Raw genomic sequence first — 57671 nt, forward strand, 5'->3', positions numbered from 1 at the left:
TAGGATACGGTTTGAAACGTCCGCTTGAACCAGCCATTGCGGAGCTCATTAATCATTAGCGCTAGAATGATCGGCATCGGGAATCCGAAGATGAGCGACAGGAAGCTTTGGGCCAGCGTATTGCGCATCACTCTATAGAAATCACCGTTCGTAAAAAAGTAATTGAACCATTCAAGTCCAACAAACTCCGTCGTGAAAAACTGTCCGAAAAAGGATCCTCCGCCAGGGGAGTAATTTATGAAGGCCATGTACAAGCCAAACATCGGCACGTAAGAGAATAAAAGTGTTACGACCAAGGCCGGAAGCATCAGCAGATACAATAAACGCTGCTCCTTCAGCCTGCCCCATACATTCGAGTTTCGGATTCTGCTCTTGCGATTTGGTGGAACGGATTTGCTTGGTTCCGCTTTCAATATCGATTCCATGTTATAGCCTCCTGCCAGTCTTGCGTTGCTTTGTGTTCTCATTATAGGCCCCGTTATGCGCCCCATTCTATACAAGCATTTAACGATTCATATTCGAAAGCGACACACTTCCGCATGCTCCATTGTTGAAATGCGTCATAGCGGATAAACTAGTAAAACATCCCGATACATGATAAAAAGGTGGGGACAGCCATGTACAGTATTTTAATAGTGGATGACGAAGCCATTGAACTCGAAACGATAGAGCACTATGTGCCTTGGGACAAAATCGGCATTACCGTCGCGGGAACGGCGCGAAATGGCAAAGAAGCGCTTGGCAAGCTTGCCGAATTAAAGCCGGACATCATCTTAACGGATGTTCGCATGCCCATTATGGACGGACTTGAATTCGGAAGACGGGCGAAGCAAATAGACAAAAACGTCAAAATTATCTATTTGAGCGGACATAACGAATTTCAATATATTAAAGCGGCGCTCAATATTGAGGCGACCGGCTATTTATTGAAGCCTATCGACATGGAGGAGCTTCTTGCCTTGCTCGAAAAGGTGAAGAAAAAATGCGAGGAGGATCAATTAGCAGATCAGGGCGGCGACTGGCTGCGCGAAAAGCTGATGATGCGCATAATACGTGAACCCGAACAGGAAAAGAGAGATGATTGGACTCGCAAATGGGAGCTGAGCGCAACCGATTTTATTGCAAGCAAAGCGTATGCAGCCGCTTATGTTACCTTCGACTCATCGGCAGCTTATGCCAGCGAAACGGCGCTCCCTGCTCCATTAGCCGCAGCCGACAGAACAGAGCTGTTTCGATACGCGGCAAGGCTAAGACTCGATTCCTTTATCATTGTTGAAGCCGAACCTCATGCATTATTCGTTCTCTATCAATGGAAGAACGAGCAGAGCGCCATACAATCAACGGCAGCCCACTGGGAGCTGTTCCGCGAGCAGCTTGGACCGCAAATGACGATAGGCCTGTCCGAGCCGCACATCGGCTTTCACCTCATCAGGAATGCCTACTTGCAGGCGCGGGCCTGCAATGACGAGAAATTTTACAGGTTAGGCGGAGCGATCATCACACCCAATGATTTAAAGCCAACCAAGCAAACGGATGATGATGGCGAGCAGATCGCTGCCCGGCTTGCCTCCGCTATTCAATCAGGTGACCATGTACAGGTGAGCCTGCATTTGGAAGTGCTTTTCCAAACGATTAGAGAAGAAAGAATTGATCGAAATTTCGCGATTCGGTCTATCATTCGCCTATTATCCGCATTGGAACAGCATTTCTCGATGCTTCTGGCAGGCTCGCTCAAGGAATTGCTGCTCGTGGACCATTGGAAGGAAATTTCGTCAATGGGCTCCTCCTCGCACATGCAAGCCTACGTCATGCATTTTTGCGATGAGATGAGGAAGGCGGCAAGCGAGAGGGATGTCGACCGCAACCAAGCGGTTGCCGACCAAATCGTGAAGCTCATTGGCGAGAGGTACCATCTCCCGCTCACTGTTGAGGAGATTGCGAAGGAGGTCTATCTTTCACCGAACTATATCCGCACTATTTTTAAGGAGAAGATGGGCGAGACGATTCTTGATTATTTAACGAAAATACGGATGAATCGGGCTGCTGAGCTCTTAAAGGATAAATCGCTTAAGGTTCGCGAGGTTGCAAATAATGTCGGGTATGAGAACGTCTCTTACTTTTGCTCCATCTTCCACAAGCATAGAGGCAGCACCCCTAACGAATATCGGAAAATGTATTTATAGGCTGGAGTGAGAAAGCATGAAAAGGCTAACAGGATGGCTGACTAGGCCTTTTAACAATTTGCGGCTGCGGGAAAAGCTGTTTGTCATGTTTTTGCTTGGCGCGATTATCCCTTTGCTGTTTTTTGTATTGTATTCTTATCAAACGATCAAGAACGAGCTATCCGACCAAATGTATACGAATTCCGTGTCGTCTGTCGCTCAAATCAATTCCAATTTGGAAAATAAGCTGGATGCGTACACGAAGCTTTCCGCAACCCTTTATTTAAACACTACGCTGCGCGCTTACTTGACGAACAACTACACAGAGGATCCTTCCCTGTATGTCGACGCCTATCAGTACATCAACAACACGTTCTCTAATATGCTTACTACGAATCCAGACATTCATTCGATTTCGATTTATATCAATAACGATTCATTGCCAGCCGACGGCATTTATATTAAAAAAATGGATGATGCATTCAGAAGGTCGGCTGTTTATCGGTCGCTGCTCAACACTTACGGGAACGTCCGCTTTGTGGCAACGCCGCCCGCGGTTGACCAGCCGTCCATGTTCACCCTGACGCGGATGCTCAATATTAGCAATCTCGACAATGCGTACGGCATTTTAACGATAAACATATTGGAATCGGATATATTCCGATTGATGGAGAAGGAAACCTCCGAGAAAACGACATTGATCGTTAACGATAGCGGCATCATTATGTCCGCGAAGGACAAGACGATGTTGAACCGACCGCTGCAGCAATATGTGACGGATAAATTTCCGAGCGGCAGCCAGGGACGGTTCGATAGCACTTTTAACGGTGAAAAAATGCTTGTGGTCTACAATACGACCAAATTCGGCTGGAAGAGCGTCGCGCTTGTACCCTACAGCAGCTTCCTTGCCAAAGCCAACAATACCGCTAAGCGGATTTTGATTTATGCGCTGATCAGCTTTGGCGTTATGGCGCTGCTTATCTACGTTACAGCTCGGCTGTTCACCAAACGTGTCGAGTACTTGGTCGGCATGATCCGCCGTATCGAACGGGAGGAATTCGACCTCGTCGACATTCGGCCGCTTGGACGGGATGAGATCGGACAGCTGGGGAATGTGCTTCGAAAAATGGCGCAGCGGCTCAGCAATTTGATTTCTGACGTGTATAAGAAAGAAATCGATAAGCGGGAAGCCGAAATGAACGTGCTTCAAGCCCAAATCAACCCGCATTTTCTGTACAATACGCTCGCGTCCATCTCCTCGCTTGCCATTCGAAATTCGGATCAGCGAATGAATAAGATGGTGACCGATCTAGCTAAGTTTTACCGGATATCGCTTAACAAGGGCAAAAGCAAAATATCCATTCACGAAGAAATTCAGCTGACCCGCTATTATATCGCCATTCAGCAAGTACGCTTTGCTGATCTTATCCGCGTGCATTACCAAATCGATGAGTCGGTGCTGCCTTGTCCCATCGTGAAGCTAACGCTGCAGCCGTTCGTGGAAAATGCGATGAATCATGCCATTTGGGATGACAAGCTTGGTATTTCGATTATGATCAAAGTCTACCGCGAAGGTCCTGACATCATTCTCAAAATCATTGACGATGGCATGGGCATGCGGATGCGGGGCGAGAGCGGGAATGACCTTCCAATTAGCGGCGACACCCTGTCGGGCTACGGCATCCGCAACGTGGACAATCGGATAAAGCTGCTCTATGGCGACTCCTACGGCGTCTCGATATACAGCAGGCTGGGCATTGGCACGACGGTCACGATTCGGATTCCGGGACGCTGAGACAAAATCAACCTCGTCCATAAAAGAAATCCCTCGAGCAGAGTTCCGGTTCTGCCCGAGGGATTTTTCATTTATTTGGTTTTAATTTTGTACAGCTTCGATTGCGCTCCGTTCAACTCTACCTGCAATTGCCCTGCTGCGACATCGCGGGTCGCGTTCGTCCACAGGTCAGTCACCTTGGCGTTGGACGCTGCTGGAATGCCCGCGCGTTCAAAATCTACCGTTTTCGTCACGGGCTCATTCGTGTAGTTAAACACCGCGACGTAATAATCCGCCCCATCCTTCATGACGAACGTATCCGCGGCACCTGTTCCGGTGTTCCCCTCAACCGGCCTAAATGCTTTGCCTTTGAGCGCCACCTCGTTGACTTCCTTGTTAGTCAGCAGCTTCTTCATAAGCTCCTGAGCGGCCGGATCATTCACGTCATCGGAATTCAGATATACGGTGCCGGAAATGACGGCGGAGTTGACTCTTGACTGCGCTGCATCGAACGAGCCGCCCTTCACCAGCGTCATATAATCCGGGTCCGTGTAGGAGTAGATCGTTCCATTTTGCCAGAAGCCATAGGTTAAATTGTTTAATTGATATTCCGTCTTGCTCAGCGTTCCGTCAATGTCGCATGATATCCGCCTTGCGTGAGCGTACTGGCTCGGGAATAAAGGCGCGATCGACGCGCTGATGAACATTTTGCCGCCCAGCACCTTGTTGATATGCGCCATTCCTTGATTGTAAGCCTGAATGCCCGTTTGAACATTAGAGTCATAGTGCTTGCCCTCGAAGGAGCAGTGGCTTAAAAAGTCGATCTTGATATATTCAAAGCCGTAATCGAGGAACCGCTTGAAATAGTATTCGATCCGCTGCTTTGAGCCGGGATGAGTCGGATCGATCGCGTAGGCGCCGTCCACCTTCGGCAAAGGATTGCCGCTCAGATCCCGCAGAATGATTTCGCCGTACGTGTACTTGCCATTCGTGCCTTCGACAGGCTGGTCCATATTTTCACCCCAATAGACGAACGGACCATAATAAATGCCTGCCTTCTGTCCGTTCTTATTAATGACCTGTACGGCTTGCTCAAGCTGCTGCTCGGTCAGATTATCCCAATAGGAGTCCATATTAATATAGACATTGCCTTTGTTCGCGAAGGAAGACTTCTGCAAATTTTCCTTAAAGAAATCGGAAACTGCGACAACCTTGTCGTAGCTTAATTTGCTATCATAAGCGCCCCAGCTGTTCCAGCCTACCGGTACGCCCTTCGGAACGCCGTGATCGAACTTGAGCGGCGGTGCAACCGCTGCGTTCGCCTCGCCGAAGCTCTCCAGCCCTGCGCGGTAATCCGCATAGTAGCCGACAACAATTTGCGGCGATGTTAATGTCGTCCCCGTCACCTTGCCATGCGGAATCGTATCATGCGTCGAGGTAGGAGATGAGAAGCCTCCATATACCTTCAGCTTGTTCAAGCGATCGTCCGAGCCGCTCCAATAAATGCCCGTTTTCCACTGGTCATGGGTAACCGAGCCAACCACTAAGCCATTGCGGCTTGTATTGTCATAAATGGCTGTCAGCTCCGAGCTGATATAGTTATTGTTGTTCAGGCTCGTATTAATCGTCCTAGCTTGATATCTCGACCACGCATCATTATCAAATGGAGCGACCAGTACCCGATTATCCGAGTAGCTGCCAATGTCGATGCCGCCCTTGTTGCTTAGAACAAGGGGAGCCATATCGTTTGTGCTAAGCGCCGTATCGCTAGTAACTTGTTGGCTCACTAAGAAGTAAGGCAGATTTTCATAAATGTGATAAATCTGCTTCATCGTCGGCAGGCCGGCTTGTTTGTTTTCAATGGTCACTTGAATGCCTTTGCCATGCCCGTCTTTTATTTTCTCAATTTTTTTCAAAGTGAACAGATGCTCGGCATAGCTTTTGCTGTCCAGCTGTTTGTCCAGCATGATGCTGCTGTAAATGCCCTTGACAATCGTTTTGCCATTCCACTCGTATGCCGCAAGCCCGGAGTCGGTATTATAAGTTAGTTTATAAATGCCGTTCGACAGCGTTAAGCCCGACTTATGCTCCTCCACCATGATCGGGCCGTACTTTGCAGAGTCGAGCTTCGCGCCGATATTGCCGATCTCGCTAACGTCGCCCGGCTCCTCGCCAGGCTCTTCGGAGCTGATCACTTCAATTTTATCGATATCCGGCGACCATCCGCCGTTATCGTCGAACAGAATCGTGTTGCTTCCTTCTTTCAGATGCACCTCGATCTGGAATAAGCCAGTCGTATCCCAGCTTGCCGTTTGCGGCAAAGAGTAGGCTTCTGCCTCGCCGTCATTCACCTGAATGGAGACAGGACGAGGATCGCCGGAAATATAACTGATCTTTAACGTATAATTGCCTTCAGACGGCGCGTTTATTTGATTGAATTGCAGCGTTGAACCGCCCCAAATATCGCCTACCTTCTTGCCATCTGAGCACGCGGTTTCTGCTTTGCATAATTTTATTGCTGCATTTCCCGTAAGCCGATTGATCGGCGCTTCCGCCTCATAGACTTGTCCATTGCCGGCAGGCGGCTCGTTCGGATCTGTTCCGGCATCCGCTAAACGCAGATCCATTTTATCGATATCGGGAGAATAACCGCCCTCGTCATCAAATCGAATAGTGTTCTCGCCCTGGTTGAGCTGGAGCTGAATCTCGTAGCTGCCCCGTGTATTCCAATCCGCTGTTTTCGGAAGATCGTAGCGGTCGCTTGCCCCGTCGTTCACTCGAACGGCAAACGATCGCGGATCGCCAGAAATATAATGCACCGTCATCGTATAAATCCCCTCGTCGGCTACATTTACACCATTGAACTGCAATGCCGAGCCTCCCCAAAGGCTTCCTACCATTTGATTGCCTGAGCAGCCAACAGCAGTCTCGCAATTTTTTATTTCCGCTTTGCCGCTCAGCAGATTGCCTGCTGCCTCTGCCTCAAAGGAATAGCTCACAGCCCCCGCTTGATCCTCGGCTAAAGCCATAGGAGCGCTCATTGCCGCCCCAAATAACAGAACCAATGTCAAAAAAACGATCAAGCCTCTTCCGAATTTCATCCTGCTCAACATCATTTCCTCCTCTTTCGCGTTTATTTATAAAGCGCTTTCTTAATTCAGTTTAAAGCTGATTATAGGGCAGAACTAGCCAAAAATGTTACGATTCGTACTCCAAACCAACTGACTTTCACCCGCTCCCTCCTCAGCGCGGATCGTTGCGGTCGCCTTGGAACGCAATAAAAAATGCCCCAAAAGCGGCCGTTGCCGCTCACGGGACATTTTATGGAACCAGTACTAGCTTTGCTAGCTCTTACTGCTCCTATTTGCTTGCTTTCAGCATTTCTCCAATTGCACCGATGCTGCCAAGCGTATCTACTGCCCTGGTAGGAATGAACACTTTATTCGCCGCGCCCTGGGCAATATCAGTAAGCGCCTCAAGCGAGCGGTACGTCAGCACATTCTCGTCGAGGCCGGCGGAGCGAATGAGCTCGATCCGGCTTTTCTCCGCCTCGGCTATCGCTTGGATTGCCTTCGCCTCCCCTAGCGCCTCAAGCTCCTGGGCGTGGCGCTGCCCTTCCGCTTGACGGATACGCGCTTCCTTATCGCCCTCCGCCTTCAATATTTTGCTTTGCTTATCGCCCTCAGCACGCAAAATCATATCCTGCTTCGCCGCTTCCGCATCGAGCACCATCGCCCGCTTGCTTCGCTCCGCTTTCATTTGCTTATCCATCGCATCCTGAATATCAACCGGCGGCTGAATGTCGATCACCTCGACCCGCTCGATGCGAACGCCCCACTTCTCTGTCGCCTCATCAAGCGCGATGCGAATATCGGACGATATTTTCTCGCGCCCGGACAGCGTCTCATCCAGCTCCATTTTGCCGATAATTTGCCGCATCGTGGCCGTACTAATATTGCGCACTCCGTATACATAATCGGATATGCCGTAGGTTGCCTGCTCCGGACCGGTCACCTGATAAAAAATGATCGTGTCGATTTTCACCTGAACGTTATCCTTCGTAATGACCGTCTGAGGCGGCACGTTCGCTTGCTGAATACGCAAATCATGGTACGTCCGAACATGATCGATAATCGGAATAAGAATGTTGACGCCAGGCGTCAGCAGCCGGTTGAACTTCCCGAGACGCTCAACAACGCCTATCCGCTGCTGCGGTACGATTTTGATCGATAAAGCGACGAATACAACAACGATTGCAAGCAAAATGATCGCTACAATTAGACCCATTAATCATTAGCCTCCCCATTTCTCAACTTGGAGCACTGCGCTTCCGCGACTGACGACTTTAACAGACTCTCCCTTTAACAACGGCTCGTTTGACACCGCGCTCCACGTTTCATTTCCTACTTTGACGATGCCGGGCGCTTCTCCCGTTACCTCCTCAAGCACGATTCCTTGCTTGCCGACCAGCTCGTCCACGGCATCCTTAAAGCCCCGTGAGGAATGAAATCGCCTCGTAATCGGTCCCGTAAAAACCGTCAAAATAAGAGCAACGATGCAGAGAGCTACCAGTTCAAGCACAAGAGAACCTGGCCAAAACCAATCAATAACAGCGGCAACAACGGCGCCGATGCCGAGCCACAGCAAATAAAACGTAAGCGTTAGCATTTCCACAACTACCAGTATGCCGGCGAGAATGAGCCAGATTGCCCACAATTCCATCCTGTGTCACCTCCTCCTTCTCATTAATGTATTCGTTTATGTCTAACCTATGATAAGAAAACACTTGCCAAACCAATGCAGAACTATGTAGAATCGACAAGGGTCAAAAATAGACAACCTATATCATTGAAGGAGCTTATTCTCATGAAAAACGCAATTGGGGTTCACGAAAGGCCTCCTACACTGCAAAGCTTTCTGCTAAGCTTGCAGCATCTTTTTGCTATGTTTGGTTCTACCGTGCTTGTACCGAATATACTTGGCGTTGATCCAGCAATCTGCTTGCTCATGAACGGGATCGGAACGCTGCTCTATCTCTGGATATGCAACAACAAAATTCCAGCTTATCTCGGCTCAAGCTTTGCCTTTCTCGCGCCAGCAGGGGCTGTTATCGGCGATCAGGCTTCTGGCGGCAGCTATGCGGCTGCTCTTGGCGGATTTATTATATCGGGCGTCATCTTCACGATCGTCGCGCTTATCATTCAAGCAGCCGGTACCGGCTGGATCAACGTCGTTTTTCCGCCTGCAGCTATGGGCGCAATCGTTGCGATCATTGGCTTAGAGCTTATCCCGGTCGCGGCACGGATGGCTGGTTGGATTAGACCTGCAGATGTTTCCTCTACTGCGGTATGGTCACCAGATCCAAAAATTGTAGCCCTCTCTACCATAACCCTTGCCGTAACGGTGCTCGGCTCGGTGCTGTTCCGCGGCTTCATGCGCATCATCCCGATTCTGATCGGTATCGTAACCGGTTATGTGCTTGCTTATTTCATGGGCTTTACCGACTTCAGCAACGTGGCAGAGAGCGGCGTTGTTCAGCTTCCGCATTTCACCACCCCCGTTTTTCAATGGTCGGCGATCATTGCTATTGCGCCTGCGGCGCTTGTCGTCATCGCCGAGCATATCGGGCACTTGGTCGTAACCGGCAACATCGTAGACAAAGACCTATCGAAGGACCCCGGCCTTCACCGCTCCATGCTCGGCAACGGAATTTCTACCATCCTATCCGGATTTGTAGGCTCCACGCCTAACACAACCTATGGGGAAAATATCGGGGTTCTTGCGATAACGAAAGTCTACTCGACCTTCGTTATCGGGGGCGCGGCAGTTATTGCGATCGTGCTTTCGTTCTCCGGAAAATTTTCGGCGCTCATTTCCGCTATTCCAGGACCGGTTATGGGCGGCGTTTCCTTGCTGCTGTTCGGCGTTATCGCCGCTTCCGGCCTTCGGATGCTCGTAGAATCCAAGGTGGATTACAGCAAGCCTACCAATCTGTTCTTAACGACCGTCGTGCTTGTTACAGGCCTAAGCGGCGTAAATCTTACAATCGGCGATTTCTCCCTTTCGGGGATGGCGCTCGCAACCGTAGTTGCGATTGCGCTTAGCCTGCTGTTCAAAGTGTTTGACGTGCTAAAGCTATCCAACGACCATGAAGCTTCAGGTCATTAGAGCGCACCACGGCGCAACTCATACGCAGAATCTATGGCGCTCAACAAGCAACACGCCACAAAAAGCCTCCAAGCCCACTTGTATAGTGGATTTGGAGGCTTTTTTGCACTTTATCCGGAACTCTCTCATTTAAGGTAACGCATATGAGACTGCCCTTACTTTGTTTACTCACTATATGTATAAACGCAACTAGCTGCCGTTACCGTTCATTTCCTCTAAATAATCGTCAAGCGCTTCCTCCGATATGACTCTTACTACGATCAAAATAAGCTCCACCTTTTTCATAAAATAATAGGGAAGGGTATGCTCTCATTTTACATCAATAACCGCTTTATGTACGTTAAATGATGAAGAGCACCTCTCCATTGAGGTGCCCTTCATCATTTTTAAACGCCGCTCGCGATCCATTCGGCGAGCAGTCTCGTCCCATAGCCTGTCGCGCCGACCACCAAATGGCCCTTGCTGTCGGACGATTCCTTCAACGCGTTCATATCGATGTGCGCCCACTTATACGAGGGGCTTGTGAACTTGCGCAGAAACAGCGCTGACGTAATAGCTCCGGCTTCACCTACTCGGCTGATGTTGCAAATGTCGGCATAGTCGCTTTTCAAATAAGCTTCATATTCATCGACGAGGGGAAGCTGCCATAATTTCTCCCCGACACCTTCGCCCACTGTCCGAATCGACTGCACCAGCGAGTCGTCTCCCCATATTCCGGCCAATAACGAGCCGAGCGCGCCTCCGCATGAATACGTCAGCGTTGCCATGTCGACGACTCGCTTAGCACCGATTTGACCTGCGTAAACTAAGGCATCCGCCAGCACTAGCCGTCCCTCCGAATCGGTATTGCCAACCTGCACAGTCGTTCCATTTGCATACCGAAGCACCTCGCCTGGCAGCAAAGCATTCGCGTCAGGGACGTTCTCCGCAGCTGCAACCAATACGGCGATATTTGCCGGGATGCCGCGACCCGCGATAATGCTCAAGGCGCCGATTACGGCAGCAGCACCCGCCATGTCCATGCGCATATCGCTAATATCATTGTCCCGCTTCAGACTGATGCCGCCTGTGTCGAAGGTAATGCCTTTGCCGATAAGAACGGTGAGCGGAATGGCAGGGTCAGTGCAATACCTAAAATCCATGAATACGGGCGGATTTATGCTTCCGCGGCCGACTGCCGGCAGACCCGCCATGCCAAGACGCTCCAGCTCTTCTCCCGTCTTAATAGCAACGCTTGCCGCTCCGCCTTCAAAATGCTCCTGAACACGCTCCGCAAACTTTAGCGGAGTAAGCGCATTCGACGGCTCGTTAGTCAGATCGCGAGCAAGCATCGTGCCTTGCGCCCGAATTTCACCGAGGCGAACCGCTTCAGTCAGACGCTCCTTACCCTCTGCCTCGAAAAAGATGGAGGTAACGGAGCGATGCGTTTTTTTCGACCGGTAGCGGTCAAATGAATAGGTCCCAAGCAGCCAGCCTTCCACCCATGCCGCTACGAAGGCTTCTTCATCGGCATCAATACCTGCACGAACGCCCAGCCCCTCAAAGGAAATAACCGCCGACTGCAGCCCTTCACGCTCCGCCGCTCGTCCAGCAGCTCCTGCTGCTTCGGTTAAACGAAAAGCTGCAGCTTGACCGGCTTCGCCCATGCCAACGAACAAATAATGCGGCTGCTCACCGCGTCCGTAGAACCATGTGGTTTCACCACGTTCGCCCATCCGCTGCCGCGGTTCATGCCTCTCAAGAAACGAATTCAGCAGCCCGCTGCTATACGAATGGTCAAAGCTATTTTTATAGATAGGAAAAATAATGGCCTGACCTGCACCGCCTAAACGAAGTTTAAAGGTTGGCATCGCATTCATATTCATTCACTCCTTATTCTTTCAAAGATCCGATCATAACGCCTTTTGCAAAAAACTTCTGGATAAAGGGATGTATAAATAACGATGTGCAACGACTCTTCTCAACCATTTGCAGTCGGATTTGTAACCATAAGGGAGCAATCACCTCTTCTCCAAATTTCTACTGATCTCTTTTCTTGCTTCGTTCAATGTCCGCTCAAACCAGTCCCAGCCTGCTCCAACTTCATCAGGCTTGTGAGAATCCGAGCCGTAAACGAGCGGGATACCGCGCTTCAGACACTCTAGAATGAACCATTCCGGTACGTAAGCTTTCCCGCAAGTCGGCTTCCGGAAGCCTGCCGTGTTCACATCTACACCCGCTCCGGCTGCTTCCAGCTTCGGCAAAATGCCGTTCAATCGGCGCTTGACGAGGGTTTCGTCCAGCTCCGGCAGCGCCAGATGGAATTTCTCAATCAAATTGATGTGCCCGATTCTTTTGCGGCACGGAAGTTTAGAAGCCCATTCGATAGCCGCTTCGACATGGTTGTAATACTCTTCAGCAACCTTGTCCATCGACCCGTAATACTGAATCAGCTTGGTTTGGAACGTCTCCGGCGTGTAGTCGATACATTGGTTGCCGCCGATTCCCGGCAGATAATGCACAGAGAACACTACATCCTCGAGCTGTTCCCCGTATTTGTCGACCAGCCGGAGCGCAAAATCGGGGTCCTCTGGCAAAAAATCCAGCTCCAGACCAACGGCAGCCTCGATCCGTCCTTCGTAACGCGCTTTGGCTTGTCTTGCTTGTTCGAAATAGAGCGGCAGCTCTTCTTCTTTCATCGCCAGCTGCGCCATCAACGGAAGATCGTCGATGTAGCCTGCTGGCAGCGGGGGATGCTCACTGAACGTGTACCGCTGAAATCCGAGCCGGACTGCTTGCTCCAAATAAAGATCCATGTTAGCGCTGCTGCCGTGGCGGCAAAAATTAGTGTGTGTATGTCCATCCCATTTCAATTGCATGTTTCTGCTCCTTTTTTCGTTGTCTGCCCTTCTGCTGGCCGTGCATACGGGAGACAATCACATCGTATTATGTTACTTGTCATTCGACAATATGTTTGATCAAACATTAATACAATCTATACAAACATTCTATTCTTTGTTAACTATAAATTAAGTAAAGCTGGTTTATCAACGTTTTATCAACATTCCATCAATGTTTTGTGAAAATTTCACACGGGTATCCTTATGCCCGGTAATGTGCAGTTTTCTTTAATACATGTTTAATGTCACAAAAAAGAACTGAATTCGCATCGTAAAATGCGAAGTTCAGTTCTCTATTTTAATAAGACCGTATTAATGAGTAACTAGTCTACTCCGTTAACGGAGCTTCGATCCACTCAACCCCATTAGCCGCTAGATGCTCCGCCCAACCCTCTGGGCATGGACTGTCGGATATGACCGAGTCCACTTCCTCGAACGCTAACATATGAGTGAACGAAATGACGCCAAGCTTGGAATGGTCTGCCAAAACGTAAACCTGCTCCGCAGTCTGCGCAAAAATGCGCGACATGGAAGCCTCATCCGGGTCGTAATCGCTGATGCCGCCGGATATCGAGATGCCGCCTGCCGATAAAAAGGCTTTGCTCACACGGAATTGCTGCATCGTCCTCTCGCAAATAGAACCGCTGATCGATTGCTGTTCCGGATTAAGCTCCCCGCCTAGCAAAATAATCTTTCCGCTAAATCTTCCTTGGTTGACGCCGTCCATCAGTCCCGTTGCCACAGAAACACTATTCGTCAGCACCGTCAGCCGCCTGCGGCCCGCAATCGCCTTGACCAGCTCGAGCGCCGTCGTGCCGACGTCAATCGCAATGGTATCTCCGTCTTCAATTAGCGCAGCCGCGCGGCGCCCGATAGCTTCTTTTTCTTTGACATATTTCAATTGCCTCTGCGTAAAGGGTGCCTCGGAGGTTTGGAATAACGGCTTTGTTGCTCCCCCGTATACGCGGCGCAGCAGCCCGTCCTTCTCCAGAACGTCCAAATCCCTTCGAATCGTTTCGGGCGATACGTTAAAGTGCTCCGCGAGCGGAACGACTCTGACCTTCCCTTCCGAGTTCAATAGATTAATAATCGTTTGCTTGCGCTCTTCCGCCAAAACCGACACTGCTACGCACCTCGTTTATCGATTATTAGTTATAAATGTTGTGGATTAATGTGGATTTACTTTTTAATTTTATCGCACATCCAGACACGTTGTAAACTTATAAGAGCATTATTTACAATAAATTCGGCTTGTTTTAACATCAAGAAAACAGAATACACATATGATCACTTTCAGTGAGTTTCTGTTTGATTTTGTTGTATTATCATATAATGGAGTGAGGCATATGAGGATGTCTTTTCACTCCGTTTCGCGTCGTTCCGCCCTTGATTCGGAAGGCGTAATCCCGTAAACCCGGCGGAACAATCGTGTAAAATAGACCGGCTCCATCCCGATATAGGAGGCAGCTTGCCGAATCGTCATATTCGGCTGCTCGGCGAGCAGAAGCGCTGCTGTTCTCAGCCGCAATCGCTGCAAATATTGCAAAGGCGTTATTTGCAGCGAATTTCTAAACAGCCGGGTGAGCTGCTTCTGTGAGTATCCGACATGAGCGGCAAGCTCACCCATCGTAATATGGCGTTCGAGATGATCATGCAGAAATCGGACGGCTATATCAACGATAGGATGCTGAGCTTCATTCGCTCGATTCGTGAAGGCTGATATCGAAACCTTTGACGTAGACTGAAGCTGCCTCTTCAGCTCTAGGCAAAAGGCAAACAAGCATTCCGTCGCTGCCCACTCATCATGCTGCGGTCCCGAGAGCGACCATATTTTTTTCAACAAATCATACAAGCGCTCTTTCTCCTTAAACGGGCAATGAAACGACTCTCCTCCAAACCCCCAGCCTGAGAGAATCCCCGCTTCCTTCTCAACGAAGGTAACATATCCGACGTACCAAGGCTCGACTCCATCGGGCATATATTCATGCGGCTTGCCAGCCGGGATGTAGAGCAGCATATGCGGCAGCAAGATGTCCCATTTATCCTGCCCTGGCAGACGAAACCTCCCCTTGCCCGAAAAGGTTAAAAACAATTGATTGGCCGAGAATCCTTCCAAGCGGGTAATAGGTGACTGTATCTCCGTTCCTGCCGTATAAACAGCAAAAGGAAGCCCCTCGTCAATTTGATATAAGCTATTGCTTCTCAAGCTAAGCAGTTCCAACCGGTTCACCCCATATGTCCATTTTGTACTATAGGTTGTCTGTTTTGTCTCCTGATCAATCATCCTATCTGACGGTTATAATGAAGTCAAGCCAAGACCGAGAGGATGAGTGTCAGATGATTATGATTGATAAATATTGGGAGGATCCCGAGAAGCTGCATGTGAACCGCGAGGCTCCGCGCGCTTACTATATTCCATATGCCGATACTGCTGCGGCCAAAGAGCATCAAAGAGGGCGCTCCCCCTATTATGAGTCGCTTAACGGGAGCTGGAAGTTCAACTATTACCCAAGCGTCTTGCAAGTAAACAATGCTTTCTATGAAGCTGAAACCGATGTTAGCGCTTGGGATGATTTGATTGTGCCATCCTGTTGGCAGACAAACGGGTACGACCAGCTGCAATATACAAACATTAATTATCCTATACCTTGTGACCCGCCATTTGTGCCGGATGACAATCCCGCCGGTCTGTACGTCAGAGACTTCCATTTGCCGGACAACTGGGCGGGCAAAGAGAAATATGCCGTATTTGAGGGCGTCAACTCCTGCTTCTACCTTTGGGTGAACGGTATATTTGCCGGATACAGCCAAGGCAGCCGCATGCCTGCGGAATTTCTCATCTCCCCTTATCTTCGCCCAGGGCAAAACCGCATTGCCGTTATGGTATTGAAGTGGTGCGATGGAACATATCTGGAGGATCAGGATGCGTGGCGCTTTTCCGGCATCTTCCGTGACGTTTATTTGCTAGGCCGCGACGAGACGCATATTCGTGATGTTTTTAATAAAACGATATTCGCAGACGGTTTCGAGCAGGCTTCTCTGCAAACAGAAATCGAAACAACGGGAGCTCTGGAAGTGAAAGCCGAGCTGCGTGATTCCGCTCATCAGCTTATCGCGGCCGCACAAGCCGTAATTGAGAACCAAGGCATAATCACGCTGGATATACAGAAGCCAATACTTTGGAATGCGGAGGCGCCTTACCTCTACGAGCTTTATTTGTATGCCGGTGAAGAGATCATTAAATTCCAAGTAGGCTTCCGCAAGGTCGAAATTATTGACGGCGTATTCCAAATCAATGGACAAGCTGTCAAGCTGCGCGGCGTCAACCGTCATGATTCTCATCCTGAGCTAGGACAGACGATTCCCGTTCACCATATGATTCAAGATTTGAAGCTGATGAAACGCCATAATGTGAACACCATCCGTACTTCCCATTACCCGAACGACGCTCGTTTTTATGAGCTGTGCAACGAGTATGGATTTTACGTCGTGGATGAGGCGGACTTGGAAACCCATGGCATGGGTGTCCCTGACGACGGGGCAGACGGGTCTTCGCATCGGCTGGCCACCGATCCGAAATGGAAGGAAGCTTACGTCGAGCGGGCATCCCGCATGGTGGAAAGAGACAAAAACCAGCCTTGCATCGTCATGTGGTCGCTCGGGAATGAATCCGGATATGGGATAAACCATATCGCAATGGCGGAATGGATTCAGCAAAGAGATCACTCAAGGCTCGTGCATTACGAAAGTGCGGCTCCGCATTACGGAGGGCATGAGAACATAGAATCACTCGACGTAGAGAGCCGCATGTACTCGTCCGTCCAGTTTATTGAGGAATACGCCAAAGAGGAGTCGAACAAAAAGCCTCTGTTCCTATGTGAATACAGCCATGCCATGGGCAATGGCCCCGGCGATTTGAAGGACTATTGGGACATCATCCACCGGTATCCGAAGCTTATGGGCGGCTGCGTCTGGGAATGGTGCGACCATGGCATCGCGACCGAGACGAAAGAAGGCCAACCGTTCTTTGCTTACGGAGGCGATTTTGGAGACAAGCCGAATGACGGCAACTTCTGCATCGACGGACTCGTTTACCCGGATCGCAGGCCGCATACCGGGCTGCTTGAGCTGAAGCAGGTTATGGCACCGATTCATATCGAAGCGGTTGAATTATCAGGCGGCAAGCTAAAGATCACCAATTTGCATGATTTTATCGACCTGTCCCATATCGGCTTGCACTGGAAGGTAGAGAAGGATGGAATAACAATCGAACAAGGCCAAATCTGGCAGCTCGATGCCTCTGCGCATGAGCATCAGCTCGTAACGCTGCCTTATGCATGGCCCAAAACACAGGATAGCTGCTATACACTCACCTTGTCCTGCTGGATGAACCGGGAAACATCATGGGCGGAGATGGGCTATGAGGTTGCGTTCACGCAGTTCACCCTGCTTGAGCCTTGTCCATCCGCCGTGCCTGCTAACCCTACTTATCCTTCATCGCTCTCCCTAAAGGTTGCTGAAAATGATCGAACGCTGACGATAGAAGGGTTTGATTTCCGTTACGCCTTTAATCTGGACCGCGGGACGTTTGAGCAAATAACCCGGAGCGGCATCGCGATGCTGGAGCAGCCGATGCGCTTCAACATTTGGCGGGCGCCAATCGACAACGATATGCATATCCGCAAGCAATGGGAGGAGCTTGGATACGACCGAGCAGTTATGAAGGTCTACAGCTGCGAATGGTCACTGTTAAGCCAATCAACGCTGGAGGTTCGAATGGCATTTTCCTTGGGCGGCTATACGCAATATCCGATCCTGCACGGCGAAGCACTCTGGCAAGTTGACGCATCCGGCGAAATCAAGCTCGATGTCCAAGTGAAGGTAAGGGAATCGGCAGCTTACTTGCCGCGCTTCGGATTGCAGCTGATTATGCCAAATGGAAATGAGCAGGTCGAATACTTCGGCTACGGACCGCACGAGAGCTATGTCGATAAACGCCAAAGCGTTCGAAAAGGCAAATACCTTACGACGGTTGACGGAATGTTTGAGCCTTACATCATGCCGCAGGAGAATGGCTCGCGTTACGGCACCAATTGGGCGGTCATATCAAGCGAGCAAGGAATGGGCTTGAAATTCACCTCGCCTGAGCCGTTCTCATTCAACGCGTCGCACTATACGCCGCTTGACCTTACAAACGCTGCGCACAATCATGAATTGAAGCGGCGGAAGGAAACCATCGTTCATCTTGATTACAAAATGAGCGGCGTCGGATCAAATTCCTGCGGACCCGAGCTGCTGGATCAGTACCGTCTGAATGAGAAGCAATTCCGCTTCGAGCTTGTTATAAAGCCAGTGTTCAGCGAAGACTAACAGTAAGAAAAAAGGACGGAGCAGCGTGATTTAGCCGCTCCGTCCTTTTTAGCTCAGCAGATGCTTTCTCGAGCAAACTTTGGACATGCTCAAAAGATGCAGCTAAAGCTCATATGCGACACGAGCTGCAATACGTCTATTTTCTAGACTTATTTCTTGAAAAGCGGCCAGTTTGCAAGATTTAGATCTACAATCTAGCTCTATTTTCTTAGAATAGGTGCGGTAAACGCCAGTTGGCGGGGTACGTACTGCATTAGGTCTATTTTGTAGACTTATTTCTGGAAAAGCAGCTACTTCGCTAAAAATAGATCTACATTCTAGCTCTATTTTCTTAGAAAGGGTGCGGTAAACGCCAGTTGGCGGGGGTACGCACTGCATTAGGTCTATTTTGTAGACTTATTTCTATGATTGAGGCCAGTTTGCTATAAAATAGAGCTAGCTTCTAGCTCTATCTACATTAGAAGCGTCCGGCTTCAAATAATCGGCGGGGCTACTCGCTAAACGCTGAATCTAGGCAACGCGCATTGCTATTTGACTGTGCTGCAAAGGCCTGAAAAAAGAGCGGTCTCAAGGTTCATAACCTTTCGAGACCACCCCTATGCATCATGCCTGAGACTTTCACAGCCTCAGCCATAAATATTAAACTTTAAACTGAACCATCCGGTGGCTATGGAGATTAACCGAGATGCTCGTATAGCCTTCCTCGTCTTGCACAAAAGGAACATCAGCCATTTCCGGCAGCAGCCGCACTCCCTTTACAGCCTTGTCCAGCTTGACCCGAATTGAGATGTCACTTAAAGCCGGCACATCCTCGATAACCTGCGTGTCGCCGCGTAGAATAGGGACCGCGTACAGCAAATGCAGCACATAATCCGATTCGCCCGCAAGCCTCGTCAAGTTCACTTTTCCAGCGGAAGGCAGGCTTGTTGTCAAGATTGGCTCCGGCAGCAATTGCTTGATGATGTTCAAAAGCAAATCTTTGTACAGCTGCATGCCATGATTCCGATATAAACGGAACAAAGGCTGTGCGATATAGACGATATTTTCATGCTGAATGACTGCCGGATAGCCCGCTTCTTCCGCAGCAGGTGCATGAAGATGGGAGCAGAAATGTCCGTAGGTCCGGTTAAAGTAAGGTCTGTAAGAGTTCGCCAGCACCTCAGCCCCACCTACTGCAACTCGGTAACCTGACTCATAGTTAATAAATGGCGAGGATACAAGCCGATCCCCAAGCTGCTTCGACACTAAAGTATAATCGAGCTCCCACTCGGATTTCCCTTGGAACTCCGCGCCTACGGCAAGCGCGAATTCATCACGATCCGCCCTAAGACCGCTCTGCGCACTTAGAATGATTTTTCCTCCGCCTTCGGCATAGCGCTCCAGCTTTTGCTGCAACGCATCATTCAGACGAATCTGATCAGGCAAAATCAAAATGCGGTAAGCGGAGAAATCAGCTAGATCGTCGATCATATCGAATAAGTAATGGCCTTCCTCCAGCATCATGTAAGCACCCATATCGCTCGTTCTGCTGTCCTCCGCTCCATTAAGCGCGTTAGCTGAAAGAATGGCGATTTCAGCGATGCTCTCGGTATCGCGGCACCATTCCTCCTTCGCTTCGACATCCTCAAACGCTTCCCCAATAATCCGGTACGTTTCTTCATCCATGCGTCCGCTCGGGTGAAGCTGATCGCCGACGCAAATTCGGGCCCCGAAGGAAATCATCTGCTGGCACTCATAACGCAGCGCAGCCGGGCTTTTGAAGCCTCCGAACTCTCCCCACGACTTGTGGAACTTCCCGGTCATGCCGAGAAATTGAAAGTCCTGCTTGCGAATATACCGGACCATGCTTGTGAAATAATCGTACCCCCACCCGCCGGTAGGCAGCGATTCGATATCATAATGCGAATAATATTCATGATATTGCTTATCGCCCATTCTCTCCGTCGTGCAGTTATGATAAAGACGGGTCACCGGGTTGATCGACCAGATCAATTCCGATGTCGCCTTCAAATAGTTCAAATAAGTCTGTTTGGCAAGCTGCATGCGATGCTCTGGATTGTTCTCATCAAGCCCCTGCTCCTTCAGGCTGCTGCGGCAGCTTGCGCATAAGCAAGGATATTCGCCTACGATATCGTAGAAAATGCCGACAGGCTGGAACCGCTCCATGACCTCGCGAGTGTAGTCCAGTATATATTGAAGGTAGGGAGAATTTAGACAAAGCATATGCCAGCCATCCCAGCCGGTAGGAAGACTTGTCTCCTTAGTCGCTTTCGGCGGGCCGTATGGGTCGCCATCCTCCTTCACTACTACCCATTCGGGATGCTCTCTTGCGGCAAGCTCATTAAATCCGACCGTAATATAAATCGGCGCTTCAATGTCGTTCTGCTTGCATGCCTCCAGCATTCTTGGCAGCAAATTCGTTTCCAAATGCGGATGCGGCTTGCCGACAGCCGTGTCATAGTAGCTCCAGCCGTGATGGCACATCGCAAAAACGTTCAACGTATCAATTTTCGCCTGCTTCAAGCTGGCAATGAACTGCCCCTCGTCAAAGTCTCTGCCTACGCCCGTAATATGCTCTGATGTATGAAAATCAAGATGAACCTGCCTAAATCCAATCGGTTTAAATCTTTTCTTCATAAGATGCACCTCTTATTCTTCATGGTTGCTCATATCCACTTGATCAGCCTGAACGATCCACGTATCGAAAGCCCGTTTTCCTTCCTCAAGTCGAATGACTCTGGCGCCCTTTGGCAGCTTTCCATAGCAATTATATCCGGTTGCCCGGCCGTAACAAAGACGGATTCCGTGCAAAGTGCCGCAATAATCATTGTCATGGTCATGGCCGACAAAAGTGCCAACCACATCGCCTGACTGTACCATCGCCCCGAACAAGCCTGTGTTTACCTTTGGACACTCCACATTTTCCTCACGGGTGCCCGTCACCTGCTCCCCGTTCCACGCCGCATCGTATTCCGGAATCGGAATATGGAAAAAAGCCAGCGATGGAAGCGGACCGCCGTTTTGAGCGGTAAGCTTCTTCGATTGCTCTGTATACCACCCGATTTGATCCGGGTGAATCCAAGCATAGCCGCCAATCGGTTCCGGAGCATTGATGCCGGAGTCGAAGAAATAAAGCGCTGCCTTATCCTCGGTTCCACTCGCGCTCATGACTTTTAACATAAAATTGCCTATCCCATTGATGTCCTCGGGTCCAGCCTCAGTAAGGCAATTATCATCCTCTTGCTGAATAGCCAGAAGCTCCTCTCTCGATACTTCACCTTCAGCATCGTGGTTGCCGAACACGGCAGCCCAGGGAACTCCGGATTCAACAACGGGAGCAATAGCTCTGCGAAAGGATGCCTTTGGATCGGCAACGCCGTTGCTCCAAATCATATCGCCCGTTAACACGACGAGATCAGGCTTTTGCGCTGCAATCATGCTGCGAACCAAAGCTGTCGTTCGCTCGTCATCCTCCCGCTCTTCCTCTTTGCCGTCTCCAAGATGCATATCCGTAAACTGTAAAATATTAAAAGTGCCGTCTTGACGAAATTTCAAACCTGCAGCCATACGTATTCCCTCCAATGAGCTTGAGCGGTCAAATTACTTGATGCTAAAGCAATGCTTGCTGGGCAAGCTTCTCCGATACTCATAATCCGAGACCTCGCATGCTGTCATCTTAAGGTTTCGTCATGATCCATTCATGGTCCTTGTCGTTATGAAACTTCCAGATGCGGGTCGGGCCAGCCATGACATTCAAATAATAACAATCATAGCCCGGAGGCGCGGATACGGGGTGATAGCCGCGCGGAACCATTACAGCTTGCCCGTTCTTCACAACCAGCGTTTCGTCGAGCGAGCGGTCGTCGGTATAGACCCGCTGCATAGCAAACCCCTGCTCCGGCTGTATCCGGAAATAATAGGTTTCCTCAAGAAGCGACTCCGCAGGAAGATTATCTTGATCGTGCTTATGCGGCGGGTAGCTCGACCAATGGCCGTTCGGCGTAAACACCTCGACAACGAGCAAACTGTCCGCAGGCTCCTGCTCTGGTAAAATATTATGAATGCGCCGCTCGATGTTTCCATAGCCGCGCGTTTCGGTACCGACCTGTGCAGGCGCAATCAGCCTCGCCTTGTGGCTTCCGTACCCTGGTGCGGAGCATACGGCCACTTCAAGCTCGGTGAGCGCATGAATACGATAGCTATCTCCGCTTGGGACATACACGGAATAAGGAGGGATTTGCTCGAAAACATTCATCCGCTCGCCAATTTCCCGCCATTCCTGCTCGGCGGTTATGACATCTGCTTTTCCGCTAAGCAGCACGAGACATACTTCTTTATCCGCCGTTTCCCGGTGTAAGTCTTGCCCTTTCGAGAGACGGATCACTTCAAAGCCGACATATTGCCAACTGGCCGATTCCGGCGTAATTCGCATGACGCTTCCTTCGCGATCCGGTTCAGCCGATGGAGCTACGATTAGTTTGGACATCATATCTTTCCTCCTTTAAGCTTTGCCTGCCGGAGCTGCGAAGCAGTCTCCGCCTCCTACCAACGAGTCGTCAACATTTTTTTGCGCGTATAGAACTCAACGCCGTCGGTGCCGTTGGCATGAAGGTCGCCGTAAAACGACTTTTTCCAGCCGGAGAATGGGAAGAATGCCATCGGAGCAGGAACGCCAAGGTTAACGCCCAGCATGCCGGCTTCAATCGTCTCGCGGAATTGACGCACATAACCTCCGCTTTTCGTGAACAGGCATGCGCCGTTTGCAAAATCCGATGCGTTAGAAAGCTCAATCGCTTCTTCAAGCGTATCCACTCTCACAATAGAGAGCACGGGAGCAAAAATCTCGTCCTCCCAAATTTTCATTCCGCCTTTAACGTTATCAAAAATCGTCGGACCGACGAAGTAGCCTTTGCCCTCGCATGCCGCATCTTTGCGTCCGTCTCGCAGAAGAATCGCGCCCTCGTTCTCTCCGATCTCGATATACTTAAGGGTACGCTCCTTATGAGGACCCCGAATGACCGGACCTAAGAAAATACCATCCTCCGCACCGTTGCCGATCGTGATGCGGTCTGCCGCTTCCATCAGTTTGCTGACGAGCGTATCGCCTACCTCGCCGACGGCTACTACGACGGAGCACGCCATGCAGCGTTCGCCCGCGGAGCCGAAAGCGGCGTTAATAATTTCTTTGACCGTTACATCCATGTCAGCATCCGGCATGACGATAGAATGGTTTTTGGCGCCAGCAAGCGCTTGAACGCGTTTGCCATGAGCGGTTCCGGTTTTGTAGACATACTCCGCTACAGGCTGCGAGCCGACGAAGGAAATCGCAATGACGTCCTTATGCTCAAGCATCCCATTAACGACATCATGCGCGCCATGTACGATGTTGAACACACCATCCGGCAGGCCAGCTTCTTTAAACAGCTCCGCAAGGCGGTTGGCGAGCAGAGGCGTGCGCTCCGATGGCTTTAACACAAAGGTGTTGCCGCAAGCGATTGCAAGCGGGAACATCCAGCAAGGCACCATCATTGGGAAGTTGAACGGTGTAATCCCTACGACAACTCCGATCGGATACCGGTACATCGCGGATTCCAAATTGGAAGCGATATCCGGAAGCTGCTTGCCCATCATAAGCGTAGGAGCTCCGGCCGCAAATTCGACGCATTCAATGCCGCGCTGCACTTCGCCGTAAGCCTCGTTGTAGCTTTTTCCGTTCTCCAGCGTGACAAGCCGCGCTAATTCTCCCCAGTTCTCCACGAGCAGCTGCTGGTATTTAAAAAGAATGCGGGCACGGCGCGGAACCGGCGTGCGGCTCCACGTTTTGAACGCTTCCTTAGCCGTTTGAACCGCCAAATCTACGTCCTCGCGCGTAGAAAGCGGAACAAGCCCCAGCACCTCTTCCGTTGCGGGATTATATACTTCTTCGGTTGTAGTCGATGTGGACGGAACCCATGCTCCGCCAATCCAGTTATTCAGTACTTGCGCCATTATCGTTTGCCCCTTTCAAATCTGTCGGTATCTATGAGATCGTTATTTTGCCATTGCTGCAGTCTTCGATATATTGCTGGACCTCAGCGAAAGTCGGCATCGCATCGGAGCAGCTGTGGCTCGAAATGACGATACAGGCCGAAGCGCTTCCGAATTCCATGCTTTTCGCAAGCGTCCAGCCTTCCATAATGCCATATAGAAAACCAGCCGCGTAAGAGTCTCCCGCTCCGAAGGTTTTGACGACCTTCGCCGGAAAGCTCTTCGCGCGATGCGCCGTGCCATCAGCCGTGTAGGCGATGGAGCCTTCCTTGCCGTGCTTGATGATGACGATTTTAGCTGAGTAATCGAACCATTTGGATGCGGTAAAATGATCGCTGTGATCCGGATTTTGCTCGAAAGCCTCCATCATATCGAACTCTTCGCGCGTGCCCAGTATGATGTCGCACTTTTCTGCGGCTAGATTGTAATAGACAGCCGTTTCTTCTTTGGACGTCCATGTATAAGGCCGATAATCGAGGTCAAACGCGATGACGGTCTGATGCTTTTTGGCATAGTGCAGCGCTTGAAAGACCGCTTCCCGCGAAGGGCTCTTGGCGAGTGCCGTCCCGGATATTAGAAGCATTTTCGACTCGGCGATCAATTGCTCGCTTACCTCTCCTGCCGCAAGCTTAAGATCGGCGACGTTGTCTCGATACATAAGGATGCTGCAATCGGCCGGGCTCTTTATTTCCGTAAAAGCAAGACCGGTCACCGCGCCGGTGCTGTCGGTCAAGACGTTTGATGTGTCGATGCCGCCCCGGTTCAAATAATCGGTGATGAAGCGTCCCATTTGATCGTTCGCGACTTTGCCGATAAACGCGGTTTTTCGGCCGAGGCGAGACATCCCGATCGCGATGTTGGCGGGGGAGCCGCCGACATACTTGGTGAACGTCATCGTTTCTTCCATCGGACGGTTAATTTCGTTCGCATTCAAATCGATGCATAGCCTGCCGATAGCGGTAAAGTCAAACTTTTTATGTTGAGAAAAAGATAAATAAGTCATTGTGTGAGCTCCCTGCTTTCTTTGGACTTTAGACAATCCGCGATCAGGCGTTAGCGGAGGGTAACGGTTTGGATTTTGGCATTCATCTCTTTGCCTGCTCGAGCAACTTTATCGCTGACGGATACCTCGGGCACACCCACGTTCCACCAAGACTCATATCCACCCGTATTCGTGCCCGGCACGACTGGAATTTCGATCAATGTCGTCACCGTTTCCTGCTTTGCGAGCTGCAGCGCTTCTTTTAATTGCTCCGCATTATCGGCTTTATAAGCCTTCGCTCCCAAGCTGCGGGCATGGGCTGCAAAATCAATCAGCATATAGGAACCGGACAGTCTGCCCGTCTCCTGCGAGCGATAGCGGAACTCGTTGCCGAATCCGTCGCTGCCATGTCCTCGCTGCAAGTTGTGTATGCACTGGAAGCCGTGATTGTCGAACAACAAAATCGTTATTTTACGGCCCTCTTGAAGGCTCGTCACCAGTTCGGAGTGAAGCATCAAGTAGCTGCCATCCCCAACGATCGCATAAACCTCTCGAGCAGGCTCAGCAAGGGCAACCCCAAAAGCGCCTGCGATTTCATATCCCATACAGGAGAAGCCATATTCCATATGATAGGTCTTAGGCTCGGCAGGCCTCCACAGCCTGTGGAGATCGCCCGGAAGACTACCCGCCGCGCATACGACGACAGAGGATGGATCAATCGTCTCCTGAATAACGCCAAGCGCGCGGGTTTGTGCAAATCCCGCTTCATGCTCAGCTCCGTAAAGCCGATCAACCTCACTGTCCCATTCCTGCTTCAATGCCTTGATGGCTGCAGGAGTATGCTTGCTGCGGTAATGGATTTGTTCAAGCGCCTCATGCAGCGCCTTCAGCCCTTCTTTGGCATCAGCGATGACAGCTGCGCCGTTCAGCTTGGAGGAATCAAAGCCGCTTACGTTCAAATTGACGAATTGGACATCCGGATTGCCGAATGCCGATTTGGACGATGTCGTAAAATCAGAATAACGGGTGCCGACACCGATGATCAGATCCGCCTCACTTGCCAGCTTATTGGCTGCCAATGTCCCCGTAACGCCGATCGCTCCAACGTTTAAGGGGTGGTTCCACGGCAAAGAGCTCTTGCCGGCCTGCGTTTCCGACACGGGAATGCCGAAAGTTTCAGCGAATGCGCCCAGCTCCTTCATCGCTTCGGCATACAGTACCCCGCCGCCAGCGATAATCAGCGGCTTCTTTTTATTTTTGATAAGCTGAGCAGCACGTAGAACGGCATCCGCGGAAGCCGGTCTACGATCGATAAAATGAACCTTCCGCTCGAAAAATGTAGACGGGTAATCGTACGCTTCCGCCTGAACATCCTGCGGCAGGGCGAGCGTGACAGCTCCTGTCTCTGCAGGATCTAGTAGTATACGTATCGCATTCGAAGCTGCTGTCATAAGCTGCTCCGGACGCACGATGCGATCCCAGTACTTGCTTACCGCCTTAAACGGCTCGTTAGCAGAAATCGTATAGTCGCTGGCCACTTCAAGCTGCTGAAGCACCGGGTCCGGCTGTCTGCTTGCAAAGTTGTCGCCCGGCAGCAGAAGAACCGGTATGCGGTTCACCGTCGCGGTTGCCGCCGCAGTTATCATATTGAGAGCACCAGGCCCGATAGAAGAGGTGCAGGCAAAAATTTGCTTGCGGTTGCTTTGCTTTGCGAACGCAGCTGCGGCATGAACCATGCCCTGCTCGTTTTTCCCTTGCATATAAACCAAATCGCCTGCGCTTCTCTCTAAAGCTTCGCCGATCCCCGTGACGTTTCCATGTCCGAATATTCCCATAACGCCTTTGATGAACTTCGTCTCTACTCCGTCAATCGATACGTACTGATTATCGAGAAATCGCAGCAGCGCTTGCGCCATCGTTAGCCGAATCGTAGTCATCCGTTTCAAGGCCTCCCTATATTTCAAAATGAGCCAACCTTTATAAGAAGAAAAAATGGAGCGAGTTGAAAAGAAGCTCACTCCACCCATTCTATTTGCTAGTCTACTTGTTCCATTTGCCCGTCATTTCTTTAAGGTAGTTAAAGCTCGTTTCCAAGCTGTCGAACGGACTGCCAAGGCAGTAATCCTGCTCCACGCAATACCATTCTACGCCATGATTCTCGCCCCACTTCAAAATCGGCTCAAAATCAATGACGCCGTTACCGATTTCGGTGAACGTTCTGCTTTCATCTGCGGACATATCCTTCAAATGCAATATCGGTATTTTGTTCGGAAATTTGGACATGTACGCAAGCGGATCACGGTTTGCAAAGCTTACCCAATAAGTATCAATTTCCGGATAAATAAAGCGGTTGCCTTCAGGCTCCAGCACGAAGTCCAGTGCCGGCTTCCCATCGACATCGAGCTCGAACTCGAACTCGTGATGGTGATAGCCAACGCGGAAGCCGAGCGGCTTTACTTTGTCGGATATTTCAAGCAGCTGGCGCTTCGCAAGGCGGTAACCCGCCTCGTTTTGCAATTCGTCCTCCAAATAATGATTAAAGAAGTCCGTCGTTCCGAAGAGCCGCGCTTCTTCAAGCACGACATCAAGCTCCTGCGTCATCCGGTCTAGGCCAACATGCATGCCTGCTACGGATAACCCCGTCTCCTTCAGAACAGCCGCGATTTCGACAGCCGGATAGCCGTGCAAACCGTCGATCTGTACAGCTTTCCAGCCCATCTTGCTGAGTGTGCGAAGCGTCTCATAAAAGTCCTTCTTAAGCTCGTCTCTAAGTGTATATAGTTGAGCGGCAAATTTATGCTGCATGGTTGTTGCTCCTCTCAAATTAAATGCGGTCTGTAACCAAATCCAGCCATTGAATCTCGTTTTCTGTAAGCGGCATGCTCATGCCTTGAATGGATGATTGCAATTCAGGCAGTCTCTCAGGTCCGATGAGCGCTGCAGTCGGATAAGTCTGGTGCAGCACGTAAGCAAGCGCGATTTGAATAGCTGATGCACCTTTGCTCTCTGCAAGCTCCGTCGCACGGCGGTAGCGCTCCCAGTTATCCGGCGTATAATATACGTCTACCATTTCTTCGTCTTCCAAATTGTCAGGCGAGTAACGTCCCGAGAAAAATCCGCCAGCCTGCGAGGACCAGGACAGAAGCGGCAAATTGTTATTCTGATGCCATTCGATCATCTCGCGCCCAGCGGATATGCTGCCCGGCCAACGCGGAATGCGGCATTTCGCCAAGCTTAGATTCGGACTGCTGAACGTAAAGCCGATTAAGCCATGCGCTTTGGCATAGTCGTTAGCGGCTTGAATTCTTTCGTGGCTCCAGTTGGATGCCCCGATAGCATGAATGCGGCCAGCTTCCACATGCTCGTTTAATGCCTCCATGATCGGTCCAACCTCGACGGAAGGATCGTCGCGGTGCAGAGCGTAAAGATCGATGTAGGAGGTGCGAAGACGCTCCAGGCTCTCCAAGACATCCTTGTTGATCGCTTTTGCATTCACGCGATTGCCAGGCTCGCCGTCGTCCGGATGCGCGCCCTTCGTCATAATGTTTACCTCAGCTCGTTTGCCTGTCTCATCAAGCCATCTGCCTATTTTTTGTTCGCAATCATCATACTGGTGCGCAGTATCGAACGTGTTGCCGCCTGCCGCGAGGTAGGCGCCAAACATCTCATGGATGTAGTCCATATCATCCGCGCGCAAAAAGTTTGTGGAGCCCATAATGAGCTGTGAGCAAGATTTAAAGATCGGCTGCCCGTTTTGAGTAGCTTGTATTTGAATTGTTTTCATCTTATCCCTTCCATTCTTCAGAGGATTGCTCGGCTATCATGCTGACGAATTCTGCAAATAAGCTATTCGCCCATGCAAACCATGGTCTTGTAAATGTTGATGGATCATCTTTATGGAACCCTTCATGCATATATCCGGTTCCTGCATGAGTGGACGACAGCATGGCCAAAATATCCCGCTTTTCCTGCTCGTCGTTTGACGTTAATCCCTGCATGCTGAGAGCAATATGCCAAATATACGATTCTGGCGTATGCGGGCTTCCAATACCTCTAGCTACTGAGCCTTCGAAGTAATAAGGATTGTCTTCGCTAAGAATAAACCGTCTAGTGTTCTGGTAGACAGCATCCTCCTTCGACCTGTAACCGAGATAAGGAATCGAGAGCAAGCTTGGCACATTGGCGTCGTCCATCAGATTGTAGTTGCCGAATCCATCTGTCTCATAGGCATACATCTTGCCATACTTCGGATGATGAACCACTCCGTATGTTTCGATTCCGTATTCGATCTCTTCCCTAATAGAAGATGCTTTTTCAAGCAATTCGCGGTCCTTGTAAATCGAATCCGCAATTTCCTCTACATGCTTGAGAACGACAGCCGCAAACATGTTGGAGGGAATCAAATAGCCGTGCGTGCAGGCGTCATCGCTTGGTCGGAAGCCCGACCAGGTCATGCCCGTATAATTAACCGGCATACCCGTTCCGTTATTTCTAAGCGTATCGGTAGGCGGGCAATCCCGCCGAATAAATTGATAAGGCGATTGCTCGGTATGCCTTTGTTCCACACGCCACAGATCGATAATTTGGTGCACCGCAGCTCGGAAGGAGTCATCGAACAAGCTCGTTATCCCCGTCTCTTTCCAATATAAGTAGCTGAGCCAGATCGGATAGCACAAGGAATCGATCTCATATTTCCGCTCCCACACCCACGGATTTAGTTCGGTCTCATCAATATCGATACGGTTATCGTTATCCTCAACATTAAACGCATTTGCATAAGGGTCGATTCCGATATATTTCAGCTGTCTGCGAATCAAGCCCTCAATCGTTTGCTGCAGCGTCTCGTCCTCTCCTGCGAGGGGGAGATAATGCTTAACCTGTGCGGAAGAGTCGCGCAGCCACATGGCCGGAATATCGCCTGTAATGACAAAGGTTGTTCCATCATTTAATCGCTCTACGGTCGTTTCGAATGTACTGGCAAAGCAAGGCCCAAACATCGGAGCAAGCTCCTTGAGATCGGGGTGCTTATCCAGCTTGCTTACGATTTGTTCGACATAATGGCTCATCTGTTCGGTCAGCTTCATCTTAGAACTCGTTCCTTTCTTTAAAGACGACAGCAAATGTCTTAATTTCATAAGGCGTAAACTCCGTGACAATCGAAGAGCTTAATTGGGACTCTCCCAAAGGTTTTTCCATCAGATTGCATTCCTGCCACGAGATGATGTCCAGATCGCTTCCGATTGTCACTTCTTTGCGGCTTCCTGAATAGTCATGCAGCCTAATGATGACCTTGTCGCCATCTTCCGCTTTTTTGACCGCATCGATCATTACACCGTCAGCCGACAATGTGAACAACGATTTTTGCAGGCCTGGTGCTGTTCCCTGATGGCTGGTCAGCGGATTATTCAAATTCCACGCTTCAACAACCGTACCGCCTTCGTACCAATCTCCTTTATGAGGCAATAATGAATAGGTGAATTGATGCAAGCCGATATCCTGTTCCGGATCAGGGAAGTTAGCTGATTTAATAAGTGACAGGCTGAGGACATTGTCCTTGATGTCGTAGCCGTATTTGCAATCATTAAGCAAGCTCACGCCGAATCCCCGCTCGGACAGATCCGCCCATTGATGTCCAACAACCTCGAATCTTGCCAAATCCCAGCTCGTATTCCAGTGTGTCGGTCGTTTAACATTCCCGTATTGAATGTCATAAGTGGCTTCGGTCGAACGAACGTCAACTTCGAAGGCTGCTTTCAGCAGTTGGCTTTGCTCCTGCCAATCTACGTTTGTCACAAAATCGATTCTCCGATTGCTGCTGTACACCTTCATATCTTGAACGAGGGAGGAACGGTTATAAGTCCAGCGGAAACGAACGACAGCGTACAAGGGGCCAGCTTCAAGCAGCACAACGGATTCCAGCTCGGTAACTTCAAGCATCTTTTCCTTGTAAAAAATATCGATGTCCCAAGCATCAAATGCGAGTGGTTTATCTTCAAATACACGCAGCACATTGCCTCTGCCGTCTTTCTTCAGCACATTTCGGCGAAGCTCCTTATCCCAAATGTCGATAAGCTGGCCTTGCTCGTTCCATATTAACTTATAAAATGGCGTCTCTAATCCGCTCTTAGAAAACGTAAAGCTTGCTGACTGGAATGTTTCTTCGGACTTAGGAACGAACCGGATAGGCGTATAGCCCATAGCAGGCACCTTCACCAAAACCGACCAGCCCTCCAGACCCTTATGAGCAGGAAGCTCCTTGCCTTCATGATCGATCCAGACGCCGCTTCCTTCAACTGGATTTGCAATCTCAAGCAAATCCTCCCGCTCCCAAGCCGAGCTATTCAGAACGGTATAAGTATCCGGGTTAACCTCCGTCAATTGGCTAAGCGCTTCCGAGCGAACCTCCGAAATCAACATTTGCGCTTCGCTGTATTCCACAGCAGCGTCCTCATACACCTCTTGGATCGAAGAGCCAGGAATAATATCATGGAATTGATTGCGCAGGATGATTCTCCAGCCGTCATTGATTTGCTGCTGACGGTATTTCATCCAATTTCCTTCAAGCAGGCTTGCAAATGCGCTTATCCATTCGCCCTCGCGATAGCCGAGCTCTAGCTTTCGATTCATCCGCTTAACCTTTGCTTGGCTCGTATATGTCCCGCGGTGATACTCAAGGTACAGCTCGCCATCCCAGGTATGAACGTATTGCTCCGTGCTGTCAATCGTCTCTTGCAGCCGTTCGAAATAATCGCCTGCCGTTCCGGTCTTCACATGCGGGAGACCCGGCATTTCATCTAGCCTACGGCGCATTTCCAGCATCTCGCGATTCACGCCGCCGCCCCCGTCGCCATAGCCGTATGACAGGAGAAGCTCTTCATTTAATTCTTTATCCCTGTAATTGTCCCAAATATGATAAGTCTCATAAGCCGTTAATCTGCCGTTGTAGGTGTACATCCAAGAATCTTTGCTATGTCCCGGCTCCGGAGTCGTAATGAAATGCGCCATGATCTCCGATCCGTCCATCCCACGCCACGTAAACGTATCATGCGGAATGCGATTAAATTGATTCCAGCTGATCTTAGTCGTCATAAAGCGGTCGATTCCCGATTTTTTCAAAATTTGCGGAAGCGCCCAGCTGTAGCCAAATACGTCTGGAAGCCATAAGTACGTGCAAGCCTTGCCGAACTCGTCCTGAAGGAATCGCGTCCCGAACAATACTTGCCGAACGAGCGACTCTCCGGAAGGAATATTGCAATCGGCTTCAAGCCACATGCCGCCGGCCGCTTCCCATCTGCCTTCTGCCACTCTCTCACGAATACGCTCATAGATTTCGGGATAATCCGTTTTGATGTACTCGTATAGCTGTGGTTGCGTTTGCAGGAACACGTAATCCGGATACTGCTCCATCAACCGCAATACGGTCGAGAACGATCGAGCGATCTTCTCGCGAGTATGCTTCAGACGCCATAACCATGCTACGTCGATATGGGTGTGTCCAACGCAAGTAACCGTAATACGCGAATGCTTCTCGATCCGGCCTAGCTCCTCCTTCAAGATGGCGAGCGCTGCAGAGATTGAGCTGTAAAAGTCATCGCTTTCTCTGTTTTGCCAACTAATCTCGCGCAAGGAACGGTCGATAGCTTTTAGAAGCTGGTGCCTTTCTGGCTGCACGGCTGGCAGTACAAGAACGGTTTCCAATGCAGCTTTAACCGTAAAGTAATAGTCATCAACGCTTTCATCAAGCCAGCTTATTTCCGCCATCTTAAGACGGTGAACCTGAACGGTTTTAGGGCCTCCTCCCTCCAAACCGGACCATAAGCGGAACGTAAGTCGAAGCTTATTCCCGGCTTCCTGAACAGGCAAAAACACTTCCTTATGGTTGGCATCTACGCCTTGGTAAGGATGTCCGTGAAGAAAGAGAAGCGACTCGAAACCCGAATTGGTTCCTTCGTCGGTTTTGCCAAAGTCGAATCTGCCAACTATTTTTTTGCCGCTCCATTGTTTAGGTATATCAACCTCACAGGAAAGCCAAGCATACATATCTCTGCCTTCCCAACGGGAACCCGTCTCGATTGTTGACCAGGCTTCATCTTCTTTAGGAGGAAATGCGCCAATTTCACCCTTCTCATCTTGCAAAAAGCGAAACGCTGGTATTTTTACCCCTTCGCGATATCGCAAGGGCTCCATTTCATCTAATCTTGCCTTAATCTTGTCTTCCAAGAAGAACATGCTTTTGCCCCCTGACACCATGATTTTATATACCCAATTATATATCTAATACAAATTGATGTAAATAAAATAATATTACTAATTAATAAAAAATAGTTGAATTTGGTATGAAAAAATCGAAATATGTTATATCTGCATTTGAAAGAGAATATAAAAAAGCCCCTGGGTATCCAGGGGCTTCACTATGCATTTGGATGCAATAAGACGATTATACTTCCTCAGCCATCTCTTTAACGCTATCTCTTTCCACTAAATTAACAGGGATGAGATTTTGCCGGTAATCCATATTTTTCTTTTCAATGATGTCCACGATTATGGTCGCAGCTTTTTGCCCGATTTCATAGTAATTTTGGGCCACCGTCGTTAAGGGAACCTGTGCATATCCAACGTTTTCCTCATTATCGAATCCAATGATCGACATTTGTTCCGGTACCGAAATGCCGGCATGCTGACATGCCTTGAGCAAGTCGATCGCCAGATCATCATGCTCAGCCTGAATAGCTGTAATATTTTGATCGGCTAGCTCTTCAACCAATGCTGTTAATTTTGCGATACGGTCCTCATCTGCGATCCCCTTGTAAACCTCCGGGACGATATAATCGCTCTGAATAGTCAACCGGTGATCCTTATGAGCCGAGCAATAACCGATAAACCGCTCTCTGATCGTGCTTCGAAGATCAACCTCGATAGCCGTAACGAAAGCGATGCGGGTATGCCCTTTGCGTATTAAATGGTCAGCAGCCATATAGCCGCCGGTTTTATTGTCAGACACGACATTACTAATTTCAACGCCCTCATAGTGCTGGTCAATCAGCACGATCGGGAAGTCGTTCATGAAGAGCGTGTTTACCGTTGCGATATTATGAGAAGTACTCGACGGGTAGAGAATGATGCCGCTATGCCCGCTATTGTACATTTTGAGCAGCAGCTCTTTTTCTTTCTCTACGTTCCAGTTCGAGATATGAATACTCAAGAAATAGCCTCTTGGATCCAAGTAATCATTAGCCCCTTGAATGTAATCAAGCCGGCCTGTTGAGGACCAGGGAAGGATCATCGAAATGATCGGAGTTCGAAAAGAAGAGGAAACCTTCTCCATTCCACTCGTCTCTTCATGGTTGCGGACATAGCTTCCGCTCCCGCGTTTCCTATACACAAGGCCTTGCTTCTCAAGCTCGATTAGCGCCCGCTTGGACGTAATGCGGCTAACGCCATACTGGTTCGCAAGATCTATTTCCGTCGGCAACTTATCATTATCTCTGTACACTCCGTCTTTGATTTGCTGCTGCAAATCTTCCATAATCCGAAGATATAAGGGTTTGCTACCTTGCATCAGCACTCCGCCACCCTGTTCATTGTAATCTGAATGTTATGTCCATTTTACCAGAGACTGTAAGACTTGCATACCAATAAATTAGCTTTTAACCGCCCCGTCAGAGAGACCGGCAATAAATTGACGGCTGACGATAAGGAAAAAAACAATCAACGGAAGCGTTGCCAGTAGCGTTCCAGTCATAAGCATAGCATAGTTCGCTGTATGTGTTGTTTTCATCGATGCGAGCGCAACCATTAGCGTAAATTTCGAAGAATCGGTCAAAACCACTAGCGGCCATAAGTAATCTTCCCACGTTGCCATGAACGAAGTGATGCCAAGAAAAGCAAGCGCCGGTCTTAGAACCGGAAGCGCGACGCTGAAATAAAGCCTGAAATTGTTGCAGCCATCGATCCGTCCAGCCTCCAAAAGCTCATCATGAATCGCGTCTTGAGCGAATTGACGAATCCAGAAAATTCCGAAGGCGCCTGCGAGACCAGGTATGATCAACGCTTTGTAATCCCCTAGCCAGCCCAGCTCCTTCATAATCATGAATTGCGGAACAAGCGAGAGCTGTCCTGGAATCATCATGGTCGCAAGCAGCACTACAAACAGTACTTTGCTGCCGGGAAACTTGAATTTCGCGAATGCGAAACCGGCAAGTGATTCCAAAAACAATCGCAAGACAGTCGTAACGACTGCGACAAAAACGGTGTTCATGAACGCCCGGCCGAAATCGATGGTATCAAGCACACTGCGAATATTCACCCATAGCTGATCGCCGACAACGAGCTTCGGCGGAAAGGCGAACACGGCGCTAGTTGTGTTCGTTGACATCACGAACAACCAATAAAACGGGAAAATGGATATAACAACTCCGATCATCAAGACCAGATGAATCATCAATTTTTTGATTATTTCTTTTTGCATATTCCTGCACCTCACGAAAGGTTAGTCGTTACTATCATCGGGTTAACGATCATCGGCAGGCTTAAATAGTTTCCAGTTCAGGAATGAGATGACCATTATAATGGCGAACATTACCCAAGAAACTGCTGCTGCATAGCCATAATTGTTATACTTGAATGCTTCGCGGAACAAGTAGAGCACTATCGTTTCAGAGCCTGGATAAGGCGATGTAAGCGTTGATAGCACTTGAGGCTCCGTGAAGATTTGCAAGCCGCCGATCGTCGACATCATGACTGTGAACAGGATGATAGGCCGAAGCATCGGAATCGTAATTTTACTAAACGTATCATACATTGTAGCTCCGTCAATTTTAGCTGCTTCATAGAGATCATTCGGAATTTTCTGAAGCCCGGCCAAATAAATAATCATGTTGTACCCAAGGAATCGCCAGTAAATCATAGTAGCAATAATGAATTGCACGCTTATTTTGTGATTCAGCCAAGCAATTTCATTCAGGCCGATTTTCTGCAAAAGGTAGTTTGCAAAGCCGTAATGATTTCCGAAAAAGGATTGAAAAATGATAACGACAGCGACCATTGCGGTTACATTCGGAAGATAAAAGGCAATCCGGTAAAAATCTTTGAATCGAACGATGCTCAAATTGATTAAAAATGCGAATACGAGCGCGCTGCACAATAATGGAATATTAGCCATCGCCCAAATGGTGAATGTGTTTTTCACCGCTTCATAAAATTTAGGATCCTTAAACAAGAACTCGAACTGCGACAGTCCGACATATTCCAGTTCCCCAATTCCGTCCCATTTGTTAACAGCAAGATAGGCTGAGAACAAGATTGGGAACAAGCCAAACACCAAAAACAAAAGATAAAACGGAGAAATAAATAAATACAGCGTCTTGTTTTTCATAGCCTCTTTCCACGTTTGCCTTACATTAGTACCCACATTGCCAACCTCCTAACTTCTTGATGCATGGGTGAAAGAAGGACGAGGCTTCTAGCCATCGCCCTTCTAAGTTTAAGCTTAGCGACTCAATTCTCTCTTCACATTTTCAAGCGCTTCATTCCATGCTGCTTCTGAATCTTTCTTGTTTGTATCAACCAAGCTTAATTGCTCGATGATAGCATCTTCTACTTTGCCGTCTCTTGGATCGGAGTACGAAATTACAACATCCTTAGCTGCTTCTCCAAACACAGTGCCAACAGACTGCCCGCCGAAGAACTCATCCGGCTGTTTCATATCTTCATCCTCATAGATGCCAGGAGTAGAAGGATAGTTGCCGAATTCCACGAACCCTTTTTTCAGGTTTTCTGCATTAGTCAGGAACTTAATAAGCTCAGCCGCTTCTTCTGGGTGCTTCGTTGTTTTCAATGCGCCGAAGAAGGAACCGCCTTGGTTGCCGACTCCGCCCGCCGGATAAGCAATACGCCATTTGCCTTTCGTATCTGGAGCTGCGGAAATAATGTCGCCCTTCATCCATGAAGGACCGATAAGGGATGCCATCGTGCCATTGTTAAGCGCCGCGTTGCTCTCCGAGCTCGACGACATGCCGAAGGTTGCGCCGGATTGGTAAGCTTTAACGGCAGTATCCCAAGCTTGCTTCACATGTCCTTCTTCGCCGATGAAATTGCCTGTTTCATCAAAGTAGCGTTTCGGCATTTGACCGATTACGTTGCGGTAGATGTCTACGATCGTAGCCATGCCGCCTTTTGTTTTTTCATGAACAGTCTTGGATAGCGCGATGAAATCATCCCAAGTCTTCACTTTTTCTTTGATTTCTTCTGGCGTTGAAGGTACGCCTGCTTGCTTGAACAGATCCTCGCGGTAGAACATTACTGTCGGAGCAACATCGATTGGCATGGCGATTTGAACCTTGCCTTCTTCTGCCGAAGCCACATTCCATTTCCATTCCAGATACTGATCCTTCAGATCAGCCGCGCCGTAGTCATTCAAATTAACAAATTTGTCGCTGTACTGGATCAATTCTGTAATCCAGCTGTCCATTGCCGTTACATCAGGTCCGCCAGCGCCGCCAGCGAGCGAAGTTTTCAGCTTTGTCATGTATTCGCCGCCAGGTGGCAGCTTTTGCGCATTCAGCTCAATATTCGGGAACTTCGTTTTTGCTTCTTCAACTGTCGAGTCCGAAATAGCGCCATTCCAATACCACAACGTCAATTTCACTTTTTCGCCTGATGATGAGGAGCCGCCGTTATTCGGGCTGTCTTCTCCTTTATTGCCGTTATTACCGTTCCCGCCGCTGCAAGCTGAGAGAAGAATAGCTGTAATCAGCGTAAGCACAAATAAAAAAGTCAACTTTTTGTTCATTTTTAGGTTCCCCCTGTAAGAAGTATTCAAAGCACTGCATGATAAAGCGAAAATAATGTGATATAGCGCTGTCCTAAATCTAGCTCGCGCAGCCCCCCTCGACCAGAATGGAAATCACCTTTGTGAAAACCATTTTAAAAAAACGCTTACAAATCATATCTAAAATGAATCACACCACATTTGGTATAACTTATTATATAACCACTCATTTGCGGTGTAATAAGATGATATATCATAATAGATCGAAAATCAAGCGCTTTTTACCAAAAATATATTTAATTTATATACCATATTTTCGTGTTACCGCTTCCTATTCGCATATTTATATACCTAATAATATATTTGTTATACGGTCACCTCTATCCCTATAGTAAACCCTCCAGCAATAATGTCTATCGGTAATATTTGTAGGAAAAATTACTCCTCCAGCGGCGTCCTTGTCTTCACATCTCGAATGATACGCGCGAACAGCTCTTCCGGCGACACAACCTTCACATGGGCATCAAAATGGTCGATTACGTTTCGCACGTCGCTCATCGAACGACTCCATGGATGCACGTTAACGATCGTATAGCCCTCTTCCTTAGTCGGGTCGGTCGTATAGCCGTTAATGCGCTCTGCCATCTTCACGGGATCAGCATCCCACAGTGTCTCTCTTACGCTAACGAACGGCTTGTCCTTCACCCACCAGACCTTGCCTTCTCCTCCTACGTATTTTTCTCCATATGCGAGAATACCGCCTTTTAACGAGGGAATCGAAGCGAATTGCTCGATGGAGGCTATCTCCGGACTATTCCAATCGAGAAGCACCGCGAGCTGCATATCTGTTTTTTTCATATAAGCATCGAGCCGTTTGACGTTTTCCTTGAGATCCTCCTCCGGATACTCGCTGGGGAAGAAATACCCCGTTCCTGATACCGAGACTACAAAATGGTCCTTCTTCGCTTGCCCATAAATTCGAGATAGAGCGTCTGGGGCCAAATCGGCGAGTGTCGGAGCCATCTGCCAGCCCATCGGGAATTCCCCACGCTCGCTGCTTCCGTAATATTTGTCATTATTTACAAAATCATTCAGCAGCCACTGCACATTATCCCCGTCACTCATTACAAACGACACATAATGCGCTTTCGGGTCTGCCTCTTCTGCTTTGACATGATAAGGCTGCTTGAACGCCTTATCAGGCTTAACAGCAGATAATGCAGTCAAATTCATCGCCCAGTCCGAAGGAATCGTCGCAACGCCTTGCAGGCTGGCCGGAGCAATATGCTCAGATTCGCTCCCTTTCCCCCAGCCGAGACGAACCGCATCAGGGTTCAACGATTTGTAGATTTCGGGCAGCTCTTCATCGCTTGCGCTATCGTAGATATACATCGCTTTCAGCGCCACGCCATAATCACGCAGCTCCCCTCTTTCGGGATGCAGCTGCACGATGATATCCTTATTGAATTGGTCGCCATACTGCTTGAACAGCCACATGTCATCCTTATCGCTTACATCCTCCAAAGGCTTAAAGCCGATCGACTCCAGTTTAGAGGACAACGATTTCTCGGCAGCGACAGCTTGTTTTAGCCCTGCCAGCGAGGTGGCCACGTTCACGGATGGCGAATTTTTCTCGTAGACGTAAAATCCTTGAATACGGTCCTTAAACTTCTCCATTAGTGTCCAAGCATCTTTTACCTCCTCTGTCCTCACGCCATGCTTCGATCTCAGCTCTTCCAGCCACACATCGTACGCATCGTCTGTCATATAAATTTCTGGTTTATCTTGCGCCAAGACCCCTTGCAGCGTCCCCACCAAGACTAGCTCCTCTGGGCTTAAGGACGATTTTTGAATGACGTACAAATGCTCTGGTGCTTCTATTTTCGGAAAATAACTAAAGGTCTTTGCATTCGCACTGCTGCAGCCTGCCAGTGCAAGCAAAAACATCGCCATCCCCAGCCATTTAGCAAATTTCATCATTTTCGCACTCCCCCGTCTCGCCATGCTATAAGGCCAGAGCCCCTTGCTCAGAAGGGTGCTTGGCCTCGGCTTAGCATCGTTCGCTTGTTACTCGCTTGTTATTTTTAAATTGTCCAAATGAATATACTCGCCGTCTCCTTGACCGCTGTCGGACTGCTCCAGAAGAATCGTTACCGCCTTACCGGCAAATCCGCTCAGATCAACGCTCTTACCCGTCCATTCTCCAGATTTAATCGTCTCCCACGGCGCCAAGGTCGTAATCGAGTTATCCTCCTGAATGATCTCGATTTGAAAATCTCCGTCATGCTCGGAGCTCTTCGACTTGATGTCGAAGCTCATCGTGACCTTGCCGTTTGGCAATAAGAGCTTCTTGTAGAAATAGCCATTTGGCTTTAGATCCATTTTGCCCAGGTCAGACCCGTCCATCTGCAAAAATCCGTTGCCGTCTTGCTCGAACCAGCCAGCCTTGTCGTATTCTTTGCCAGCATCGACCGCCGCCCAGCCTTCCGAATCTTTGTCAAAGGCGTATACATAGTTCGTATCGGCTGCCATATTAGCGACCTCGTCCAAATCAATGATTCCCTCGTCCAGCTTTTTCTTCACGCCGGAATAATCAAAGGTGGTCACATCGTCCAGCTCGCTTACATTTTCCTGCTTCACATTTTTCTTAATCAGCTCCATGAACTCGTCCGGCGTTACGACAACGACGTCTGGGCCAAGATTAGCCGCGATGTCCAAAACATCCTGATAATTGTGAGACCAAGGATGCACATTAACCATTGTGTAGCCTTCTATGACGCTAGGATCCTTTTTGTAGCTGTTCAATCGAACGGCCATCTCCTGCGGCACCGTCTCCCACAGCGTTTCCCGCGCGGCTATAAACGGCTTTCCGTTTGACCATGAGAGCGCGCCTTTTCCATCCCCATATTTGTAGCCCATGAAGTAGAATCCGCCTTCGATCTGGTCCTGAGCGGCATATTGGTCGATTACTTTCTGTGAAATTTCATTATCGAGAATCGATACATATTTCAAATCAGCTCTCTTCATGAAATCGTTTGTATCCTTCATAAACGTTTTCAATGTCTCTTCCGGATAGAGCGACGGATTGATGTAGCCGATGCCCGATACGGCAGCAACAAAATGGTCATTTTCCGTTGCCTTCTCGTAGCTGTATTTCATAATGTTCGGGGCAAGATCCGCTAAACTCGGTGCAATTGACCAACCAAAAGGAACCTTGCCCTTGTCCTTATGGCCCTGCATCTTGGAGGCGAGCGACGCTCCGTTCGCATACCATTGCACATTGTCCCCATCGCTCATAATGAAAGTGACGTAATGAACCTTCTCGCCGTCTCTCGCGTTTTTCTTCGTCTTTTTCTGCTTCAATTGCTCGCGCGGAAGCGCCGAGAAAACCGAGAGATTATGCGCATGATCCGAAGCGATCGTCATTTTGCCCAGACGAGAAGCCGTATCGACGCCGGAGAGCTCATCCGAATGCCAGCCCATTATGGCGCTATTTGGATTCGTCCAATCAAACGCTTCCTTCGTATCCGCAAGGCTGGCATCGTACATGAAGAAACCTTTTACCGCAGCCCCGTAATCCCTCAAGGAATTCAAGCTGTACTCCTGCTTGAATATAAAATCTTTATTTAGCTTCTCTCCATACTCGGTTAAAGCCCACATTTCGTCCTTGTCGCTCACATCAAGCTTCTTGACCAGTCCATGCTGGACGGCTTCATCCGCAAGCGACTCTTCCACTGCCGCGTACTTCATCGCGCCGCTGACAGTGGAGGCTGCATTGACAGTCGAAGTGTTGCTTCGCTTGAATTGCACGAATCCATTTTCAGCTAGCTTGCCTTTGAACTTGTCCACGAGATCCCAGACAGACGGAACATACTCATAGGTAACGCCATAGTTTGCTTTCATATCTTCCAGCCAAACGGTATATGCGTTGCCGTTGTCGATATAGATCTCCACTTGATCCTGCGCCACAATTCCTTGAAGCGTTTCAGCCAGCACCCACTCTTCTTCTTTAAGATCATCGCCCTTAATGACATAAAGATGTTTGGCTATATTTAATTTAGGAAATATAGATTCCGATTCTGACGCTGTCTTCTGACAGCCTGACAACATGATCACTGCTGCCAGCAAAATGGCTATTGCGCTCGACGCTCTCTTTCTTGTTTTGGTCATAGCAAGCTCTCCTTCTTACAGCTGCTAAGCGAGAATGGCAGCTGTTCCTCCGCATACTCCTTAATGACAGGGCGGTCTGTCATCACGAAGCGGATCGTACCGCCTCCTATAAGCGTCTCATGTGGAATCGACAAACCATCCTGAAGCTCGTCATTCACGTAAATCGCATGAACGTAAACATTTTCGGCGTTGTTATTTTCCGATTCTATTGTAAGCTGTACACCGTTCTCCAAAGTTAGCACCGCTTTTTTGAATAACGGGCTGCCCCACACATATTCGGGCGTACCCGGAGATAACGGATAGATGCCGAGTGCTCCAAAAATGTACCAAGCGCTCATGCTTCCATTGTCTTCATCGCCAGGCAGGCCGTCTGGATGCGAGCTGAACAATTCCTCCATCGTTTTTCTCACCCAATACTGCGTTTCCGACGGATAGCCGATGGCTGTAAAAATATAAGGAATGTGAAAGCTTGGTTGGTTGCTGATGGCGAATTGTCCAAAATCAACAGCGGCCATCTCCGACATTTCGTGGATCTCAAAAGAATACGAGCCGATACGGAAGTGCGGCGGCGTCGCAAACAGCTCCAGCAAACGGTCGTACATCTTCTCTCTCCCGCCCATAAGCTTAGCGAGTCCCAGCAAATCATGCTGCACTGCCCAGCTCGTTTGCCACGGGCCGCCTTCGCAATAATCGCCGCCCCAAGCAAATGGATCGAACTCGTCTTCCCTGCTTCCGTCTGCCTTTAGCCCGCGCATAAAGCCGGTTTGCGGATCGTAAAGCCGTGCATAATTTTTAGATCTTTCTAGCATTTGCCCGCTTTCCTCGTGCTTCCCTAATCCGTCAGCAAGCTGAGCAATACAGAAATCGCCATAATAATAATCGAGTGCATTGCTTACGCTTTCGTGGTATTTATCGCTTGGCATAAATCCATATTTCACATAATCGGCCAACCCTTTGCGCCCAATGCCTTCTTTCCCGGAATCCACGGTTGCATGCTTCTTCAAGCCTTCGTAAGCGGCCTCCACATCGAAGCCGCGAACGCCTTTGACATAAGCATCTGCAAACACCGCATCAATCAGCGTGCCAGGCATTAAGCTTCTTTCCCCCGGCGATACCCACTTCGGCATCCAGCCGCCTTCTTTATACACATTCACCCAAGCCTGAAGCATTTCGCCTACGAGCGTTGGAGAAAGAATCGAAAGCAGCGGATACTCCGTTCGAAACGTGTCCCAGAAGCCATTGTCTGAATACATCGGGCCTGACTCTACATTTCCGCTAAATGCGCTATAGTGTACTTGATTGCCTCTATTGTCATACTCATACCAAACTCTTGGGAACAACGAGGTGCGATAAAGGCTCGTATAGAACGTTTTTAATTTTTCGTCATCCTCGTCCTCCACTTGAATTTTGCCGAGCGTGGTCTCCCACTGTTCGGCCGCTTCCATTCTAACCTCATCGAATCCACGTTCGCCGATCTCATTTTTCATATTAAGCAGCGCCTGCTCGACACTGATAAAAGAAGTTGCGACCCTCGCCTGCACGTAGCCCGATTCCGGCACTTCAAGACCGACATATGCGCCGACACGATTTCCGCTCGCTGCCGTTGATTCACTCGGAGCAAAATCCTTATCGAACGTTCCGCTTTGCCCTTCCTTCATATCGCAATCGAATGAAATCGCAAAGTATTGGGCAAAATTTCCCGGTACGAGATTTTCGCTGTTGGCTCTCGTGAAGCCTGTCACTAGGCGGGCAGCCGAGTCGATCTGAATGGAAGAGTCTCCTTCAAATGGCGATACGAGAAACCGAGCGCCGTCCCGCTCCTCGAAGCGGATTCGAATGACGGCGCAGCGTACGGTTGGGGCAAGCTCCAGCGTCGCTCTGTAGCGAAGCAGCCGAACGCGGTAATAGTCAGGTCTGATGATTGTTTCCTCTGGCCTGAAAGACGATGCCCAATCAAATGGAGACAAATATAACGGGCCTGATTGTGGCATTAGCAGCAAATGTCCATAATCAGCCATCCACGGGCTTGGTTGATGAGTCAGACGGATGCCTTGCAGGCTGCGGTGGGAAGGATGGAAAAACCATCTTTCTCCCGCTTCATCCGTTTGCGGACTCCATGCTGCCATGCCGAACGGACGTGTAATGAGGGGCAGCGTATTGCCATTCGAAAATTTCATGACGGATGCGGTACCTTGCAATGGGTTAACGAAGTCCAAAAGTTTCATATGATCCAGTCTCCTTATTTGTGTTATCGTGCTATCGTTTTAACGTGTCAGCTTCTCCGCTTTTTCCTGCGCTTCGTCCAACAGTTTATCGATCGGCTCGTCCGTCATGAACGTCTTAGCCATCGCTTCTTGAAAGGCCTGCCACACTTTGGAGCTGGCTTTGTCAAAAGTAGGAAGTCCTTGAACATTTTCCCGCAAACCCTGATAAACCTGATAGAGCTCCGGATGCTCTGCCCGATAGCCGTCGCTTTCTCCAATATCCTTGCGTATAACGGGACGAATGTTGAACGTCTTGACGATTTCCTGCGATGCCGGGCTGATTGCCGCTTGAATGTACTTGAACGCATCTTCCTTGTTTTTCGAATAGGTCGGAACCGACAGGAAAGCTGCGCCGATCGTCAAATTCCCTATTTTTCCACCCTCAGGAATCGGAAGTGGCGCAATGCCGCAATCCATCTCCAGATCCTTGCAAATTTGAGCTCGCCAAGGTCCGTCAACCGCGAATGCCAACTGGCCTTTTTGGAATCCATCCCAGAACGGAGCTTCCGCATTCGACACTAACGCGCCTTTGCTGTTGTATTTGCCCAGCTCGCGGATAAGCTCGAAGGCCGCTGTATTGCCCGGCTGGTTGAAAGCCGCTTTATTCGCTTCGTCGACGAATCCACCGCCGCTTACCATTAATAAGGAGCCGAACCTCAGCACGCCGCCGAAATTCGGACCTGCGTAGGCGCCTCCCGCAAAAAACTTCCCTTTGCCCGCTTCGGCGATTTGTTTGGACATCTGGGTCCATTCGGTCCAAGTAACCGGAGGCTTCTCCGGATCGAGACCAGCCTGCCGGAAAAGTTCTTTATTCCAATACAGATTGCTGACTCCTGGCTGCACGGCAACGCCATATATTTTGCCGTCAACCTCCATTGGCTTCCATGCGCCGTCGACGATATTCTCGCGAATTTCTTGATCGAGCCATTCCGGGAAAGGCTCAAATACCCCTTGAGCCGCGAACCCCGGCGACTGCGTCTCGCCGATCATAATATCCGGCCCTTGCCCCGAAAGGATGGCAGTGGATTGCTTCTGGATCAAAGGCTCAGCCCAGCCCCAATCCTCATATTTGAGAGCGATGCCTTGCTTCTTCATCTCCTCATTAATAGAAGAGGTCCATTCATATTGAAATTTGCCGTCATTACCGTACTCTGTAGTCAACATGTCCTTCTTTCTGCGTTCGACAACTTCATCGCCGCTGCCTGTTCCCAGATTAATCGCTCCGTCGGCTAGCACGACAAGCGGACTTTCGCCAGCATCAGAGGCTCCATTCGTCTCGGACGCCGTCTTGCCGCTGCCCTTAGAGGACGAGCATGCAGCCGTTCCGAGAACAGCCATAATAAGGAGCATGGCAAGCATCATTTTTGTTGTGCGAATTTTTCCCAAGTTAATCAACCCCCGTGTATGTCAATCAAATGAAGTCATTAGCCTTTCAGGCCGCTGTTCGCCAGCCCTTCCACCATGTACCGCTGAAAGAAAAAAAATAAGAGCAGGGCAGGCAGCGTGACGCCGAGGCCCAGCGTAATGATGAGCGGATAATCAGGAATGCTCATCGGGTTCGAGGCGATAGAGCTGAGCCTCGTAATCGCAGCTGGCAGTGTCTGGAGACTGTCGCTGCTTGTGAAGAAGAATGGCGTTGACCAGTCATTCCAGGTTCCAATCGCTGTCGTAATCGCGATAAAGGCCAAGATCGGCTTTTGAAGCGGCAGCACCAATCCAAAGATGATTCGTATCAAGCTTGCTCCATCCACTCGGGCCGCCTCTTCCAGCTCATATGGCAGCTTCTCTAGCGATTGCTTCATTAGGAAGGTTCCCATAATGTTGATAGCCGGACCGCCGTTGACGTACACCCAGAAAGAATCCAAAATGCCTTGTCCGCCGAAAAACACGTCGTTCCCTCCCGCATACGGCCATCTTGCGTATTGAATAAACGTAGGAATTAAGCCTACGACACCGGGAATCATTTGCGATGCCAGCAAAGCAAGGAATAGAATTTCCTGTCCAGCAAATTTCAATCTTGCGAACACATATCCCGCAAGCAGTGAGGTCAGACAAGCCCAGAAAACGCTATAGCCGGTTCGAAGGAGCGAGTTGACGAAATAGGTTTGTACATTGCTATCTGCCGATCCGAACACTAGCGTCGCATAATTTTTAAACGTTATTTCTTGCGGCAAAGGGAACAGACCAATTACGGTCGATGCATATTCCTCCTTCGTCATAAAGCCGACCAGTACGATAAACAGAATCGGATACAGAAGAATCAAACCGCCTAGCAGCAACGAAGCATGTCCTAACAGATAAAGCGGCCTGCGCCGTTTTGCCGACATCATATGACTCATGCTCTCTTCCTCCTTTTGCGGCCCGTTCTCTCGTTCTCGGTCATCATTCGGAAATAAATGACTGTGAACAGGAAGACGACCCCAGCGAGTATGACGGATGAAGCGCCGGCCATCCCTAAGTTAAAGTCCCAGAAAGCGTCCCTAAGAATCCGGAAAACAAGCACCTCCGTCGTGCCGAAAGGCCCGCCGCCCGTTATGAACATGACCTGCTCGTAAATTTGAACAGCTCCGATAAAGCCGGTGATCATCACATACGTCGTAATCGGCTTCAAGCCCGGCATCGTCACATGTAGAAATCGCTTCCAAGCGGTAGCGCCGTCCATCTGCGCCGCTTCATACAGCTGCCTGTCGATCGATTGCAGCCCGGCCAGCCATAATAGCGCCGTGCCTCCGATGCCTTTCCATACCGTATACACGATAATCCAGAACACACCCCAGAACGTGGAGTAGCCCCACAAAATCGGCTGCAGCCCCAGGCTGACCAGCACATTATTGATGACGCCATTGTTCGGATCAAGAAAAATGTTGAACACCTGAGTTGTAGCCACCGTGGAGGTAACGACAGGAACATACCAAATCGTCCGATAAATGCCTCTGCCTTTTAAAGGCAGATTCATTAGAAGTGCAGCTCCAAATCCGAATAGGATGGTTAGGCCCGTTCCCAGCAGGCCCATCCATACGGCCCGGAATAATGATTCATAGTAGAGCGGATCCGTGAAAAACTGTACATAATTTCCTAGTCCGATGAATTCAGGTTTAGCTGTGAGCCCAACCCAGTCGAAGAAGCCGAGCAAGAAGCCAAACAGGGTCGGTACGCCGCCAATGACGATCCACCATAATACCAGCGGTCCCAAAATAAGCAGAGCGGCGATCGGATCTCTCTTCCGCCTTTGAAATTGACGCAGCCTCGTTATAAAACTGACTTTATGATCCGGTGACAATAATTGCGGCTTTGAGGATGAAATCAATTTAAGATGCCTCCGTTCTCTCGTGGTTCTATGTTTATTATATTTAATATTGCAAATATGTCAATATAGCCTTGTGCCATAAAAGTACACAAAAAAACTGCAGCCAAGCGGCTGCAGTTTCCGTTACTTCAAGCATTTTATTATTTCGATGTCCGTGTTACAGTCATTATTTTACACTTACAAAAATCGGGTTGGAGTAGAACCACAGATCCTTGTAGTTTCTTTTGTTGATTTCGATAAACCGAGCTTCGTTATCTTCGATATCCGTCTTCTCATCCATCAGCGGCTCTCCGTTTAGTGTCTCCCCAGGCACATTTACACCCAAATTAGTTCCTCTAAGACGGAAATACTGATTTTTGTCGGAAGCTTTCACTTTAAAGGTAATGACATTGTAACCGTCTTTTGTCGTTTTCCATTCCTTGCTGGTAAACCGCTTAAGCACCTTGGTCGAATCGTTCGTTTCCTTGTTGTACGCATCTGTTCCCGGCATCGCTTTTCCTGTCACATCGCCTGCAATTAGATCCACGTGATCGACTTTCACGGCATCGCCATTGTTATTTTTTTTCGGGCTTTTAAATTTAATGGTTACGGTAAGCTGTTCGTTCTTTTTCGCTTTCAGTTCCCCGCCCATTTCCGCCTTGTTGTTACCCTTCGTTATGTTGAAATCAAGGGCATTGATCAAATCGCCGAATACGGAGAAAGATTTCCCCGAACGCATGCCATCAAGGACAGCAAGCGAATCGCTGCCATTCACCCACGTGTAGTTTTTCGAATATTCGCCCGGACGGTATCCGCTTGAATACAGCCGATTGTCGCTAATGAAGAAATGTGAATCTGAATTGGCAAAATTCCAGAACCTGCGTCCTTCTCCCAGAAGCGCATCCCAAGCGCCGCCCTTTTGAGCCAGCATGTAATCTGCACCGCCGTAAGTCCGGTTCTTCGGAGTTGCTAAATTGAGGCCGCCGCGGTCGGGCTCCATTTGGTTGCCAACCATGCCTTCAAAACCGAAAGCAACCGTCGGAGCGATATTGTTGAAATCGCGGAAATCCGCTATCGTGTACACCGTTTTTCTAGATGGGTGATTGAATAGTGCAAAGCTGGTCTTCTTATAATTGGTTTCCAGCCAATTCAATGCGGTACGCGCATCCTCGCGTGTAGAAAAAGCCCGGCTGTCCTTTGACGACCATTCGGCTACATCAGCCGGATCAAAATACTTTTCTTCACGGTTCGTGAACAAATATTCGAATTGATTAGCCACTTTCAAGCTCTGCTCGGAGCCCGGCTCGTCCGTCATGATACCAACCCCAACATGCTCATAGGTCGGCATATCCCACTCAAAGCCAGAGAAAATGATTTTTCCCGGGTATTTGCCCGCCTCTTGCAGCTGCTTGATCTTTGGAACCTGATATTCCAGCATCCCTTGAGAGAACGGGATTGATCCATTCGGCAGCGGTTGTCCTTCGTCATCTCTCGATTCCATTCGCAGATGGTCCGCAAATCCCATCCAATCGAGGCCATAATTTTCAAGCCCTTGATCCAGCAAGTAGCTCAAGGAATGCTGCGCGTCATCGGATTGATAGGTATGCACGTGATATTCACCCGTTAGCCATTTGCCGCTTTTAACAGCTTCTTTTTGGTCCGTAGAAGCTGAAGCGCCTTGCGCTGCAATCGTTGCAGCAAGCGTCACCCCAAGCAACACCGACATACGTTTCTTTGACATCATGAAACCCTCCTGTAAATATTAAGATTTAGTAAACGCTTTCAGTATAATTCGGTTTTTAAGTTTTGACAATGATATATTTAATATAGATAATATTAATGTTTCTCATAATGACCGCTGCAACACAAAAAGAACCTAACCAAGCTCGGTTAGGTTCCACATGCATGCCTATATTCCATTCTGAAAAATTACAACAATTATAGTTCATTAATTGCTGCTGTTGTTTGCTTGATAACCAGCTTCGGCTCCAGTACTGTCCTTATATTTTGAGTCGAAAGCAGCTTGCCCTTCAAAATGTTCAAAATCAGCTCTCCCGCCTTCAAACCCATATCGCTCTCCGATTGGTTGATATGTGTGAACAGGCTAAGATCCTCCATCATCGGGCTGGGATTATCGAACGTTACGATCGACAACTCTTCAGGCACCTTTATGCCAGCCCGTTTGGCGATCGACCAAATTTTGAAGCCCAAGTTCCCGTTTAAGGCAATAAATGCGGTAGCTACGCGGTTCTTAATATAACGGAACAAAGGATGCTCCGGGCCCAGCATGTCCATATCGGAGTCAAAATCAGTAAGGAGCAACGCCGGATTGATCATCGCCCCACGCGCCCTTAACGCATTCATGTAGCCGTTGATCCGATCATCAACAGAGACAGTCGGCACCGGCGAATCGGAACAAATCGCAATTTCGCGATGCCCTAGGCTCCAAAGGTGATCAACCGCCAGCTTGGCCGCTAGCTGACTGTCTGAGTATACGGCGTTCGTTTCTACACCGGGAAGATAACGATCAATAAGAACAAATGGATATTCCGACATTTTCAGCGCAATAATTTCCTCATTATAAATCTCTGCATCAACCGGGAAGATGATCAAGGCTTCGACCTTGTTTTTCAAATCGCGGATAATTTCCTTCTCTCGTTCCTTAGAGTTAAAGCTAAACATCATTACCAGAGCATATTCGCTATCCTCCAGCGCGTCCGTAATTCCACGAATAAGACGAATCGCAAAGTAATCGTCTACAAATGGAAAAATGAGGCCGATCTTAGGACGTTCCGAATGGCTTGAGCTGTCCAAGGCTGCCGCAGAAGCTGATTTCTCCGGTGAAATTTCTTGCTCCGGCACCCCTTTTACGAAGGTTCCACGGCCGGGGATGCGATAAATCCACCCTTCCCTCGCAAGTTCGTTAAGCGCATTCGCCACCGTAATCCGGCTGACTTTGAATTGCTCAATCATTTCTTTTTCCGTCGGGATTTTGTCATCTTCCCTCAGCTGTCTCGTGCTGATGAGTTCTTTAAAATAGTTCTGTATTTGTATGTAAAGAGGTTCTCTTTCTGAGCTCATCTTCTCAAGCCTCCAAGGCTAAATTTAAAGTTAACTATAATGATTATATATAAATATAACATAGCATCAAATAATGTGCGAAGTAACTCCAAATATTAACAATTGCACCGAATGCGTCAAACCTCTCCCGACAATCCTATTTTTAGAAGCGCCCCAATGAAGCAAACCTCCACTGCACTACATAACATATGGGAAAAGGAGTGGAACCCCATGCCCGATTATCGCATTATCGTTGATCTTTCCGATCGTCAGCTGCATCTGCTGGATAGCAACATCGTTACTCGATCCTTTCCCGTTGGCATCGGCAGGATGGTCACGCAGACGCCTATCGGCGAATTTACGATCATCAACAAGCAAGCTAATCCTGGCGGTCCGTTCGGCGCCTTCTGGATGGGACTATCGAAGCCCCATTATGGCATCCATGGCACAAATGATCCTTCATCTATCGGCCATCTCGTCTCGCAAGGCTGTATCCGCATGTATAACGAAGACGTCCTAGCCCTATCCAAACTCGTCCCCATCAACACGCGCGTAACGATCAGGCCTTAGCCTAGCTACCTAAAAAAGGCCGTTCTATTATGTTAAACTAATAGAGCGCAACCATTTTTTTAAAACGAGGATGTGTCTCCCGTGTCTTACATCCATAACGTTAATCTCCGAGATGTTCCGCTCTACTTTGCCCATAGACGCACTAGCGACGAGCCTAATCATTACCAAGGGACGTTTCATGCTCACCAAGGCATCGAGATTTTGATCGTTCATGAAGGCAAGGGCACGATTATCATTGAGCAAAAAAGCTATGCGCTCGCGCCCGGCATGTTATGTATATTTCAGCCCTTTCAGCTTCACCACGTCCAGGTGGACTTGAGCCCTGAAACGCCCTTTATTCGCTCCATCGTCCATTTTGAGCCTAGCCTGTACGAAAGCTACTTTGACAAGTGGCCTAGCCTACAGGCCTTTTATAAGCATATTCATATGGGAAGCTTGCTTGAGCCTTGCATGTATCATTCGGGTGATGCAGAGCCGCTGCACAGCTTGCTGAGAAGCTGGGAGCAGACTCTGCCGCTATTGTCCAAGGGTGATTATTTCGAGGAGTTCTCACTATTTCTCGTAGTCTTCTTGCGGGCGTTCAAGCAGCTATGGGAGCAGCAGCCTGCGCCGATCGCGGCAGCAAATATTTCGCGCAAGCCCCACCAGGCCGAGCGTATATTGGAATGGCTGGATGCGCATTACAGGGAGCCGCTGCGGCTGGAGCAAATGGCAAGCGAGCTTCATCTCTCCCCGTACCATCTATCCCATTTGTTCAAGGCTTGTACAGGGAGCAGCATTTCCGACTACGTTGCCGCCAAAAAAATGCAGCAAGCGATTATGCTCCTAACCGCTTCCGAGCACTCGATTGCCCGTATTGGCGAAGAGGTCGGCATAACAAACAGCTCTTATTTTTGCAAAATGTTCAAAACGCAAATGGGTATTACGCCGCATCAATACCGCAAGCAATTTCAGCGCAAGGTTTACCCTCTGCCGCGCTGAATCTATTTATAGTCGCTGCCTGTTGTAATGGTCAAATCCGCAAAATTGGCCACCGAGCTTTTCTTCTCATAGAAATGAGTCGCATTCGCCTGCATTCCGCTTCGCGTATAATAAGGATCGTCGCTGCTTATCGGAAATTGGACAAGACTCCCCGTGCTTGCAGCCTTGTAGATCCCGACGATGACCTCGAGCGTTTGGCGACCGCTTCCCCCGTCTATAAGCAAAGGGGCGCCATTCTCAATAGCCGCGAGCATATTATCGATTTGACCGGCATGCCCTTCGTAGGCGACCTCAGGCAATGCCTCATAGCAGCGCTGAAGCTCTGCTTCCAGAGCCGGGTTCGCCTCTGGAAAGCCATTAGACAGCGCTGTAGACGCCTTAATCTGCCATGGAGCGGAGATACGCGCCTTCGTGCCTTGGAAAATGAGCTGCTGCTCCTGACCATGATGCACGACAGAGCTTGTGACCTGCGCAAGCGCTCCGCTTTTATAGCGAAAAATGCCAATCGACAAGTCCTCGACCTCGGCATTGTCATGGGACGTATTTGTCATGAACGCTTGGACGTCGGACGGCTGACCCATCATCCATAGCCACGCATCGATGTGATGAACCGCATGATTCAGCGTGCAGCCTCCGCCTTCCTTCTCCCACGTTCCTCGCCACCATAAATCATAATAGCAGTGTCCGCGCCACCAAAGAGAGTCGATCTGAGCATGTACGATTTTCCCCATTAAGCCGCTCTCCACTATAGACTTCAGTCTCATCATTGGCGTCTTGAAGCGATTCTGGGCGACAACCGACAACAGCTTCCCGCTCCGGCTTGCCGCTTCGTTCATGAGATCGCATTCCTCCAAGGAGGACGCCATCGGCTTCTCCACGAGCACATGGACGCCAGCCTCCAGAAATGCGACCGCAAGCTCTGCATGCGTGTAAGGCGGCGTACAGATGGATACGAGATCAATATCCTGCTCTAATAGCTCGGTGTAGTCTAATACCGCACTGGCTTCCAGCTGATGCTGCCGAATGCGAGCAAGCGCCTTCTCTTCATAGATATCGCTAATGGCCACTACTTGGCAGCGCTCCGGAAATTGTAAATAAGCTTCAATATGAGCACTGGAAATCGCTCCGGCACCGATAATCGCAACTTTAAGCATAATGGAATCCCCCTTAAGCATGTTGCAATCAGCTTAACAAGTAAACGAATTCAAATGTATGCACAGCTTGTGCAAAAATAACGCTACTTTGCGGTTTTCCAAGCAGCATATATAAAAAAAGCCCTTGCTTTCGCAAGGACTTCGAATGTATTTGATATGGTGCGGTAGACAGGATTTGAACCTGCACGTCCATGGGACACTACCCCCTCAAGATAGCGTGTCTGCCGTTCCACCACTACCGCACATGTTAAGTTTGAATGTCGTTCCTTCGCTCTCATTTGCCTTCGGCTTGCTAAGCGAATGGTGAGCCATGAAGGACTCGAACCTTCGACACCCTGATTAAAAGTCAGGTGCTCTACCAACTGAGCTAATGGCTCTCGCTGTGATTGAATCGAGCTCCTTAGAGCTGGTACACTTTGAGGATAAATGGTGACCCGTAGGGGACTCGAACCCCTGTTACCTCCGTGAAAGGGAGGTGTCTTAACCACTTGACCAACGGGCCGCTTTGATGCCAGAAATCAATCGCTGTCTGAGACAACAAAAATGATTATATCAGCTAATTAGCAGGAGTACAAGCATTTTTTTCGAAAAAATTTCAGAGCAGCGCATTGCTTAATTATTCAATGGTTTCCGCTTTAAATACGTTGTCCAGCTTATCTTCAGGCGTCAGTCTTTTCTTCAAAGGAACCTTAACATCTCTTCCTAATTCCTTAAAGAACGTTTCAACATCGCATTCGATTTTGTCGACATAAACCGAAAGTTTGCCTTTTTCGATAATCGCTTCATTGCCTTCAGCAGGCACAGTCACTTCAATGGAATACTTTTTCATTAAGGTGTTGCTGTAACGACCAAAAATCTCAAGCAATTCCTCGTTATTAAATTTCCCAATCGCCGCTTGTCCCTTGTTCGTAAAGTTTAAGTTTATTTTCATGTTTACAGCTCCTCATCTCTAATGATGCATCTGTTTGGACGGTTCGAGTAACTTATAACGAAAAAACCACTCTCTAGTCAGATTTTTATGATCTGAATATAAAGTGGCATCATCTATCAGAAAAGTGCTTTATGACACCTTCTAAGTTCACCTATATACATCGGTAAAGAGTAAGTTATGGTGCGGTAGACAGGATTTGAACCTGCACGTCCATGGGACACTACCCCCTCAAGATAGCGTGTCTGCCGTTCCACCACTACCGCACATGTTAAGTTTGAATGTCGTTCCTTCGCTCTCATTTGCCTTCGGCTTGCTAAGCGAATGGTGAGCCATGAAGGACTCGAACCTTCGACACCCTGATTAAAAGTCAGGTGCTCTACCAACTGAGCTAATGGCTCTCGCTGTGATTGAATCGAGCTCCTTAGAGCTGGTACACTTTGAGGATAAATGGTGACCCGTAGGGGACTCGAACCCCTGTTACCTCCGTGAAAGGGAGGTGTCTTAACCACTTGACCAACGGGCCTTATATGTCACATCAATAAGCTTCTCACAAAGTCGCAACCTTAAGCGGCAAATAAAAAAGACCGGATGAACGGTCTTCCCGTTACAAGCACTTGTGAAAAAAATGTGGCGGAGAGAGAGGGATTCGAACCCTCGCACCACTTACGCAGTCTAACCCCTTAGCAGAGGGTCCCCTTGAGCCACTTGGGTATCTCTCCAAATCTGGCTCCCCGAACAGGACTCGAACCTGTGACAACTCGATTAACAGTCGAGTGCTCTACCAACTGAGCTATCAGGGAAAAGTAAAAGTGACAAGTAATAATATATCATGTTGTATTTTGATTGTCAATCAATATTCGTTTTAATTTTCCGCGGCATTTTCCGCAGGCATATTTGGCTGGATCAATCTTCCGCTTCCGCAAATATTCCATCCCACATTTGCTGCAAATAAGCTTGTACCGATACGGCTGCTGCTTGCGCTGCGCGCGTTCCGGAAGCGTCTGGCAATAGCGTGAGCCACCGACATGCGCAAGCAAATTTTTGAAATCAGCATCCCGGTGCTTGTATCCCCGCTTTAATATATGCAAATGATAATGGCAAAGCTCATGCTTAATAATTTTTTCGGTTTCCTCATGCCCAAACGTCGAAAGCTGATGCGGACTGATCTCTATGTTGTGCGAACGCGTAAAATAACGTCCACCCGTTGCCTTTAAGCGGCTGTTGAATGTTGCTTGATGTAGAAATGGACGGCCAAAATACGTAGTTGAAATTTGCTCTACCCATTGCTGCAATGCTTCATTGTTCATTGATTAATCTCCCCCAACTACTTGAATTTTAAAGCCGCGATACGCTACACTGTCAAGTAGGAATTATTGAATTTGTAGAAAAATCTGCAGATGATGCACGGCAACATACCGAGGGGAGATCTAGAACGATTATGGCAACAATGCGCTACGTCCTACTGAAACAAAACGACAGCATCTTGTTCGTCGAAATGCCTGATTCACACGCTTATCAGCTAAGCGCGCTCAATTTGCGGCTTCATAAAGAAATCGATAAATTAACCGCCGAGCATGTACCAAGCTTGCCTTACGCTGTCGCGGAATGCAACGATGTCGAGCTTCACGATTCATCCATTGCTATCGTATCAGGGCTGGATTACATCAACAGCCTAGAGAAGGATTTCGCCAGCGTGCAAGAAAAATCGTATCCGCTTATTTCGCTGCTTACGGAAATCCGGGCTCTGCAGGCTCAGCTTGAGCAGTGGTATGAGGAGTACGAAGAAGAACAGAGCATTTAGGTTGGACCTGCACGGACACTCGCCCTCCCCCATATTGTAGTATTACAACAAGTTAGGCACGGGAGGAGGACAATGTATATGCCACAGTGGCTGTGCAATCAACTGATGCGCGCTTTTCAGAAGAAAGACCGCAGACAGATTAAGCTGCTTAATGACTGCTGGTATTTCTACCGCAACAAACAAAGTCCGAAGGAACAAGGCAACGGCACCGAATTTCAATAATGCATTCCCATCGCATCACATAACCGCAAGAGGCATATTCCTTTTCTGGAAATAGCTCATTTCGCGGTGTAATATAAGCAGAGTTATCATTGCATAGCAATCAACTACTTATATTTGGAACGAAAAAAAAACGGCCCTCAGCAAGTGAGAGGCCGTTTTTTTTTTGCGTACAGCTATTATAGCCCGTTATAAAAAGTTATATCATCAATAGACAAACGAGTTGTAGGATGAGCTTCAACAGCTGCTTTGCCGATTGGCAGCATTAGAGTAGGCACGTAACGATCCGAAATATTAAAGAACTCTTTCAATTGATCTTTGTTATAGCCGCCCATTGGTACTGAATCATAGCCTTTGGCACGCGCTGTCAGCATAATTTGCATAGCGACAAGGCCTGTGTCGAAGATAACGATATCCTTCAAGCGCTCAGCCGGCAAGGATGAATACATTTTTACCGAGTTGTTAATAAAATTGCTCGCCACTTCCTCCGTCATATAACCAGCTGCTACAGTCGCGTTATAGATCTTGTCGGACAAGGTGTACATTTCAAGATCGCCAAGCACAATGACAATCGCAGATGCATCTACAACCTGCTGTTGATTGAATGCGATTGGAAGCAGCTTTTGCTTCAGTTCTGGATCAGTGACGACAAGAAAACGCCAAGGCTGCATGTTCGAGGAGGAAGGTGCTTTTGTAGCAATTTCCAAAATCTCACGAATTTCTTCTTCCGAAATAACGAAGCTGCTATCATATTTACGGACAGAACGACGGCTATTCAGTACGTCGAAAAAAGCAGCCTCTGAGCTTTTATTCGTTTGAACTTGCACTTGCGAATCAATTTGAGTGGATGACATTTTGGTTTCCCTCCAAAGGAATATTTTTTTATCTGTGTAGATCTATCCACAGTTATATTTAAAATTTTACTGTGTAAAAATCCGCACAGTTTACAACCGGATGAACTGTACAATTTATATACACAGTATAATTCGTGCCATTGCGTTTGTCAATTCACTTATCTTTGTTGAATTAACTTTTTTTATAAGGAATGGGAGAGCATTCTTTCGGCGAGCTGAGCGATCGTATACTGCTGCAGCGTTTCAATCG

43 protein-coding genes and 8 tRNA genes (2 of these 51 cut by a window edge) are annotated in these 57671 nt (G+C 48.9%); 8 read left to right on the forward strand and 43 right to left on the reverse strand.

Annotation, left to right across the window (positions count from 1 at the left end):
- A protein-coding gene (locus tag HI950_RS10545; protein WP_169083673.1) for an ABC transporter permease crosses the window boundary here: on the reverse strand, positions 1-425 show its 5' end (the start). Its footprint begins 565 nt before the window's first position; only the first 425 of its 990 coding nucleotides appear in the window; it begins with the start codon at positions 423-425; its stop codon lies off the left edge, out of view.
- 192 nt (positions 426-617) lie between these two features.
- On the opposite strand from HI950_RS10545, the gene HI950_RS10550 reads away from it, so the two are divergent.
- Positions 618-2183: a response regulator gene (locus HI950_RS10550; RefSeq protein ID WP_169083672.1), complete on the forward strand. Its 1566-nt coding sequence runs from the start codon at positions 618-620 to the stop codon at positions 2181-2183.
- Positions 2184-2199: 16 nt separating this feature from the next.
- A complete protein-coding gene (locus tag HI950_RS10555; protein ID WP_169083671.1) occupies positions 2200-3957 on the forward strand; it encodes a sensor histidine kinase in 1758 nt (585 codons plus the stop codon).
- Positions 3958-4028: 71 nt separating this feature from the next.
- Here HI950_RS10555 and HI950_RS10560 read toward each other — a convergent pair whose 3' ends face one another.
- The 3 genes from HI950_RS10560 to HI950_RS10570 form a co-directional block, all read right to left on the reverse strand.
- Positions 4029-7037 (reverse strand): carbohydrate-binding protein, encoded by a 3009-nt coding sequence (locus HI950_RS10560; RefSeq protein WP_223285220.1) that lies wholly within the window; start codon positions 7035-7037, stop codon positions 4029-4031.
- 259 nt (positions 7038-7296) lie between these two features.
- Complete coding sequence (locus HI950_RS10565) at positions 7297-8223, reverse strand: SPFH domain-containing protein (protein WP_169083670.1); 927 nt, start codon at positions 8221-8223, stop codon at positions 7297-7299.
- A gap of 6 nt (positions 8224-8229) precedes the next feature.
- The gene (locus HI950_RS10570) at positions 8230-8658 is read right to left on the reverse strand and encodes an NfeD family protein (RefSeq protein ID WP_169083669.1); all 429 of its coding nucleotides are present in this window, start codon (positions 8656-8658) and stop codon (positions 8230-8232) included.
- A gap of 144 nt (positions 8659-8802) precedes the next feature.
- Between HI950_RS10570 and uraA the strand changes: the two genes are divergently transcribed.
- Positions 8803-10104, forward strand: coding sequence for a uracil permease (gene uraA, locus HI950_RS10575; RefSeq protein WP_169083668.1), 1302 nt, complete (start codon positions 8803-8805; stop codon positions 10102-10104).
- Between the two features lie 386 nt (positions 10105-10490).
- Here uraA and HI950_RS10580 read toward each other — a convergent pair whose 3' ends face one another.
- The 4 genes from HI950_RS10580 to HI950_RS10595 all read right to left on the reverse strand — a co-directional run bounded on the left by HI950_RS10580 (position 10491) and on the right by HI950_RS10595 (position 15204).
- Positions 10491-11963: a leucyl aminopeptidase family protein gene (locus HI950_RS10580; protein WP_169083667.1), complete on the reverse strand. Its 1473-nt coding sequence runs from the start codon at positions 11961-11963 to the stop codon at positions 10491-10493.
- Positions 11964-12104: 141 nt separating this feature from the next.
- Positions 12105-12962 (reverse strand): histidinol-phosphatase HisJ, encoded by an 858-nt coding sequence (gene hisJ, locus HI950_RS10585; protein WP_169083666.1) that lies wholly within the window; start codon positions 12960-12962, stop codon positions 12105-12107.
- 349 nt (positions 12963-13311) lie between these two features.
- Positions 13312-14106, reverse strand: coding sequence for a DeoR/GlpR family DNA-binding transcription regulator (locus HI950_RS10590; protein ID WP_169083665.1), 795 nt, complete (start codon positions 14104-14106; stop codon positions 13312-13314).
- A gap of 237 nt (positions 14107-14343) precedes the next feature.
- Complete coding sequence (locus HI950_RS10595) at positions 14344-15204, reverse strand: helix-turn-helix domain-containing protein (RefSeq protein ID WP_169083664.1); 861 nt, start codon at positions 15202-15204, stop codon at positions 14344-14346.
- Between the two features lie 116 nt (positions 15205-15320).
- Between HI950_RS10595 and HI950_RS10600 the strand changes: the two genes are divergently transcribed.
- Positions 15321-18353 carry a glycoside hydrolase family 2 TIM barrel-domain containing protein gene (locus HI950_RS10600; RefSeq protein WP_169083663.1) on the forward strand — a complete coding sequence of 1011 codons (3033 nt, stop codon included), beginning with the start codon at positions 15321-15323 and terminating at the stop codon, positions 18351-18353.
- Positions 18354-18992: 639 nt separating this feature from the next.
- On the opposite strand, the gene HI950_RS10605 is transcribed toward HI950_RS10600, so the two are convergent.
- From HI950_RS10605 to HI950_RS10710, 22 genes are all read right to left on the reverse strand, one after another.
- The gene (locus tag HI950_RS10605) at positions 18993-20990 is read right to left on the reverse strand and encodes a beta-galactosidase trimerization domain-containing protein (RefSeq protein ID WP_169083662.1); all 1998 of its coding nucleotides are present in this window, start codon (positions 20988-20990) and stop codon (positions 18993-18995) included.
- 12 nt (positions 20991-21002) lie between these two features.
- Positions 21003-21920, reverse strand: coding sequence for a metallophosphoesterase family protein (locus HI950_RS10610; protein ID WP_169083661.1), 918 nt, complete (start codon positions 21918-21920; stop codon positions 21003-21005).
- Between the two features lie 109 nt (positions 21921-22029).
- Positions 22030-22839 carry a 5-deoxy-glucuronate isomerase gene (iolB, locus tag HI950_RS10615; RefSeq protein ID WP_169084009.1) on the reverse strand — a complete coding sequence of 270 codons (810 nt, stop codon included), beginning with the start codon at positions 22837-22839 and terminating at the stop codon, positions 22030-22032.
- A 56-nt stretch (positions 22840-22895) separates the two neighbouring features.
- Positions 22896-24341 carry a CoA-acylating methylmalonate-semialdehyde dehydrogenase gene (locus tag HI950_RS10620; RefSeq protein ID WP_169083660.1) on the reverse strand — a complete coding sequence of 482 codons (1446 nt, stop codon included), beginning with the start codon at positions 24339-24341 and terminating at the stop codon, positions 22896-22898.
- Between the two features lie 31 nt (positions 24342-24372).
- A complete protein-coding gene (gene iolC / locus HI950_RS10625) occupies positions 24373-25383 on the reverse strand; it encodes a 5-dehydro-2-deoxygluconokinase (RefSeq protein ID WP_169083659.1) in 1011 nt (336 codons plus the stop codon).
- A 50-nt stretch (positions 25384-25433) separates the two neighbouring features.
- Positions 25434-27299: a 3D-(3,5/4)-trihydroxycyclohexane-1,2-dione acylhydrolase (decyclizing) gene (gene iolD / locus HI950_RS10630; protein WP_169083658.1), complete on the reverse strand. Its 1866-nt coding sequence runs from the start codon at positions 27297-27299 to the stop codon at positions 25434-25436.
- A gap of 103 nt (positions 27300-27402) precedes the next feature.
- Positions 27403-28167, reverse strand: coding sequence for a sugar phosphate isomerase/epimerase family protein (locus HI950_RS10635; protein WP_169083657.1), 765 nt, complete (start codon positions 28165-28167; stop codon positions 27403-27405).
- A gap of 19 nt (positions 28168-28186) precedes the next feature.
- Positions 28187-29146 carry an aldo/keto reductase gene (locus HI950_RS10640; protein WP_169083656.1) on the reverse strand — a complete coding sequence of 320 codons (960 nt, stop codon included), beginning with the start codon at positions 29144-29146 and terminating at the stop codon, positions 28187-28189.
- A 1-nt stretch (position 29147) separates the two neighbouring features.
- Complete coding sequence (locus HI950_RS10645; protein WP_411268083.1) at positions 29148-30497, reverse strand: glycoside hydrolase family 125 protein; 1350 nt, start codon at positions 30495-30497, stop codon at positions 29148-29150.
- Complete coding sequence (locus HI950_RS10650; RefSeq protein ID WP_169083655.1) at positions 30448-33591, reverse strand: alpha-mannosidase; 3144 nt, start codon at positions 33589-33591, stop codon at positions 30448-30450. The genes HI950_RS10645 and HI950_RS10650 overlap by 50 nt, the downstream gene beginning before the upstream one ends.
- A 208-nt stretch (positions 33592-33799) precedes the next feature.
- Positions 33800-34921 carry a GntR family transcriptional regulator gene (locus HI950_RS10655; protein WP_169083654.1) on the reverse strand — a complete coding sequence of 374 codons (1122 nt, stop codon included), beginning with the start codon at positions 34919-34921 and terminating at the stop codon, positions 33800-33802.
- Between the two features lie 81 nt (positions 34922-35002).
- Entirely contained in the window at positions 35003-35830 is an 828-nt protein-coding gene (locus HI950_RS10660; protein ID WP_169083653.1) for a carbohydrate ABC transporter permease, read from the reverse strand.
- Between the two features lie 42 nt (positions 35831-35872).
- A complete protein-coding gene (locus tag HI950_RS10665; protein ID WP_317618329.1) occupies positions 35873-36772 on the reverse strand; it encodes a carbohydrate ABC transporter permease in 900 nt (299 codons plus the stop codon).
- 78 nt (positions 36773-36850) lie between these two features.
- Positions 36851-38152 carry an ABC transporter substrate-binding protein gene (locus HI950_RS10670; RefSeq protein WP_169083652.1) on the reverse strand — a complete coding sequence of 434 codons (1302 nt, stop codon included), beginning with the start codon at positions 38150-38152 and terminating at the stop codon, positions 36851-36853.
- Positions 38153-38569: 417 nt separating this feature from the next.
- Positions 38570-40111 (reverse strand): GxGYxYP domain-containing protein, encoded by a 1542-nt coding sequence (locus HI950_RS10675; RefSeq protein ID WP_169083651.1) that lies wholly within the window; start codon positions 40109-40111, stop codon positions 38570-38572.
- Positions 40112-40198: 87 nt separating this feature from the next.
- On the reverse strand, positions 40199-42301 hold the full coding sequence (locus HI950_RS10680) for a GxGYxYP domain-containing protein (RefSeq protein ID WP_169083650.1): 2103 nt from the start codon (positions 42299-42301) through the stop codon (positions 40199-40201).
- Positions 42298-44526 (reverse strand): GH92 family glycosyl hydrolase, encoded by a 2229-nt coding sequence (locus tag HI950_RS10685; protein ID WP_169083649.1) that lies wholly within the window; start codon positions 44524-44526, stop codon positions 42298-42300. The genes HI950_RS10680 and HI950_RS10685 overlap by 4 nt, the downstream gene beginning before the upstream one ends.
- Before the next feature lie 39 nt (positions 44527-44565).
- On the reverse strand, positions 44566-45951 hold the full coding sequence (locus HI950_RS10690) for an extracellular solute-binding protein (RefSeq protein ID WP_169083648.1): 1386 nt from the start codon (positions 45949-45951) through the stop codon (positions 44566-44568).
- A 38-nt stretch (positions 45952-45989) separates the two neighbouring features.
- Complete coding sequence (locus tag HI950_RS10695; RefSeq protein ID WP_169083647.1) at positions 45990-46904, reverse strand: carbohydrate ABC transporter permease; 915 nt, start codon at positions 46902-46904, stop codon at positions 45990-45992.
- On the reverse strand, positions 46901-47872 hold the full coding sequence (locus HI950_RS10700) for a carbohydrate ABC transporter permease (protein ID WP_169083646.1): 972 nt from the start codon (positions 47870-47872) through the stop codon (positions 46901-46903). Before HI950_RS10700 ends, HI950_RS10695 begins: the two co-directional genes overlap by 4 nt.
- A gap of 166 nt (positions 47873-48038) precedes the next feature.
- Entirely contained in the window at positions 48039-49595 is a 1557-nt protein-coding gene (locus tag HI950_RS10705) for an S-layer protein (RefSeq protein WP_169083645.1), read from the reverse strand.
- A gap of 194 nt (positions 49596-49789) precedes the next feature.
- A complete protein-coding gene (locus tag HI950_RS10710) occupies positions 49790-50932 on the reverse strand; it encodes a GntR family transcriptional regulator (protein WP_169083644.1) in 1143 nt (380 codons plus the stop codon).
- Between the two features lie 210 nt (positions 50933-51142).
- Between HI950_RS10710 and HI950_RS10715 the strand changes: the two genes are divergently transcribed.
- Together HI950_RS10715 and HI950_RS36655 are read left to right on the forward strand one after the other, a co-directional pair.
- Positions 51143-51481, forward strand: a complete 339-nt coding sequence (locus HI950_RS10715) for a L,D-transpeptidase (RefSeq protein WP_169083643.1) — start codon at positions 51143-51145, stop codon at positions 51479-51481.
- Between the two features lie 81 nt (positions 51482-51562).
- A complete protein-coding gene (locus tag HI950_RS36655; RefSeq protein ID WP_169083642.1) occupies positions 51563-52462 on the forward strand; it encodes an AraC family transcriptional regulator in 900 nt (299 codons plus the stop codon).
- Positions 52463-52464: 2 nt separating this feature from the next.
- On the opposite strand, the gene HI950_RS10725 is transcribed toward HI950_RS36655, so the two are convergent.
- The 11 genes from HI950_RS10725 to HI950_RS10775 all read right to left on the reverse strand — a co-directional run bounded on the left by HI950_RS10725 (position 52465) and on the right by HI950_RS10775 (position 55854).
- Positions 52465-53616 carry a Gfo/Idh/MocA family protein gene (locus HI950_RS10725; protein WP_169083641.1) on the reverse strand — a complete coding sequence of 384 codons (1152 nt, stop codon included), beginning with the start codon at positions 53614-53616 and terminating at the stop codon, positions 52465-52467.
- Between the two features lie 157 nt (positions 53617-53773).
- Positions 53774-53858 (reverse strand) — tRNA-Leu (locus HI950_RS10730).
- Between the two features lie 59 nt (positions 53859-53917).
- Positions 53918-53993 (reverse strand) — tRNA-Lys (locus HI950_RS10735).
- 50 nt (positions 53994-54043) lie between these two features.
- Positions 54044-54118: transfer RNA gene (locus tag HI950_RS10740), tRNA-Glu, on the reverse strand.
- Between the two features lie 114 nt (positions 54119-54232).
- Positions 54233-54547 carry a hypothetical protein gene (locus HI950_RS10745; RefSeq protein ID WP_169083640.1) on the reverse strand — a complete coding sequence of 105 codons (315 nt, stop codon included), beginning with the start codon at positions 54545-54547 and terminating at the stop codon, positions 54233-54235.
- A 178-nt stretch (positions 54548-54725) separates the two neighbouring features.
- Positions 54726-54810, reverse strand: a tRNA-Leu gene (locus HI950_RS10750).
- 59 nt (positions 54811-54869) lie between these two features.
- Positions 54870-54945, reverse strand: a tRNA-Lys gene (locus tag HI950_RS10755).
- Between the two features lie 50 nt (positions 54946-54995).
- Positions 54996-55070, reverse strand: a tRNA-Glu gene (locus HI950_RS10760).
- A 105-nt stretch (positions 55071-55175) separates the two neighbouring features.
- A tRNA-Ser gene (locus HI950_RS10765) sits at positions 55176-55266 on the reverse strand.
- A gap of 5 nt (positions 55267-55271) precedes the next feature.
- Positions 55272-55347, reverse strand: a tRNA-Asn gene (locus HI950_RS10770).
- Positions 55348-55374: 27 nt separating this feature from the next.
- Positions 55375-55854 carry a SprT family protein gene (locus tag HI950_RS10775; RefSeq protein WP_169083639.1) on the reverse strand — a complete coding sequence of 160 codons (480 nt, stop codon included), beginning with the start codon at positions 55852-55854 and terminating at the stop codon, positions 55375-55377.
- Positions 55855-55985: 131 nt separating this feature from the next.
- On the opposite strand from HI950_RS10775, the gene HI950_RS10780 reads away from it, so the two are divergent.
- Complete coding sequence (locus HI950_RS10780) at positions 55986-56348, forward strand: hydrolase/acyltransferase (protein WP_169083638.1); 363 nt, start codon at positions 55986-55988, stop codon at positions 56346-56348.
- A gap of 78 nt (positions 56349-56426) precedes the next feature.
- Positions 56427-56570 (forward strand): cortex morphogenetic protein CmpA, encoded by a 144-nt coding sequence (cmpA, locus tag HI950_RS10785; protein ID WP_141680301.1) that lies wholly within the window; start codon positions 56427-56429, stop codon positions 56568-56570.
- Between the two features lie 176 nt (positions 56571-56746).
- Here cmpA and HI950_RS10790 read toward each other — a convergent pair whose 3' ends face one another.
- Positions 56747-57421 carry a nitroreductase family protein gene (locus tag HI950_RS10790; RefSeq protein WP_169083637.1) on the reverse strand — a complete coding sequence of 225 codons (675 nt, stop codon included), beginning with the start codon at positions 57419-57421 and terminating at the stop codon, positions 56747-56749.
- Between the two features lie 182 nt (positions 57422-57603).
- A protein-coding gene (locus tag HI950_RS10795; RefSeq protein ID WP_169083636.1) for an RrF2 family transcriptional regulator crosses the window boundary here: on the reverse strand, positions 57604-57671 show its 3' end. 379 nt of this gene lie beyond the right edge of the window; the window shows 68 of its 447 coding nt (coding positions 380-447); its start codon lies beyond the right edge, outside the window — the gene reads right to left on this strand; the stop codon is at positions 57604-57606.

Source organism: Paenibacillus sp. PL91 (assembly GCF_012935325.2).
GTDB lineage: Bacteria > Bacillota > Bacilli > Paenibacillales > Paenibacillaceae > Pristimantibacillus.

Bases quoted from the DNA above. Each gene is read 5' to 3' on its own strand.
- HI950_RS10550 (WP_169083672.1), top strand. From the start codon at position 618: ATGTACAGTATTTTAATAGTGGATGACGAAGCCATTGAACTCGAAACG.
- HI950_RS10555 (WP_169083671.1), top strand. From the start codon at position 2,200: ATGAAAAGGCTAACAGGATGGCTGACTAGGCCTTTTAACAATTTGCGG.
- HI950_RS10560 (WP_223285220.1), bottom strand. From the start codon at position 7,037: ATGAAATTCGGAAGAGGCTTGATCGTTTTTTTGACATTGGTTCTGTTA.
- HI950_RS10565 (WP_169083670.1), bottom strand. From the start codon at position 8,223: ATGGGTCTAATTGTAGCGATCATTTTGCTTGCAATCGTTGTTGTATTC.
- HI950_RS10570 (WP_169083669.1), bottom strand. From the start codon at position 8,658: ATGGAATTGTGGGCAATCTGGCTCATTCTCGCCGGCATACTGGTAGTT.
- uraA (WP_169083668.1), top strand. From the start codon at position 8,803: ATGAAAAACGCAATTGGGGTTCACGAAAGGCCTCCTACACTGCAAAGC.
- HI950_RS10580 (WP_169083667.1), bottom strand. From the start codon at position 11,963: ATGAATGCGATGCCAACCTTTAAACTTCGTTTAGGCGGTGCAGGTCAG.
- hisJ (WP_169083666.1), bottom strand. From the start codon at position 12,962: ATGCAATTGAAATGGGATGGACATACACACACTAATTTTTGCCGCCAC.
- HI950_RS10600 (WP_169083663.1), top strand. From the start codon at position 15,321: ATGATTATGATTGATAAATATTGGGAGGATCCCGAGAAGCTGCATGTG.
- HI950_RS10605 (WP_169083662.1), bottom strand. From the start codon at position 20,990: ATGAAGAAAAGATTTAAACCGATTGGATTTAGGCAGGTTCATCTTGAT.
- HI950_RS10610 (WP_169083661.1), bottom strand. From the start codon at position 21,920: ATGGCTGCAGGTTTGAAATTTCGTCAAGACGGCACTTTTAATATTTTA.
- iolB (WP_169084009.1), bottom strand. From the start codon at position 22,839: ATGTCCAAACTAATCGTAGCTCCATCGGCTGAACCGGATCGCGAAGGA.
- HI950_RS10620 (WP_169083660.1), bottom strand. From the start codon at position 24,341: ATGGCGCAAGTACTGAATAACTGGATTGGCGGAGCATGGGTTCCGTCC.
- iolC (WP_169083659.1), bottom strand. From the start codon at position 25,383: ATGACTTATTTATCTTTTTCTCAACATAAAAAGTTTGACTTTACCGCT.
- iolD (WP_169083658.1), bottom strand. From the start codon at position 27,299: ATGACTACGATTCGGCTAACGATGGCGCAAGCGCTGCTGCGATTTCTC.
- HI950_RS10635 (WP_169083657.1), bottom strand. From the start codon at position 28,167: ATGCAGCATAAATTTGCCGCTCAACTATATACACTTAGAGACGAGCTT.
- HI950_RS10640 (WP_169083656.1), bottom strand. From the start codon at position 29,146: ATGAAAACAATTCAAATACAAGCTACTCAAAACGGGCAGCCGATCTTT.
- HI950_RS10645 (WP_411268083.1), bottom strand. From the start codon at position 30,497: ATGAAATTAAGACATTTGCTGTCGTCTTTAAAGAAAGGAACGAGTTCT.
- HI950_RS10650 (WP_169083655.1), bottom strand. From the start codon at position 33,591: ATGTTCTTCTTGGAAGACAAGATTAAGGCAAGATTAGATGAAATGGAG.
- HI950_RS10655 (WP_169083654.1), bottom strand. From the start codon at position 34,921: ATGCAAGGTAGCAAACCCTTATATCTTCGGATTATGGAAGATTTGCAG.
- HI950_RS10660 (WP_169083653.1), bottom strand. From the start codon at position 35,830: ATGCAAAAAGAAATAATCAAAAAATTGATGATTCATCTGGTCTTGATG.
- HI950_RS10670 (WP_169083652.1), bottom strand. From the start codon at position 38,152: ATGAACAAAAAGTTGACTTTTTTATTTGTGCTTACGCTGATTACAGCT.
- HI950_RS10675 (WP_169083651.1), bottom strand. From the start codon at position 40,111: ATGATGAAATTTGCTAAATGGCTGGGGATGGCGATGTTTTTGCTTGCA.
- HI950_RS10680 (WP_169083650.1), bottom strand. From the start codon at position 42,301: ATGACCAAAACAAGAAAGAGAGCGTCGAGCGCAATAGCCATTTTGCTG.
- HI950_RS10685 (WP_169083649.1), bottom strand. From the start codon at position 44,526: ATGAAACTTTTGGACTTCGTTAACCCATTGCAAGGTACCGCATCCGTC.
- HI950_RS10695 (WP_169083647.1), bottom strand. From the start codon at position 46,904: ATGAGTCATATGATGTCGGCAAAACGGCGCAGGCCGCTTTATCTGTTA.
- HI950_RS10705 (WP_169083645.1), bottom strand. From the start codon at position 49,595: ATGATGTCAAAGAAACGTATGTCGGTGTTGCTTGGGGTGACGCTTGCT.
- HI950_RS10710 (WP_169083644.1), bottom strand. From the start codon at position 50,932: ATGAGCTCAGAAAGAGAACCTCTTTACATACAAATACAGAACTATTTT.
- HI950_RS10715 (WP_169083643.1), top strand. From the start codon at position 51,143: ATGCCCGATTATCGCATTATCGTTGATCTTTCCGATCGTCAGCTGCAT.
- HI950_RS10725 (WP_169083641.1), bottom strand. From the start codon at position 53,616: ATGCTTAAAGTTGCGATTATCGGTGCCGGAGCGATTTCCAGTGCTCAT.
- HI950_RS10745 (WP_169083640.1), bottom strand. From the start codon at position 54,547: ATGAAAATAAACTTAAACTTTACGAACAAGGGACAAGCGGCGATTGGG.
- HI950_RS10775 (WP_169083639.1), bottom strand. From the start codon at position 55,854: ATGAACAATGAAGCATTGCAGCAATGGGTAGAGCAAATTTCAACTACG.
- HI950_RS10780 (WP_169083638.1), top strand. From the start codon at position 55,986: ATGGCAACAATGCGCTACGTCCTACTGAAACAAAACGACAGCATCTTG.
- cmpA (WP_141680301.1), top strand. From the start codon at position 56,427: ATGCCACAGTGGCTGTGCAATCAACTGATGCGCGCTTTTCAGAAGAAA.
- HI950_RS10790 (WP_169083637.1), bottom strand. From the start codon at position 57,421: ATGTCATCCACTCAAATTGATTCGCAAGTGCAAGTTCAAACGAATAAA.